The organism is Anaerobacillus alkalidiazotrophicus (assembly GCF_001866055.1).
On the sequence record NZ_MLQS01000001.1, the window covers coordinates 115,343 to 173,013 of the forward strand.

At 34.4% G+C, this 57,671-nt stretch carries 54 protein-coding genes, 1 pseudogene and 1 riboswitch (1 of these 56 cut by a window edge); of the genes and pseudogenes, 11 read left to right on the forward strand and 44 right to left on the reverse strand.

From position 1 onward, the window contains the following. The 4 genes from BKP45_RS00525 to BKP45_RS00540 form a co-directional block, all read right to left on the reverse strand. Positions 1 to 234, reverse strand: partial view of a methyl-accepting chemotaxis protein gene (locus tag BKP45_RS00525; RefSeq protein WP_071387921.1) — the 5' end (the start) only. The gene continues 1,740 nt to the left of window position 1, outside the view; only the first 234 of its 1,974 coding nucleotides appear in the window; it begins with the start codon at positions 232 to 234; its stop codon lies beyond the left edge, outside the window. Between the two features lie 139 nt (positions 235 to 373). Continuing rightward, positions 374 to 1,888: a fumarate hydratase gene (locus tag BKP45_RS00530; protein ID WP_407639577.1), complete on the reverse strand. Its 1,515-nt coding sequence runs from the start codon at positions 1,886 to 1,888 to the stop codon at positions 374 to 376. 254 nt (positions 1,889 to 2,142) lie between these two features. After that, positions 2,143 to 2,781 carry a histidine phosphatase family protein gene (locus BKP45_RS00535; protein WP_071387923.1) on the reverse strand — a complete coding sequence of 213 codons (639 nt, stop codon included), beginning with the start codon at positions 2,779 to 2,781 and terminating at the stop codon, positions 2,143 to 2,145. Positions 2,782 to 2,926: 145 nt separating this feature from the next. After that, positions 2,927 to 3,115, reverse strand: coding sequence for an SE1561 family protein (locus BKP45_RS00540; RefSeq protein WP_071387924.1), 189 nt, complete (start codon positions 3,113 to 3,115; stop codon positions 2,927 to 2,929). 233 nt (positions 3,116 to 3,348) lie between these two features. On the opposite strand from BKP45_RS00540, the gene yfkAB reads away from it, so the two are divergent. Further along, positions 3,349 to 4,458: a radical SAM/CxCxxxxC motif protein YfkAB gene (yfkAB, locus tag BKP45_RS00545; RefSeq protein WP_071388993.1), complete on the forward strand. Its 1,110-nt coding sequence runs from the start codon at positions 3,349 to 3,351 to the stop codon at positions 4,456 to 4,458. Between the two features lie 180 nt (positions 4,459 to 4,638). Here the strand turns inward: yfkAB and BKP45_RS00550 are convergent, their stop codons facing one another. After that, complete coding sequence (locus tag BKP45_RS00550) at positions 4,639 to 5,442, reverse strand: YfkD famly protein (protein WP_071387925.1); 804 nt, start codon at positions 5,440 to 5,442, stop codon at positions 4,639 to 4,641. 78 nt (positions 5,443 to 5,520) lie between these two features. Then, positions 5,521 to 6,129, reverse strand: coding sequence for a YczE/YyaS/YitT family protein (locus tag BKP45_RS00555; protein ID WP_071387926.1), 609 nt, complete (start codon positions 6,127 to 6,129; stop codon positions 5,521 to 5,523). 101 nt (positions 6,130 to 6,230) lie between these two features. On the opposite strand from BKP45_RS00555, the gene BKP45_RS00560 reads away from it, so the two are divergent. Both BKP45_RS00560 and BKP45_RS00565 read left to right on the forward strand, forming a co-directional pair. Beyond that, positions 6,231 to 6,857, forward strand: a complete 627-nt coding sequence (locus tag BKP45_RS00560) for a DUF421 domain-containing protein (RefSeq protein ID WP_407639567.1) — start codon at positions 6,231 to 6,233, stop codon at positions 6,855 to 6,857. A gap of 108 nt (positions 6,858 to 6,965) precedes the next feature. Beyond that, positions 6,966 to 7,373: a pyridoxamine 5'-phosphate oxidase family protein gene (locus tag BKP45_RS00565; RefSeq protein WP_071387928.1), complete on the forward strand. Its 408-nt coding sequence runs from the start codon at positions 6,966 to 6,968 to the stop codon at positions 7,371 to 7,373. Between the two features lie 78 nt (positions 7,374 to 7,451). Here the strand turns inward: BKP45_RS00565 and BKP45_RS00570 are convergent, their stop codons facing one another. The 5 genes from BKP45_RS00570 to BKP45_RS00585 form a co-directional block, all read right to left on the reverse strand. Further along, entirely contained in the window at positions 7,452 to 7,844 is a 393-nt protein-coding gene (locus BKP45_RS00570; RefSeq protein WP_071387929.1) for an OsmC family protein, read from the reverse strand. Positions 7,845 to 7,996: 152 nt separating this feature from the next. Then, positions 7,997 to 8,197, reverse strand: coding sequence for a cold-shock protein CspD (gene cspD, locus BKP45_RS00575; protein ID WP_071387930.1), 201 nt, complete (start codon positions 8,195 to 8,197; stop codon positions 7,997 to 7,999). A gap of 466 nt (positions 8,198 to 8,663) precedes the next feature. After that, positions 8,664 to 9,071, reverse strand: a complete 408-nt coding sequence (locus BKP45_RS00580) for a hypothetical protein (protein WP_071387931.1) — start codon at positions 9,069 to 9,071, stop codon at positions 8,664 to 8,666. Between the two features lie 516 nt (positions 9,072 to 9,587). Beyond that, positions 9,588 to 9,737, reverse strand: coding sequence for a hemagglutinin (locus BKP45_RS21920; RefSeq protein WP_139193707.1), 150 nt, complete (start codon positions 9,735 to 9,737; stop codon positions 9,588 to 9,590). A 376-nt stretch (positions 9,738 to 10,113) separates the two neighbouring features. After that, positions 10,114 to 10,620 carry a ferritin-like domain-containing protein gene (locus BKP45_RS00585; protein WP_071387932.1) on the reverse strand — a complete coding sequence of 169 codons (507 nt, stop codon included), beginning with the start codon at positions 10,618 to 10,620 and terminating at the stop codon, positions 10,114 to 10,116. Between the two features lie 456 nt (positions 10,621 to 11,076). Here BKP45_RS00585 and BKP45_RS00590 point away from each other — a divergent pair, with 456 nt between their 5' ends. After that, positions 11,077 to 11,214, forward strand: coding sequence for an FbpB family small basic protein (locus BKP45_RS00590; protein WP_071387933.1), 138 nt, complete (start codon positions 11,077 to 11,079; stop codon positions 11,212 to 11,214). A gap of 176 nt (positions 11,215 to 11,390) precedes the next feature. Here the strand turns inward: BKP45_RS00590 and BKP45_RS00595 are convergent, their stop codons facing one another. After that, positions 11,391 to 12,110: a lysophospholipid acyltransferase family protein gene (locus tag BKP45_RS00595; RefSeq protein WP_071387934.1), complete on the reverse strand. Its 720-nt coding sequence runs from the start codon at positions 12,108 to 12,110 to the stop codon at positions 11,391 to 11,393. 133 nt (positions 12,111 to 12,243) lie between these two features. Here BKP45_RS00595 and BKP45_RS00600 point away from each other — a divergent pair, with 133 nt between their 5' ends. Further along, positions 12,244 to 12,516: an acylphosphatase gene (locus tag BKP45_RS00600; protein WP_245747352.1), complete on the forward strand. Its 273-nt coding sequence runs from the start codon at positions 12,244 to 12,246 to the stop codon at positions 12,514 to 12,516. Between the two features lie 64 nt (positions 12,517 to 12,580). Here BKP45_RS00600 and BKP45_RS21925 read toward each other — a convergent pair whose 3' ends face one another. The 8 genes and pseudogenes from BKP45_RS21925 to BKP45_RS00630 form a co-directional block, all read right to left on the reverse strand. Continuing rightward, the gene (locus BKP45_RS21925; RefSeq protein WP_245747353.1) at positions 12,581 to 12,736 is read right to left on the reverse strand and encodes a small, acid-soluble spore protein L; all 156 of its coding nucleotides are present in this window, start codon (positions 12,734 to 12,736) and stop codon (positions 12,581 to 12,583) included. A 679-nt stretch (positions 12,737 to 13,415) separates the two neighbouring features. Continuing rightward, complete coding sequence (gene adhE / locus BKP45_RS00605; protein WP_071387936.1) at positions 13,416 to 16,019, reverse strand: bifunctional acetaldehyde-CoA/alcohol dehydrogenase; 2,604 nt, start codon at positions 16,017 to 16,019, stop codon at positions 13,416 to 13,418. Between the two features lie 120 nt (positions 16,020 to 16,139). Then, positions 16,140 to 16,367, reverse strand: a complete 228-nt coding sequence (locus BKP45_RS00610) for a hypothetical protein (protein WP_071387937.1) — start codon at positions 16,365 to 16,367, stop codon at positions 16,140 to 16,142. A 519-nt stretch (positions 16,368 to 16,886) separates the two neighbouring features. Continuing rightward, a complete protein-coding gene (gerQ, locus tag BKP45_RS21335) occupies positions 16,887 to 17,309 on the reverse strand; it encodes a spore coat protein GerQ (RefSeq protein ID WP_084787484.1) in 423 nt (140 codons plus the stop codon). A 21-nt stretch (positions 17,310 to 17,330) separates the two neighbouring features. Beyond that, the gene (locus tag BKP45_RS00620; RefSeq protein ID WP_071387938.1) at positions 17,331 to 17,762 is read right to left on the reverse strand and encodes a cell wall hydrolase; all 432 of its coding nucleotides are present in this window, start codon (positions 17,760 to 17,762) and stop codon (positions 17,331 to 17,333) included. A gap of 522 nt (positions 17,763 to 18,284) precedes the next feature. Further along, positions 18,285 to 18,497: a hypothetical protein gene (locus BKP45_RS21935; protein ID WP_071387939.1), complete on the reverse strand. Its 213-nt coding sequence runs from the start codon at positions 18,495 to 18,497 to the stop codon at positions 18,285 to 18,287. A gap of 6 nt (positions 18,498 to 18,503) precedes the next feature. Then, positions 18,504 to 18,605: pseudogene (locus tag BKP45_RS23470) on the reverse strand (YkgJ family cysteine cluster protein); the annotation flags it as partial. Between the two features lie 633 nt (positions 18,606 to 19,238). Beyond that, positions 19,239 to 21,128, reverse strand: coding sequence for an ABC-F family ATP-binding cassette domain-containing protein (locus BKP45_RS00630; protein WP_071387940.1), 1,890 nt, complete (start codon positions 21,126 to 21,128; stop codon positions 19,239 to 19,241). Between the two features lie 154 nt (positions 21,129 to 21,282). On the opposite strand from BKP45_RS00630, the gene BKP45_RS00635 reads away from it, so the two are divergent. Beyond that, positions 21,283 to 21,603 (forward strand): DUF4870 domain-containing protein, encoded by a 321-nt coding sequence (locus BKP45_RS00635; RefSeq protein WP_071387941.1) that lies wholly within the window; start codon positions 21,283 to 21,285, stop codon positions 21,601 to 21,603. Between the two features lie 194 nt (positions 21,604 to 21,797). On the opposite strand, the gene BKP45_RS00640 is transcribed toward BKP45_RS00635, so the two are convergent. From BKP45_RS00640 to BKP45_RS00660, 5 genes are all read right to left on the reverse strand, one after another. Next, positions 21,798 to 22,004: a hypothetical protein gene (locus BKP45_RS00640; protein ID WP_084787486.1), complete on the reverse strand. Its 207-nt coding sequence runs from the start codon at positions 22,002 to 22,004 to the stop codon at positions 21,798 to 21,800. Then, positions 21,979 to 23,748 (reverse strand): phosphomethylpyrimidine synthase ThiC, encoded by a 1,770-nt coding sequence (gene thiC, locus BKP45_RS00645; protein ID WP_071388995.1) that lies wholly within the window; start codon positions 23,746 to 23,748, stop codon positions 21,979 to 21,981. Before thiC ends, BKP45_RS00640 begins: the two co-directional genes overlap by 26 nt. A 325-nt stretch (positions 23,749 to 24,073) precedes the next feature. Then, positions 24,074 to 24,188, reverse strand: a riboswitch (TPP riboswitch). Between the two features lie 192 nt (positions 24,189 to 24,380). Next, positions 24,381 to 25,061, reverse strand: coding sequence for an LrgB family protein (locus BKP45_RS00650; protein WP_211272938.1), 681 nt, complete (start codon positions 25,059 to 25,061; stop codon positions 24,381 to 24,383). After that, complete coding sequence (locus BKP45_RS00655; protein WP_071387943.1) at positions 25,042 to 25,434, reverse strand: CidA/LrgA family protein; 393 nt, start codon at positions 25,432 to 25,434, stop codon at positions 25,042 to 25,044. Before BKP45_RS00655 ends, BKP45_RS00650 begins: the two co-directional genes overlap by 20 nt. 285 nt (positions 25,435 to 25,719) lie before the next feature. Further along, on the reverse strand, positions 25,720 to 27,318 hold the full coding sequence (locus tag BKP45_RS00660; protein ID WP_071387944.1) for an aspartate:alanine exchanger family transporter: 1,599 nt from the start codon (positions 27,316 to 27,318) through the stop codon (positions 25,720 to 25,722). Between the two features lie 230 nt (positions 27,319 to 27,548). Here BKP45_RS00660 and BKP45_RS22310 point away from each other — a divergent pair, with 230 nt between their 5' ends. The 3 genes from BKP45_RS22310 to BKP45_RS00670 all read left to right on the forward strand — a co-directional run bounded on the left by BKP45_RS22310 (position 27,549) and on the right by BKP45_RS00670 (position 29,308). Next, positions 27,549 to 27,707, forward strand: a complete 159-nt coding sequence (locus BKP45_RS22310) for a hypothetical protein (protein ID WP_169824038.1) — start codon at positions 27,549 to 27,551, stop codon at positions 27,705 to 27,707. A gap of 123 nt (positions 27,708 to 27,830) precedes the next feature. Continuing rightward, positions 27,831 to 28,478: a futalosine hydrolase gene (locus BKP45_RS00665; RefSeq protein ID WP_071387945.1), complete on the forward strand. Its 648-nt coding sequence runs from the start codon at positions 27,831 to 27,833 to the stop codon at positions 28,476 to 28,478. Next, a complete protein-coding gene (locus BKP45_RS00670) occupies positions 28,475 to 29,308 on the forward strand; it encodes a 1,4-dihydroxy-6-naphthoate synthase (RefSeq protein WP_071387946.1) in 834 nt (277 codons plus the stop codon). The genes BKP45_RS00665 and BKP45_RS00670 overlap by 4 nt, the downstream gene beginning before the upstream one ends. 205 nt (positions 29,309 to 29,513) lie before the next feature. On the opposite strand, the gene cobA is transcribed toward BKP45_RS00670, so the two are convergent. The 4 genes from cobA to BKP45_RS00690 form a co-directional block, all read right to left on the reverse strand. Further along, on the reverse strand, positions 29,514 to 30,986 hold the full coding sequence (cobA, locus tag BKP45_RS00675) for a uroporphyrinogen-III C-methyltransferase (protein ID WP_071387947.1): 1,473 nt from the start codon (positions 30,984 to 30,986) through the stop codon (positions 29,514 to 29,516). A gap of 199 nt (positions 30,987 to 31,185) precedes the next feature. Further along, a complete protein-coding gene (gene nirD / locus BKP45_RS00680) occupies positions 31,186 to 31,512 on the reverse strand; it encodes a nitrite reductase small subunit NirD (protein WP_071387948.1) in 327 nt (108 codons plus the stop codon). A 38-nt stretch (positions 31,513 to 31,550) separates the two neighbouring features. Continuing rightward, positions 31,551 to 33,983, reverse strand: a complete 2,433-nt coding sequence (nirB, locus tag BKP45_RS00685; protein WP_071387949.1) for a nitrite reductase large subunit NirB — start codon at positions 33,981 to 33,983, stop codon at positions 31,551 to 31,553. Between the two features lie 114 nt (positions 33,984 to 34,097). Beyond that, positions 34,098 to 35,606: a NarK family nitrate/nitrite MFS transporter gene (locus tag BKP45_RS00690; RefSeq protein WP_071387950.1), complete on the reverse strand. Its 1,509-nt coding sequence runs from the start codon at positions 35,604 to 35,606 to the stop codon at positions 34,098 to 34,100. Between the two features lie 732 nt (positions 35,607 to 36,338). On the opposite strand from BKP45_RS00690, the gene BKP45_RS00695 reads away from it, so the two are divergent. Beyond that, a complete protein-coding gene (locus BKP45_RS00695; protein WP_071387951.1) occupies positions 36,339 to 37,784 on the forward strand; it encodes a D-alanyl-D-alanine carboxypeptidase family protein in 1,446 nt (481 codons plus the stop codon). 146 nt (positions 37,785 to 37,930) lie between these two features. Here BKP45_RS00695 and BKP45_RS00700 read toward each other — a convergent pair whose 3' ends face one another. The 8 genes from BKP45_RS00700 to BKP45_RS00735 all read right to left on the reverse strand — a co-directional run bounded on the left by BKP45_RS00700 (position 37,931) and on the right by BKP45_RS00735 (position 46,938). After that, positions 37,931 to 38,152, reverse strand: a complete 222-nt coding sequence (locus BKP45_RS00700) for a YdbC family protein (RefSeq protein WP_071387952.1) — start codon at positions 38,150 to 38,152, stop codon at positions 37,931 to 37,933. 33 nt (positions 38,153 to 38,185) lie between these two features. Beyond that, positions 38,186 to 39,175: a sodium-dependent bicarbonate transport family permease gene (locus BKP45_RS00705; RefSeq protein WP_071387953.1), complete on the reverse strand. Its 990-nt coding sequence runs from the start codon at positions 39,173 to 39,175 to the stop codon at positions 38,186 to 38,188. Positions 39,176 to 39,742: 567 nt separating this feature from the next. After that, on the reverse strand, positions 39,743 to 39,943 hold the full coding sequence (locus tag BKP45_RS00710; protein ID WP_071387954.1) for a hypothetical protein: 201 nt from the start codon (positions 39,941 to 39,943) through the stop codon (positions 39,743 to 39,745). A gap of 99 nt (positions 39,944 to 40,042) precedes the next feature. Then, positions 40,043 to 40,642 (reverse strand): response regulator transcription factor, encoded by a 600-nt coding sequence (locus BKP45_RS00715; protein WP_071387955.1) that lies wholly within the window; start codon positions 40,640 to 40,642, stop codon positions 40,043 to 40,045. After that, complete coding sequence (locus tag BKP45_RS00720) at positions 40,639 to 41,781, reverse strand: sensor histidine kinase (protein WP_071387956.1); 1,143 nt, start codon at positions 41,779 to 41,781, stop codon at positions 40,639 to 40,641. The genes BKP45_RS00715 and BKP45_RS00720 overlap by 4 nt, the downstream gene beginning before the upstream one ends. A gap of 405 nt (positions 41,782 to 42,186) precedes the next feature. Continuing rightward, positions 42,187 to 43,257 (reverse strand): fatty acid desaturase, encoded by a 1,071-nt coding sequence (locus BKP45_RS00725; protein WP_071387957.1) that lies wholly within the window; start codon positions 43,255 to 43,257, stop codon positions 42,187 to 42,189. A 256-nt stretch (positions 43,258 to 43,513) separates the two neighbouring features. Then, positions 43,514 to 44,059: a shikimate kinase gene (locus BKP45_RS00730; protein ID WP_071387958.1), complete on the reverse strand. Its 546-nt coding sequence runs from the start codon at positions 44,057 to 44,059 to the stop codon at positions 43,514 to 43,516. 539 nt (positions 44,060 to 44,598) lie between these two features. Next, a complete protein-coding gene (locus tag BKP45_RS00735) occupies positions 44,599 to 46,938 on the reverse strand; it encodes a bifunctional diguanylate cyclase/phosphodiesterase (protein ID WP_071387959.1) in 2,340 nt (779 codons plus the stop codon). A 406-nt stretch (positions 46,939 to 47,344) separates the two neighbouring features. Here BKP45_RS00735 and BKP45_RS00740 point away from each other — a divergent pair, with 406 nt between their 5' ends. Beyond that, positions 47,345 to 48,166 carry a formate/nitrite transporter family protein gene (locus BKP45_RS00740; protein WP_071387960.1) on the forward strand — a complete coding sequence of 274 codons (822 nt, stop codon included), beginning with the start codon at positions 47,345 to 47,347 and terminating at the stop codon, positions 48,164 to 48,166. Between the two features lie 1,421 nt (positions 48,167 to 49,587). Here BKP45_RS00740 and BKP45_RS22830 read toward each other — a convergent pair. The 7 genes from BKP45_RS22830 to BKP45_RS00770 form a co-directional block, all read right to left on the reverse strand. Next, positions 49,588 to 49,704, reverse strand: coding sequence for a DUF6254 family protein (locus tag BKP45_RS22830; RefSeq protein WP_245712494.1), 117 nt, complete (start codon positions 49,702 to 49,704; stop codon positions 49,588 to 49,590). A gap of 136 nt (positions 49,705 to 49,840) precedes the next feature. After that, positions 49,841 to 50,944: an ABC transporter permease gene (locus BKP45_RS00745; protein WP_071387961.1), complete on the reverse strand. Its 1,104-nt coding sequence runs from the start codon at positions 50,942 to 50,944 to the stop codon at positions 49,841 to 49,843. Next, positions 50,945 to 52,210 (reverse strand): ABC transporter permease, encoded by a 1,266-nt coding sequence (locus BKP45_RS00750; RefSeq protein WP_071387962.1) that lies wholly within the window; start codon positions 52,208 to 52,210, stop codon positions 50,945 to 50,947. Between the two features lie 15 nt (positions 52,211 to 52,225). After that, a complete protein-coding gene (locus BKP45_RS00755) occupies positions 52,226 to 53,161 on the reverse strand; it encodes an ABC transporter ATP-binding protein (RefSeq protein WP_071387963.1) in 936 nt (311 codons plus the stop codon). Positions 53,162 to 53,341: 180 nt separating this feature from the next. Next, positions 53,342 to 53,977: a response regulator transcription factor gene (locus BKP45_RS00760; protein ID WP_071387964.1), complete on the reverse strand. Its 636-nt coding sequence runs from the start codon at positions 53,975 to 53,977 to the stop codon at positions 53,342 to 53,344. Next, positions 53,977 to 55,092 carry a sensor histidine kinase gene (locus BKP45_RS00765; RefSeq protein ID WP_071387965.1) on the reverse strand — a complete coding sequence of 372 codons (1,116 nt, stop codon included), beginning with the start codon at positions 55,090 to 55,092 and terminating at the stop codon, positions 53,977 to 53,979. Before BKP45_RS00765 ends, BKP45_RS00760 begins: the two co-directional genes overlap by 1 nt. Positions 55,093 to 55,512: 420 nt before the next feature. Further along, on the reverse strand, positions 55,513 to 57,567 hold the full coding sequence (locus BKP45_RS00770) for a sensor domain-containing diguanylate cyclase (RefSeq protein WP_071387966.1): 2,055 nt from the start codon (positions 57,565 to 57,567) through the stop codon (positions 55,513 to 55,515). Positions 57,568 to 57,671 lie beyond the last annotated feature (104 nt).

Consider the following 57,671-nt stretch of genomic DNA (forward strand, 5'->3'; position numbering starts at 1 on the left):
TTTAACATCATCTAGGAGTGCAAGGGATTCTAGTAAAGTCACATTGTTCACAATATAATCATCAATACGTCCTGCAAGTGTTGAAGCCATTTCCCTCGTACTGTCTGTTAAATTTTTCTCAATTGTACTGCCTTGAATAGTTATAGCTACTATTCCTATAGCTCCTACTGAAAAAATTAATAAACCTAAAATTAAAAACAGAATTTTACCTTTTATCTTCAGCTTTTTAAACATTGTCTATCTCCTAATCTCTTGAAAGTAAATTCATCTTGTTGTTATAGGAATTCTCTAAATCCTTTTTAAAACAACTATAGTTTCTTAACGAAAAAAGACTCAAAATTAGCAACCCACTAATTTTGAGTCAACATAACTTTTACTTAAATACTTTTTCCTTAAATTGTGAAAGCTTTTCTAAAGACGTTTTATCTACATCTGCATGTAGACTATTTCCATGCGAATCCATTGTTACAATGGCTGCAAAGCCTTCTACTCGTAAATGCCACATCGCCTCTGGTATGCCGAACTCGAGAAGATCAACACCTTCAACTTTTTTAATACAGTCAGCGTAATATTGAGCAGCACCACCAATTGCATTTAAGTAAACACCACCATGTTCTTGTAAAGCCTTTAATGTCTTCGGACCCATGCCACCTTTACCAATTACTGCACGAATTCCGAATTTTTTCATAACATCCCCTTGATAAGGCTCTTCACGTATACTCGTTGTCGGCCCAGCCGCTTTTACGTGCCACTCCCCATTTTCATCCTTTAACATAACGGGACCACAGTGGTAGATTACTTGCCCGTTTAAGTCAATCGGAGCATCATGTTCCACTAAATGATGATGGATTGCATCGCGCCCTGTATGAATCGTCCCATTCAGAATGACCACGTCCCCAACCTTAAGGTCTCGAATTTGTTCTTCTGTTACCGGAGCTTGTAACACAACTTCGCGGCCTTTCTTTCCTTGAGTAGTCACCTCACTCTTATCTTGTGAGAAGTCTATTTTATCTCCATCCTTATATTGCCACTCTTTAATTTCACCAGTTGTAGAATCAAGCGTTACACCTAAACGGCGAAATGCCCAACAATTATAAGCGATAGATACAAAGAAACTTGCAGGCAATCGATTAAGAGCTCCAATTTTACAGCCAAGTAATGTTGCTTCACCACCAAAGCCCATAGTTCCTATACCTAATTGATTGGCATGCTCCATCACGTACTCCTCTAGCTTCCGTAGATTTTCGTTTACATTTACGTCATCAACCGAACGAAAAAGCTGCTCCTTAGCTAAAGAATAACTTGAAATTCGATCACCACCAATTCCTACACCAATAAAGCCTGCACTACAGCCTTGCCCTTGAGCTTGGTAAACAGAGTGAAGAATACATTTTCTAATTCCATCTAGGTCTCGCCCAGCTCTACCTAGTCCTTCAATTTCAGCCGGTAAACTATATTGAATATTTTTATTTTCACAGCCGCCACCTTTTAAAATAAGGCGAACGTCGATTTCATCTTTTTCCCACTGTTCAAAATGAATGATCGGTGTACCAGGACCTAAGTTATTTCCACTATTTTCCCCAGTAAGCGAATCTACTGAATTAGGACGAAGCTTCCCATTCTTTGTTGCTTTGTCAATCGCTTCATGGATTGCTTTCTTCATCTCAATCTGATTGGCTCCAACAGGAACCTTAATTTCAAAAGTTGGCATGCCTGTATCTTGACATATTGGAGATACATTATAATCGGCCATACTGATGTTTTTTGAAATTGTCCCGAGAGCTAATGCAGCTGTTGTTCCCGCATTTTCTTGCTCTTTTGCCTTTACAATTGCTCGTCTTACATCATTTGGTAGATTGGTAGATGTTTCAACAATAAGCGTGTACATGCTTTCTCTAAATTTTTTCAATTCCTTTTCCCCTTTCAATAGAAAACTAACTACCTTCATGTTTTAGGTGAGCCTTATTACACTACTTTTCACTAATGAACGGTTCCTTAAAGCTTTTATCAACCATTAAATATTATATAACGCAACAGTTATGATTTGTTAAAAAAATTCCAAAATGATACGTAAGCGATACTTTTTTTGTAAAACCCAAAAATAAGTGGACATACCTTAAACTTTTGTCCACTTATTTTCTATTAATATAAAATACTCTCATTTGGCACGTTCCCACTTACTAAGTGAGCATCGTTATTAATATAATGAAAGATTGGTTTGTTACTATCAGTAAATTCTATTTTCGAAACACCAGTATTGCCAATTATAAACGGACGATGTATATCATTCCAGTTCTCACCAAACATTAAATACATTAAGAAAATACTAATGAATCCCCCATGTGATACTAGAACGACTTTATCTCCTCTATGGCCTAATAATAGTTGTTCTACAACATACTTACATCGACTAGTGATTTCTTCAACAGTTTCGGTTCCTTCTATTCCCGTTGTTAGTATAGATGGTATATCTTTCAATTCAGGGAACTGTAGTTGTAGTTCTTTTCTTGTTTTACCTTCAAGTGGTCCTAAACCAACTTCTCTTATTTTCTCCCACTTTTTAACCTCAATAGGATGGTGATGACTTATTGATTGAGCTGTATCAAAAGCACGTATTAAATCACTGGAATAAATATAGTCCATAGCTTTAGAAGCAAAAAATTGTCCCAATAACTCCGCTTGTTTATACCCAAGGTCAGATAATGGAAATTCTTTACACCCTTGTAGTATTCCACTTTCATTAGCAACAGACTGACCATGCCTTATTAAATATAAAATCAATAGTTACCTCTCCCTTTTTATTTTCTATAACTAATTTATACACTTCTTATGCGCTCTAACAAATATAATCAAATTAAAAAACTGTGTACCCAACGGCACATCAGCTTTTCATTTTATGTTTAAGATTAACATAATCATAACATTATTATGGTTTTAATTCATTTCTAAATTTTTTACATTTATTCTCTATCTCATCTAACATTTCAATAATCCGATCGATTTCCTCTACTCCAGTTTCTTCTGGATCCATAGAATCTAACATCGTCATTAAGAGCTCCATTTTTCCATATAAAAAATTAAGTTGTTCCTTTTGATCGTAAATTGATTTGCTCAAATTATAACTACCCCTTTCATTTCTTTACATATGTAGTATATATTTTTTTGAATTGAAAACAAAGGTTTCTAATTGTATTATTTTAAAATTGTTATACTTTAAAATTGTTCCCTAAAAACAGTTTTTAAAGCGTTTATAGTATGATATTTTTATTTAACCTACTTATTTAACTTAATTATGTTGTAAAATGTTAAAATAGAATAGTTATAGAAAGGGAGTTTTCGGTGGAAAAGATGAAAACTATAACAACTTCCTACGATCCGTGGGAAGCTTATTTAGAAATTGAAGAGTTTAACGAATTACGCTTAACGAATATTGAATTTACAACAACAACATTATGTAACATGCGTTGTGAACATTGTGCGGTCGGCTATACATTACAAACAAAGGATCCTGATCCCCTTCCATTAGATTTATTAATTCAGCGTCTTGAAGAGATTCCACACTTACGTTCTTTAAGTATTACGGGCGGTGAACCCATGCTCTCAAATAAGTCCGTCGATAATTATGTTGTGCCTCTCCTGAAATATGCTCATGAAAGAGGGGTAAGAACACAAATCAACTCTAATTTAACATTGGAATTAAGTCGTTACGAAAAAATTATTTCTTATCTAGATGTCCTTCATATATCTCATAATTATAGTAGTGTAGACGATTTCGTAGAGACCGGTTTTGCGATGATGGAAAAAAAACCATCCTATGAACAGCGAGCTCAGTATTTTACGCGTATGATTGAAAATACTAAAGCTTTATCAAAAGAAGGGGTTCTGGTCTCCGCTGAAACGATGATAAATAAGCGTACTTTACCTCATCTAGAAAGTATTCATAATCAAATCATCGAAATGGGCTGTAAGCGTCACGAGATTCATCCGATGTACCCCAGTGATTTTGCTAGTACTTTAGAGGTAGCGACTACCGAAGAACTTAAAAACGGTATACGTCGCCTTTTAGCGTACCGTAATAAAGATGTTTGGATGTTATTTGGTACTTTACCATTTTACGCTTGTAGTTCAAACAAAGATGACTTAGCACTATTAGAACAGCTTTATAACGCAGAGAACGTGACCGTTCGTAACGATCCTGATGGTCGTACTCGACTTAATATTAATATTTTCAATGGTGATATTATCGTTACTGACTTTGGTGATATCCCTTCGCTAGGTAATATAACAAATACTTCCTTGCAAAATGCATATGAAGGGTGGATAAAAACAGATTTTGCAAAAAGTATCTCTTGTCACTGTAAAGAAGTTCAATGTTTAGGTCCTAATCCACTTGTAAAAGATACGTATTACAAAGACATTGATTTTACTAAACAAAAATCTAAAATTGTTCTAAGATAAACAATAAAATGAGTTATCGAATCCTCTGCATATGAGATGAGGGCAGCTTTCTAGCAGACAAGGCGTTTAGAGTTAGATATCTATACTTCCTCGCCTTTTTAGGAAATGCAGAAGCAGAATAAGAATACCTTTCTCACCTTACCAAATGACCTGACTCAAAATTGAGCCAGGTCATTTACATTATCTTGGTTGATTAGCTGAATAAAACTTTAATGCAATGTGATCTTGAACAGGTATCCATGCCCCAATTCCTTGTTGCGTCACATTTTTTACTTCAATTCGTTTTTTTCCACCTTTAATAATTAAATAAACTTCACCGTAAGTTACTTTACCTTTCTCGCTAGCTGCTGGCACATAGGCTGATAAATAACCCACTTGTTTTACAGGAATGTTATAAATTTGTTCCTTCTTTGTCCCGTGGCCGATAACCGTCGATAACGCTAAAGGTAGTCCTGTATTTTCCGCAGCTTTGATCATCATCATTTTTTGTACTTCATCACTGTTAGGTATTTGTGCCGTTAAGCCACCTGTTACCTTTTTTTGTTGCTCTTGACTATAATGAATTTTCTTTGCAGCATTTGAACCACGATTATCATGATAGTTCGTATTCACTTTTTGATATTCCCAATTAACACTAGTTTCATTAGACTCATACGCGAGTGGCCATTGCCCTAAGTAAATGGATGCATTAAGCGTAAGAGCCAGCTTATTACCTTTTATAGAAGATTCATTTAAAATTTTTATCAACTCTGGATTTTCAATTAATACGGTTGATGTATCCAGTAATTCTTGAGCCATTTCACTTGGATGTAATTGAGGTAGGTCTTGAGTTGGATTAGGATACGTATTTTCTTTGGAAATATTTAATACGTAGTTAGGGATACTAACTCCTTCTTGGTCTTCGTTTTCCCCTTCTGCCAAAGCTGAAAATGGCTGAGCTAATAATATACTAAAAACAGTAATTATCATTAATAATTTTCTCATAAATTATCCTCCTAAAATAAACAGTAAATTCATTTACCGTTATTTTCTTCGAAGGTATAAAATTTTATCCATTCTTTTTTAATGGTACCCGTATACGATTCGTTCTACATAAGGAAAAAATAACTGTACCATCGGACCGATAGATAAAGTAACTACGATTGTCCCTACTCCAATGGGCCCACCAGCAATAAAAGCAAAAATTAATGCCGTGACTTCTCCAATTGTTTTACCTGTCATAAGGTTCACATTAAAACGTTTTTGTATTGCTACCATGAAGCCATCAATTGGTACAATCGTAAACTCCGCTTGTAAATAAGTGGCAATTCCACATCCCATTAATGTAACACCTAAACCTAATACAACAACTTGAATCAATACAGTTGTTGGAATGAAATTTGGAAAAACAAACAATAACCATAAATCAATAAAATAGCCTAAAATAAGCGCAGTAACAATTGATAAAAGATCGGGTTTTTTCATTAAAATTATTGCATTTACAAAAATTAAAATCACTCCAATTAAGATCACCCATGTCCCTACGGTAAAACCGGTTAATTGTGCTAAACCTACCGACAAAGCATCCCATGCACCAGCACCCAGTCTTGATAGAATAGTAAAACTCACTCCTAGCGATAAAATAAATAACCCAAACATAAAACTAATAAACCTTTTTATCGTTAAACTCATTTACATTCTCCTTATAAAAAATAGATTTAACTCAGAATAATTTTAAAGCATTAACAAAAACTTACTAAAAGGTAAAAAAGTACAAATTTATTTAAAAGTAGGTGATCACTTTGGATTTCCATTGGGTTTGGAAAGCCATCCTAATTGTATTGGCAGGTTCAATAATTTTACGTATAGCTGGTAGAAAATCAATTTCTCAGTTAACAGTATCACAAACCGTAATCATGATTTCAATCGGAAATCTTATGATACAACCTGTTAGCGATAGGAATATTTGGATCACCTTTCTCATTGCTCTTTTACTTGTCCTAGTATTAATTATGTTAGAGTATATCCAAACAAAATATAATAAATTTGAAAATTTCATTACCGGAAAAGCAATATTAATAATTGATAACGGAACAATTTTAGAGCATAACTTAAAAAAATTACGTTTAACTGTTGACCAATTAGAAGTTAGACTTAGACAGGTAAACGTGAAAAGATTTTCTGATGTTCAATTTGCTACAATTGAACCAAGTGGACAGATAGGATTTGTGTTAAAAGAACATACTCAAGCGGCTACAAAACAAGATCTTCAAATCTTAATTAATTATCTTCACAGTAAATTACCAGGTGACCAAATCCCACCACCTTTATTTACCGAGCCAAAACTTGAAGTTAACGAACTATTCATTGAAGTTAAGGAAAAGGGTGGAGATCAACCAAATAACGAAGATCTAAAGTAGCCACATACCTAGTATACTCGTTCTATTCAAAAAATTTTTTCTTTTAAAAGTGAATGAAAATAAATTTTGAACAAAAATTAAGGTGAATATCAGAAGGGAGTTTTAAAAATGAACCAAGACACACTAAAACAAGAAGCCATTAATATTATCGATCAAAATCATGTAGGAGTTCTTTCAACCATGCAAGAAAACAAACCCTATGCTAGATATATGATGTTTTTTCATGATGAACAACAACTTTATTCAGTGACAAATAAAGAAACACATAAAGTTGAGGAAATTAAAAATAATCCAAACGTTAATGTCCTCTTAGGATACGATGAAAATAAAACTCAATATATAGAACTTCAAGGTAGGGCAACGATTGTCGATGACAAAGAATTAAAAAAGAAATACTGGGATGAACAATTAGTGCCATGGTTAAACGGGCCAGACGATCCTGAGTACTGTTTACTCCAAATCACACCCGAACATGTTGAACTCGTTCAAGGTAATCACGAAAAAACAATTATGTAAGAAAAGTAAGCAACTGATTTTTTAGAATATAGAAAAAGCTGCCTTCCAAGCAGCTTTTTCTACTTACCACAACATTTATCATTTTTCATTAGGAACAATTTCAAATGATTCTGTAATTTCGATGCTATCAATTACTGATTGAACCATTGAACAGTTTTTTCTAGTAACCATTAAACATTTTTCAATAACTTCCTCGGATATATCCGAACCAGTTATAACAAAGTGCATATGAATTTTTTCAATTCTATCTGCTTTCTTTTCGTTTCTTTCAACTTTTGTTGTAACTGTAATATCAGAAAAAGAAACCCGTTTTTTTTCTAGAATTTTTCTTAGCACTCCACCACTACAAACAGCAATCGCTGAAACTAATAGTTGATAAGGTCGAAAACCGTATTTTTCATCGCCACACACTTGTAAATTCCCATATTCTACCTCAGTTTCAAATCCATGTTCTTTCATAAGAAATTTCATACTTTTTCACTTCCTTCATCATGTAGATCATTCTTTTTCATTGTATACATTCTAAGATCTTTCGTCATCTTTTTTCACTGTTTAGAGGCTATCTATAACTTAAAAACAGCCTTCACAATGAAATTTGTGAAGGCTGAAATAAATTATTATAATTATCGTTTAGTTACGTTAGCAGCTTGAGGGCCACGGTTACCTTCAACGATTTCAAAAGAAACTTCTTGACCTTCTTCTAAAGTCTTGAAGCCTTCATCTTGAATAGCAGAGAAGTGAACAAATACATCGTTTCCACCTTCAACTTCGATGAAACCGAAACCTTTTTCAGCGTTAAACCATTTTACTTTACCGTTTTGCATATTAAATTGCCTCCTAAAATACCATGTCTTGCACATGTATGTTTAAATTACTAAAGCGCTTGCTTTAGATCAATATAATATTAGCATAGCAATAATTAAATTGCAAAACATATGTAAAAAAATACAAACACAACTTTTTTTACCGTGAAATTTTAACAACAATAAAAAAGAAGGCAACCACGTAATGTGATTACCTTCTTAAACCATCATACACTTAACTAACTACTCAAAATTGATGCTTTTAGGGTCGTAGCGGTTTTTATCTGCCGGTAACACCTCTTTCTAGTAGGCATAATTACTTTTGAACTTCAACTACTCTGTTCAACGCTTATCACACCTCTCTTGAGATGAAGCTTCAAAAAACACTTCACTTTCCTACATCTTTATTGAATTTTAGTTGTGTATTTGGTTTTATTGAAAAGGGCTGTTGCCCTCTTCGATATTATATTGTGCAAAATAAAAAAAATCATACATCTTTTTTTTCTTCTAAATTTTCAGTTGTAATATTGGACTTGGGTTTTTGATTTTGATTACAATCCTCGTACAAACTCATTAACTCTCCTTTTGTTTCTTTAACGGCAGTTACAACTTGTAACGAACTGTTTCTTAAGTGTTTAATATTTTCAGTTATAGCCTTAATATCATGGTTAGTATCATCAATTGCTTTGGTTAATTTATTGCTCGTATTTTTTATATGATCTAGGATTTCACTTCGATTTTCATTAATGAAATTAATAAATGTTGATGTTTTTTTGGTACATGTTTTTAAACAACTACATACATTCTTTTTAGATTTAGTTGCCATTACTATCGAGCCAACAATACCACCTATAATCATAGTACGAACTAATTGTTTCTTCTTATCTTCATCCACTACCTTCTCCTCCAATCCTTTTTAACTAATAGTTATATTTTAACAATAATTAAAGATTAGAGTAAAAGGTTTTCAAAAAAATTATTAAAGCACTTCAATTTTCGTAACGAATCACATATTATACCAGATTTTCATTATAGTTGATTATAAGCTCGAAAAATCAATTGAAAGCGCAAGTCGCTTTGGTCACGAGCGATAGGCACTGGAAGGCCTTTGACAGAAGCCGCTCTTTGGCTTCTTACGTACTTCTGCGTCTTCAAGTACTGCTTCGTAGTAAGCTTCCTCGAAGCAAAGCTGCATGAAGCTAATCAACGAAGGATTTCAAGAGGTAATTGAAGTCAGTTGCTTGACTGAAGTGACCGAGCTCGTAGGCTGCCTGCGCCAGACAGTTTCCAAGTTAGAAATTTATAAAGCTGAACTTCAGTCAGTGGGGGTCTTACTTGCCCCTTAAGTGTGGGATAAATTCTGATTAAGTAAAAAAAGCTTAACAAATGTTAAGCTTTGCATTATCTATTTTTAGTTATATGCTTCTGTAAGAAATACATCTGTATCTAATTTCTCAAAGCCATTGTTTTTAGGCTTTTTCAGCTCGTTTAACTCTTTACTTAATCGCTGAATTTGTTTTTCCATTTCTTCAAGCACTTTTACATCAACTGTCACTGTCATAAGATGTCCCCCTACTTTTGCTGTGATTAAGCAACATATTGTTTTTCTAGAAAAATTTTATTTATGTGAATATTCTAATAAATTAAATCGGTTTTGTAAATAACCGATGGCCCATTAAACGTTTACATTTCTGAACATTATGTGAAATAATGTAACCAAAAGACCTGAGGATAAGTGTCAGTTTTGGGGATAACTCTGTGGATATACATGTGTATAGTGTGAATAACTTATTACTTATCCACCTATACTGTAATATTTACTGTGGGTAATTATATATAGCATTTGTTGATAACTAGCTAATTTTCGACAAGAAATTACAAAACGAAATAAACCACTATCAAAGCAACTAGTTAAAAATGAGTTTTTCTCGTTATTATTATGAAAACAAATCATGTTGATATATTGGTGATGGATATAAAGCAAAAGTTCTGTCCTTTAAGCAATTATTTATTAAGATATGGTTTAACATGGTTAAATGCCTTAATTCATCATGAATGAAGTCTGCAACTAGTTCGCGAATATATACGTACGGAGATAAGTTCCTCATTTTCTTATAAATTGACAAAATCTCTAATTTCTGAAAATATAAGCCCTCAATTCCGGCAATATATGACTCTGGTATCTCAAATTGTGGAGGATCACCTTCAGCCTTTTTCCCCGTTAATGAAAAGTAGATCTTTTTTAACTCATTAAAATGTTCCCGTTCATCTTCTAACATTGATTGTAATAACTTCTCGTCTCTTTGATCTTGTGCAATAACTTTCAGGTAATCAAATGTTAGTTCAGTAATCGCTTCATGTCTTACAACTTCAATAATTAATGTAAGTAATATTGAAATATCCTGAGAAGTAGTACCCCTAAGAAAATAATTTTGATAATACATATTTCACACTCCATTTGCTTCTTTGCTTGCTCCTAATTTTTTTAGAACTTAGATGGTTAAATACACTTTTATATACATTATGTAACTTTAAAAATTAGGTGAATAAATATTTTTCGTTAATGAGTGCATTCCATTATTACCAAAAATGAACCACATAAAGCTGTACTCAATCAGTGAGGTTTCCTTCATCCCCACTGATGTTAGTTTAACTTAATAACACAGGCATAACTAATCATCCGTTTTCACTGATAAAAGTTATTCTATCTCTGGGTTCAATTCATAAAATTTATTTCAACTGCAAAAACCACCATCTTTACTATAACAAGCTTAAATTAATTTATCTTCGGCAGATAAGATACAGATAATTCGAAAAATTGTAACAAAATAAAGCGTTTTCATATCTAGAAAACGTTATAATCAAAGTAATAAATAAACTACTTAAAAAGGAAGATGTTGATGAGGAAAATCTTCAGTAAAACATTTGAAGAACTTGTAGAAGAAAATAAAAAGCAGTTATTAAGTGATCCAGAAGCTTTAAAAAAAATTGAGACAAAACTAGAACAAAAACATATGGAGTATTCCCAAAGCAAATAAAAGGGGCTGACAATTGTCAGCTCCTTTCTTTCAATAATATTAGGAACAATGAATTTCATAATTGTATTTTTCGCTTCTATGATACTAACTGTTGTTGGATAAAGAGCATTTCGTTAATTTTATGTAGCTCCATTTAGGTAATTATGAAATTCACTCAACTAAAAAATAATTATTTATTATTTTTCTAACGTCTTAAAAATTAATTGTTCAACTTCTGATGCGAACTCCTTTAAATCTTTATTCATGTAATCTTTCGGTTGTATTTCCGGTAATATCGTTACTGTTACATCAGCTGGTTTAATAATAAAACCATTTTTCTCCATAATTTTGAAAGAACCGTTAATGGCTACAGGAACAATCGAAGCTTCTGCTTTTTGTGCTAATTTAAAACTACCAGATTTAAATGGATTTTTCTTTATCCCTTTACTTCTTGTCCCTTCAGGAAAAATTACAATATTCGATCCATTTTTAATATTTTCAGCACCTTGATTTATAGCTCTAATTCCTTGACGTCGATCTTTCCGATCAATGAAAACACAATTCATATAAAACATCCAATCCCTAATGATTGGCATCTTTTTCACTTCAACCTTTGAAATAAAACCTAATGGGCGCTCAAGAAATCCTAATAAAATAGGAATATCGAAATTCCCTTGATGGTTACTTACAATGACAAATGAATTTTTCTCAGGTAAATTCCCTTTTCCATTGACACGAATAGTCGATCCACTTAATCTCACAAGTTTCTTCGCCCAATTACTTGAGATTTTAAACACAAGTTCGTTCATTTGTTCAGTTTGTCCGGCTTTTTGTAATTTTTTTACCTTTAAAAGGGATGGGTACGTAATAATTAAATAATACCAAAAATAAATAAACCATATAATTGTTCGAAACATAATAATAATCCTCCAAAGTTCTAGTAATCTCCACTTTATTATACTAGTTTAGTTATTTTTTTACATATTAAATTTTGATTAGAAGTGAGGATTTTATTACAATAATCAAAAGCGGCAAAGGAGGATGAGAATATTGAAAAGTTTATCAATAATAGTCCATGGTAAAGTACAAGGCGTTGGATTTCGTTACTTTGCGTTGCAATTAGCCTTAGAAAATGAAATTACAGGATGGGTAAAGAATATGGATGATGGTGGTGTTGAAATTGAAGCAGTTGGTGATGAACACCAACTTGAAAAGTTTATTTTTAACTTAAGAAAAGGAAATCGTTTTATCAAAGTTGAAAATCTACAATTTAATGATATAACTGTAAAAAAGCCACATAAATCCTTTAAAGTTAAATATTAATACCATTTAAAGTCTGGCTCAAATCTTCCGAAAAGTTGATTGAGCCAGACTTTCATACTTCTTGTTACTTCGTATTTTTCTTTTTGGCTACCACTGCTTCTTTACTTAAAGGTTCAGTAGAAAATTCATGGTCTGGTGAAACTCCCATTGGATTAACACTTCTCTCTCCCATTACTTGTGGGTCCTTGTTTCCTCTTGTTGGTCTTGGTGTTCTTGCCACTGTCATCACCTCCTAAACATTCATAACATTCCCATCTATTTTCAGATTATGATTTACGAATGCTTTGTAACTTTTTTATAGCAAGAAAAGCGCAAGCGCCTTGGTCACGAGCAGCTGCTCCTGTGCCACTCCGTTTGCTCAAGAGCAATTGTTTTCCGTACGACGAGTAATCGCAGGAGCAAAGCAGCTTCGAAGTAATCCAAGCAGTAGCTTCACTGGGGCGGCCTTTGACAGAAGCCGCTCTTTGGCTGCTTACGTGCTTCTGCGTCTTCAAGTACTGCTTCGTAGTAAGCTTCCTCGAAGCAGTGTTTTGTGCGACGAGTAACCGCAGGAGCAATTGTTTTCCGTGCGACGAGTAACCGCAGGAGCAAAGCTGCATGAAGCTAATCAACGAAGAATTTCAAGAGGTAATTGAAGTTAGTTGCTTGACTGAAGTGACCGAGCTCGTAGGCTGCTTGCGCTAGACAGTTTCCAAATTAGAAATTTATAAATTCTGATTATGTTAGAAAAAACTTGGCAAAACCAAAGCCTTTGGGCGCCGGCTGAGCCTTAGTTGCACTTATACTTAAAGACTTTAAATTTTTAACATCGTCGATAAGCTACTTTGCTAAAAATTTATACTTTCGCTCAACGTATAAAGAAAAGGACTGTCACTAGGACAGTCCTTTATTTAAATCTATTAAACACCTTTATATGCTTGCTTGTAGATCTCTGCTAATTCAGTTACAAGAGGAAGTTTCGGATTAGCCGTTGTACATTGGTCTTCAAAAGCACGGTCAGCTAAAACATCTACTTTTGCATCAAAGTCTTTCTTATTGATACCGCAAGCTTCAACACTCATTGGAATTTCTAACTCTTTTGCTAATTTAATGATTGCTTGAACTAGGCTTTCAACACCTTCTTCAGTTGTCTTAGCAGGTAATCCTAGAACTCTTGCAATCTCTGCATAACGTACGTCAGCTTTAAAGTGCTCATACTTAGGGAATGCAGTAAATTTCTTAGGTTTTGTTGCATTGTAACGAATTACATGCGGCATTAAGATTGTATTAGCACGTCCATGTGGAATGTGGAACTCAGCACCTAGTTTATGCGCTAAACTATGGTTAATTCCTAAGAATGCATTTGCAAACGCCATACCTGCAATTGTTGATGCATTATGAACTTTTTCACGTGCAAGTTCATCGTTACCATTACGGTAAGCTCTTGGTAGGTATTCAAATACTAATTGAATTGCTTTAATAGCTAAACCATCTGTAAAATCATTTGCTAAAGCAGATACGTAAGCTTCAATCGCATGCGTTAGTACGTCCATACCAGTGTCAGCAGTAACACCTTTTGGTACTGTCATAACAAATTGCGGATCAATAATAGCTACGTCTGGAGTTAATTCATAATCAGCTAATGGGTACTTTTCATTATTTGCCTTATCTGTGATAACTGAGAATGAAGTTACTTCTGAACCTGTTCCAGATGTTGTTGGAATAGCTACAAATTGAGCTTTTTGACCTAATTTAGGATATTTCACAACACGTTTACGAATATCTAAGAATTTTTGCTTTAAGCCATGGAAGTCTGCATCTGGATGCTCATAGAATACCCACATACCTTTGGCTGCGTCCATTGCTGAACCACCACCTAAGGCAATGATACAATCCGGTTGGAAATTAGCCATCATTTCTGCTCCAGCCATTACTGTATCAAAAGATGGATCAGGCTCAACATTTGAGAAAACTTCAACTTGAACGTAGTCAGGGCGTTGTCTTAAATAGTAAGTTAATTTTTCAACATATCCTAGTTTAACCATCATTGGATCTGTTACAATTAATGCTTTTGTGATATTAGGCATTTTTGCTAAATATTGAGTCGAATGCTTGTAAAAGAAAATTTTTGGTGGAACTTTAAACCATTGCATATTAACATTCCTTTTCGCGAGACGTTTAATATTTAATAGATGAACAGTACTTACATTTTGTGAAACAGAGTTTTTACCGTATGAACCACAACCTAATGTTAGTGATGGTAAAAACGCATTGTAAATGTCACCAATTGCACCTTGAGATGATGGAGCATTTGCTATAATACGACAAGCTCTCATTCTAAGTCCATATTTTTTGAGAACTTCATCATCATTTGAGTGGATAACTGCAGAGTGCCCTAATCCACCGAACTCTAGCATTTCTTCTGCACGTTTGAAACCTTCTTCTGTAGAGTTAACTTTATAGCAAGCTAATACTGGGCTTAATTTTTCTCTTGAAAGTGGGTGATCTGGTCCTACTCCTGTTAATTCCGCAACAAGGATTTTTGTATACTCAGGAACATTTACACCTGCTTTTTTAGCAATTTCAAATGCTGGTTTACCTACGATTTCAGCGTTAACTGCGCAAGCTTTTTCATTGATTACTAGCTTTTCTACTTTAGCCTTTTCTTCTGCATTTAAGAAGTAGCAGTTATTAGCAATCATTTCGTTTTTAACTTCTTCATAAATTTCTTTGTCAATGATAACCGCTTGTTCAGAAGCACAAATCATACCATTATCAAATGATTTAGAAAGGATTAAATCATTAACTGCACGTTTGACAGTAGCTGTTTTCTCAATATAACAAGGAACGTTACCAGGTCCTACACCTAATGCAGGTTTCCCTGTGCTATAAGCAGACTTAACCATTCCAGCTCCACCTGTAGCAAGTACTAATGCAGTACCAGCATGGTTCATTAATTGTTGTGTTGCATCAATTGACGGTGCATCAATCCATTGAACGCAATCCTTTGGTGCACCAGCTTTTACCGCTGCATCACGAACAATGCGAGCTGCTTCACTACTACATTTTTGTGCAGATGGGTGGAAAGCAAAGATAATTGGGTTTCTTGTTTTAACTGCAATCATTGCTTTGAACATCGTTGTAGACGTTGGGTTTGTTACAGGTGTTACCCCTGCCACTACCCCTACAGGCTCAGCAATTTGAATTAAACCATTATTTGGGTTATCGTCAATGACCCCAACAGTTTTATCATACTTAATGTTGTTGTACACATACTCAGTAGCAAAAATGTTTTTAATAATTTTATCTTCGTAAATACCACGGCCTGTTTCCTCAACAGCAAGTTTTGCTAGTGGCATATGTTGATCAAGACCAGCTAAAGCCATTGCTTTAACAATCTTATCGATTGCTTCTTGGTCTAAGTTTAGAAATTCTTCTAATGCCTTCTGACCATTTTCCACAAGCTTGTTAATCATTGTTGTAACATCATTCTGTTTTTCCACTTCTTTTTCTACAATTCCCATGAATAAATCCTCCTTAAAATAAATCCTTAATTAATTGTGAAGTGATGAGCATTTTTTATTTTAAAAAAATTACTTAAAACAAATTTATGTGAAGCAATGAGCAAGTTATTTTAAAAAAAATTACTCACACACTGGATTTCTTTGAATTTTTGTTATTGAAATATCATTGTACATTCTTGAATTCTTTTTTATTATACAAACATAGTTAGATGTCCATATATATGAAGGAAAATCCTTACCATCTTCAAAGAGCATTGCATCAAATTCGTCTTCAACAAGTTCTTCAAACATCTCTTGTGTGTATGTCTCAGTATCAGTTGAAAACTCTTTCCATTCGCATAAAATCATTTGTTATCAGCTCCTTTTGCTTTCTTGAGTTTATTGTAGCATAAAAAACTTTGTGAAACAGTGAACAAACTTTGTCTGTTTTTAAAACGCTTCCATCGTTGATATTAAAAGGTTTTATTTTCTCACTAAAAATTTTTTGCTAGTTTTCACAAAATTCGCTTTTTTTTCACTTGATTTTTCATATGATTCTAGCAAGCTACCACATGGTTAATATTGCTTCTAAATACATAAGCACACAAACCAGCTTGAAATTATTTATGCTTCACAGAAAACCTACATAATTGCCTTGCTTATTGATGTAAAAGAACCAATCTGTCCGTGAGTAAGGTTGTGAAGTAGTTGTGCGAAGAATAACCGTAGAAGCAAAGCACAATGATCCATTTAGATATTTATTTTATGTAGTAATTGAAGTCCGTAGCTTGTCTAATAGTAAATTTAACCGTAGGTAATGGAACTATCTAGTAAAATTAAAAACGCTAGATATTGAAATCCAGCGTTTTTTTGTGTTATCTAAATATACTATCTAAACGGATAGTCGTATTCAATTTCTTCATCGAACTCCACATAATTCAAGTAAACCATAAGTAATAAATAACGCTGGCCTGTTTGAGGATCGCTTAATATTATATGATCTCTTCCGGCAGCTTCAATAATACCTTCAAACATTTGCTGTCTGTCTTCAGGTGCTCTACCGTCAAACGTCATATAAACTCTAGCAATTTTCCCTCGATTTAGGCGAAGAATATTTTCAATATAAGACATCTCTAATGGTAACATTCCTTCTACAGGAACTTGAGGTAATGTATGCATAGGAATTCGTCTAGTACTTTGACTTGTGCAACTTCCTGTAGGAGGATATTGATTTTGAGTTACGTAAGGGGAAACAATTTGATTATTTGTTGGCAATTGATAACTATTATTTTGGTTTGGTTGATAATACATAAGAACATCTCCAATCTTAATTTAGAATACGGAATAAACTTCTGGACATTCACTAGCTAGAGGTGTATAAAAACAATGTTCTTTATACCTTCCAGAGTTCCATTGTCCCCACCATTGCGCAGGACATGGTCCATCTGGTCTAAAGAACCATAATGAGAATTCAGCTGGATGATGACGTTCCCCTTTAATTAACCTATCTACTAAACGCAATTCATGTTCTCGCGCTGGTTGATAAAAGTAACCATGAAGGACCGCCTCAAATCCTCCTGGTGATTGAAATGTCATTTCCGGTACTGTTCTAATATGAACAAAATCAAGACATGTTGAACGAACACGATTAACCATAACATTACCCGCTTTAAGCATCCCTAAATCGCCTTCACCTTCAGCCTCGGCTCGTATTAGCCTTGCCAACATTTCGCGATCTTTTTGATTTACTTTAATGACTGCCATCTATTCACCCCACTTATCAAGTTCATATATAAAATATAGGGTTTTATCTAATTTTGTGCTTATTTTTTTGAAAAATGGGCTAAATCAAAGAAAAGCTACCTCTTTATGGATTTAACCGATTGAAGTAGCTTTGTTAGCTATAAAGCTGAGCTTCAATCAGTGGGGGTTTTCCTTCATCCCCCACTGATTGTTAGTTCAACTTATACCACGGGCATAAGAATAACTAATCATCAGCTTCACTGATGAAAGTTATTCTATATCGAACCTTTAGGGGCAGTTTATCCCCCACCTAAACTTCTCGATTTTCTTAAGTTTTGAGGTGGGGGTCTTACTTGTCCCTTAAGAGTGGGATAAAGTTTTATTCCTGTATTCAATAGACCATTATTATGACTTCGTTGCACACATCCCAATAAAATTTAAAGTAAATCAATACAAGTTTCTCTTGATCTTTAGGCAGTTGTACCGCACCTAAAACTTATCTAGTATGAGGCAGGGCCCATAAAAAAACTTGACTACCTTTCACTACATTTGCAATAACTCTTTTTGGAACAAGGGTAAGTAGTTAGCTTCATAAACATCGTCAGGAAAAATAATAGGGTCATTCTCGTTATCTACTATAGTCTCTTCGATTGTATTAACTACTGCATAAATATAGTATTCATATAAAAATTCATAGCTAAACACTTCCTCAGGAATATAATTATCAGCACAAACTTGTGGATTGCAATAATTCAAGTACGTCCTACAAGGTATTGGACGTTCGTCATAGCTTTTACATGTATTTGTTTTTTTACCCAAGAATGGACATGGGACTTTCTTAGTTTTGATCTGTTTGAAAATCAATACTAGAGACGGCTTCCAATTCTTTACTTTGATAATAGTTTTCTAGATGGCGATGAGGTCATGTCTTTCCTTTTCTGGCAGTTGCTCTATATGTTGCAGGATAAGCTTAGCTTCCATCTTTGGAACAATAATGGAAAATAACAACTATTTACTTTCCAGTTATCGGACAGGCACCGCACCTCTTTTTTTTCATAATATATATGAGGAGGAGACACCCACATGCCATTTGAATTATATAGGGAGGTTATTATATTAAAGGGTAGCTCATATATCCTTCATTTATAGCCTCCTGAATGCTCTATGTACCAGAATAAGAGTAGATCGACTTTCCCTTTTCGCAGTTCATAGGAAGTATTTACAATTTAAGACAAGCCCATCCTGTTACAAGATTTTATTTAGAAACATTTAAATTGAGTAAATATATCCGGTTTAAATGAATCATTTTTTTATACAATTTAGAGAACTAACGTTACGTTCTCTCATTAGTATCAGAAATGATAAAGAGAATGAAACTCTTTTATTTTTATGGAACGAGATGTAAGACTTTTTCAATAAGCTTCAGTTTAATTAGGATACGCGCTAATGATTGCCAAAAGGGACCTAACCTCAGTTAGATCCCTACCCTACAAAATATCAACTATTCTCAATCTCTTCAACTAACAATGACAGCTCTTCCCACCGTTCCATCGCTAATTCTAGTTCAACTTCTACGTCTTTTTGTTTTGCAAACAATTCATTAATACGTCCAATGTCACTGCCTGCTTCAACAATTTCCGCTTCTAAATTTGATTTCTTTTCTTCTAAAGCAGCAATGCGGTCTTCGATAGTATCCCAATCTTGTTGGTCTTTATAGGATAACTTTTTCTTTCGTTCTTTCCGTGGTTGCTCCTGTTTTGTCACCTGTTGAACTGCTGAAACCATTTCTTGTCGTTCTTTTTCCTTCTCCATGTATTCAGAATAACTTCCTTGAAAACGACTTATAGTCCCATTATTAAATACGAGCAAACGATCCACTACTCTATCTAAGAAATAGCGATCATGTGAAACCGTAATTACTACTCCAGGGAACCCTTCTAAATAGTCTTCCAAAATACTTAATGTTTGAATATCTAGGTCATTTGTAGGTTCATCTAGAAACAATACGTTAGGCTCAGTCATTAATATTTTTAACAAATAAAGACGACGGCGCTCTCCGCCTGATAAACGACGAATATACGTCCATTGCATCGCTCTTGAAAATAAAAATCGTTCAAGCATTTGCTCTGCTGTAATAGTTTGACCATTTGAAGTATGAACAACCTCAGCAATTTCTTTAATGTATTCAACAACACGTAAATCACCATTCATCTCTTCGTCACCTTGAGTATAGTAACCAATCTTTACTGTTTCTCCTACTTCAAGCGTCCCACTATCAGGCTCCAAACGTCCAGCAAGAATATTTAATAACGTCGATTTACCACTCCCATTTGGACCAATGATACCGAGCCTCTCTCCAGGTACAACTAAATAACTAAAATCATTAATAAGATTCGAACTCCCAAATGCTTTAGCTATTCTCTCGACTTCAATAACTTTGTCTCCAAGACGCTTCGAACCAATTGAAAATTCAACATTTTGTTTAGCCACAGGTCCTTTTTGTTCCTTCAGTTCTTCGACTCGATGAATTCTTGCTTTTTGCTTTGTTGTTCGAGCCTTTGCACCACGGCGTAGCCATGCCAATTCTCTCCGTAACGTATTTTGGCGTTTTTCTTCATTTTGTTCCTCAATAATTTCTCGTTCAGCTTTCTTTTCTAAAAAGACCTCATAGTTTCCTTCGTACGTATATAATTTCCCAAGATCTAATTCAAAAATTTGATTCGTGACTCGGTTTAAAAAATAACGGTCATGGGTAACTAACAGCATTGCACCCTTATACTGAGATAAAAAAACTTCCAACCATTCAATCGTTTCATTATCTAAGTGGTTTGTCGGTTCGTCTAATATTAGGAGATCAGCCTTTTGTATAAGTGCTTTTGCGATCGCAACACGTTTTTTTTGACCACCCGATAAAAGTGCAACGGATTTAGAAAAGTCGGTAATCCCTAGTCTAGTTAAAACCGTCTTTGCAACGGTATTTGCCTCCCAAGCTTCTAATTCATCCATCTTTTGTTGCTTTTGTAAAAGTCGCATTTGCAACTTTTCACTCTCTGGTTCTTTTTCTAACTCGGCAATAGCTGCCTCATATTCCCGCATCGCAACCATAATTGCTGAATCTCCAAAATAAATTTGTTCCAATACAGTTAGCGAATGATCTAATTCTGGTTGTTGCGGTAAATATTCGATATGAAATTGATTAGCATGTGTGATCTTACCTTTGTCGTATGACTCAATTCCAGCTAATATCTTTAATAGGGTTGATTTCCCTGTTCCGTTTACTCCTATAAGACCAATTCGATCTCTTGATGAAATTGTAAAAGAAAGATCATCAAACAACGTTTTATCTCCATATGTTTTATGTAAATTCTCTACTGAAAGAATACTCATGAAACCATCCTTATCTATTCCGTATATTAATCTAAATACAATAGTTCTATTATAGCAAATCTACATTATAAATGATGAGTAAGCAAAAGTATTTTAAAGAAAAAAGGTACATTAACTTATTTTATGAATAAAAATAGGTTAAGGAGGTGATTTAATGGTGGAAAAAGATGAGCGTACGTTAGCCATGCTGATTTACCTTATTAGCTTTTTCACAGCATTTATTGGCCCACTCCTCATTTGGTTATTAAAAAAAGACGAGTCACAATTTATCGATCACCACGGTAGAGAGTACTTTAATTTCTTAATTTCGTTTACGGTTTACTCAATTGTTAGTGCGATATTAATCATTATCGTTATTGGTGCTTTTCTTCTAGCCATTGTCGCAATTGGTGCATTTATATTGACTATTGTAGCTGCAATTAAGGCATATGAAGGGGATTACTATCGTTTTCCATTTATCTTCAGAATATTATAAGGGTTACATTACTAGGCTAATTAGAACCTTTCGTTTACTTTTCTAATTACTAACCGGTGGAAAAAGCAAAAAAGCACAGTAATTACTACTGCTGCTTTTTTGCTTTTATATTTTTAGTTTTCGTTAAGGTACTTATCCTACTCTTAAGGTAAAAAAAGTTCCATCTCAAAATTATAGAGAAACATTAAGAATATTTAATAATAAACACTTTCCGTCCATTTACATTTGCGACATTTTCGCATTAGCTCTGTTTCAACAAAATCATGAGAACAATTATTTTGAATAGTTTTTAACTCATGTTGTAGCTGCTTCTTTTTCATATCTAGAATTTGAATTTCCGCATTAATTCTTTTTACCTGTTCAATATTGTTACTGTTATTTATAGAGCTTTGCTCCATCATTTACGAACTCCTTTGCTTTAAGCTTCATTCCTTCGTCAATGATCTCAGCATCCGATTTTCCTTGTTCATTCGCAGAGTTTCTAATATCATGAGAAATTCTCATCGAGCAAAACTTTGGTCCACACATAGAGCAAAAATGAGCCGTTTTAGCCGCTTCTACAGGAAGAGTCTCATCATGGAATTCTCGTGCGCGTTCTGGATCAAGAGAAAGGTTGAATTGATCATGCCAGCGAAACTCAAAGCGTGCTTTTGATAAAGCATCATCTCGGTTTTGAGCACCTGGATGACCTTTAGCTAAGTCAGCTGCGTGAGCCGCAATTTTATAAGTAATAACCCCTTCTCGAACATCTTCTTTATTAGGTAAACCCAAATGTTCTTTCGGTGTTACATAGCATAACATGGCCGTTCCATACCAACCAATCATCGCTGCACCTATCGCTGATGTAATATGATCATAACCTGGAGCAATATCTGTTGTAAGTGGACCTAAAGTATAAAATGGTGCCTCTTTACAAATTTCAAGCTGTTTATCCATATTTTCTTTAATTTTATGCATCGGCACGTGTCCTGGGCCTTCGATAATAACTTGAACATCATGTTTCCAAGCAATTTCTGTTAGTTCTCCTAATGTTTCTAGTTCAGCAAACTGAGCATCATCATTAGCGTCAGCAATTGACCCTGGGCGTAAGCCATCTCCTAAGGAAACAGCAATGTCATACGCTTTAAGGATTTTACAAATTTCTTCAAAGTGAGTATATAAGAAATTTTCCTCGTGGTGAGCTAAACACCATTGTGCTAATATTGAACCACCACGAGAGACAATTCCAGTCATTCTATTAACTGTCATAGGAATGTAGCGAAGTAATACTCCCGCATGAATGGTGAAGTAATCAACACCTTGTTCCGCTTGCTCTATTAACGTGTCACGGTACACTTCCCAAGTAAGATCCTCAGCAATCCCATTCACTTTTTCTAAAGCTTGATAAATAGGTACCGTTCCTACAGGTACTGGGGAATTACGAATAATCCACTCCCGTGTAGTATGAATGTTTTTACCCGTTGATAAGTCCATAATAGTATCCGTACCCCAACGAGTTGCCCATGTCATTTTTTCTACTTCTTCTTCAACTGACGAAGTAACCGCAGAATTTCCGATATTAGCATTAATTTTCACATGAAAGTTCCGTCCGATAATCATCGGCTCACTTTCTGGGTGATTAATATTGTTAGGAATGATTGCGCGCCCACGAGCAATTTCGTCACGGACAAATTCCGGATCCAAATTTTCCCTAATCGCTACAAACTCCATTTCAGGACTTATAATGCCTTGTTTTGCATAATGCATTTGCGTCACACATTTTCCAGCTTTTGCACGAAGCGGTCTGCTGCTTGTGTTTGGAAACCACTCAAGGTTTGCGCGTGGATCGTTTTCTTTAAAACCATTATCTTCAGGTTTTATTTCACGCCCATCATACTCCTCCACATCATTTCGCTCTAAAATCCATTGTTTTCGAATTGGGGGTAACCCTTTACGAACGTCAACTTCATAGCTTACATCCGTATAAGGACCACTCGTATCATATACACGAACGGGAGGGTTCTCTGAATTCCCTGCAATTCCAGTAGTCGCTGAAAGCTCAATTTCCCTCATAGGTACTTGAATATCCTTTCTTGAACCTTCAACATAAACTTTTTTACTTGCTGCAAATTGTGACTTTAATTCAATAGACATTTCTTTTTGCATTGACAACGTAACTTCCTCCTCAAATTAAATTTGTGACTGAAGATACACCAACTATAAAGGAAATGATTTTTCTATAAGTAGACTTAGCTATACACCAAGTTATTATTGGTAAAAGCCTTAGCTACCTAAACTATTATCCTACAAATTTTATACTTTTTAATAGAGTGAAATTCATAATCTAAATTAACCTATTCAGCTAGATACGATATCGTGGCGTAATATCTATAAAGTATAAAATAAAAAAATCGGGCTCTGAATACAGAACCCGATTGGATGTAAGAAAAATCAAAGAAAGCGACAAAAGATATACGTATTCCCGTCAACCTTCTTGTTTTTACTACTTCCCTCCGCTGGTATCATCCAGATCAGGTTCCAAGGGTCAAAGAATTTAACGCATTCTTTTCTCAATCCAAGCATTATGGACTCCCCTAGTAGACTTTTCACTATTATCATAACGTAATTCTTATAAAATTAATACCAAAACTTACAAAATCCCTAAAAAAAATTTTATTTTTTAAAAAAATTCAATCTATTGAACGAATTCCATAATTTTTTACTCCCCACACGAATCTATATCTAGTTACAAACGTACCAAATTAACTAGATATAGTATTCGGCAGGGAGTTTTTTTATTATATAAAGAATGGAATGATTATCGGAACAACGACAGATGTAAAAATAGCCGCTAACCCCATAGCTACTCCAGCTACGGCACCTTGTAATTCTCCTTCTACTGCAGCTTGTGCAGTCCCTTGACCATGGGAAATTGTTCCAAGTGATAACCCCCTTGAAAGTGGGTGGTCAATTTTTGTTACACTCATTAACCACGGACCTATCATCGTTCCGAGTACACCAGTAGCAACCACAAATGCCGCTGTTAATGCAGGGTCACCCCCAATAATCGTTGAAATTTCCACCGCCACTGGCACTGTTACTGATTTTACACTTAATGAAGCTACCAACTCGCTAGAAAGCGTAAAAAGCTTCGCTAAAAGTACAGCTGCTAAAATCGTTGACAGTGTACCTAAAATCATACCTACTAAAGCAGGTCCACTATGTTTCTTAATAATTTCACGATTTTTGTATAAAGGGACGGCAAGGGCAACTGTTGCAGGCCCTAATAAAAAAGTCATGATATCTTTTGCTAATGTATAATCCTCAAATGTTAATTCAAAGGAAAGTAACACTACAATAATAACTGTCGTACTAAAAAAAACAGGAGTTGTAAAAGGAGATGGATACCTTTTTCCGACTTTTCTAGAAAGGAGATAAGCACCTACTGTAATTGCAATACTAAATAGGGTGACGCTCATGTTCAACATTTCCACCTTCCTTCTTCTTTGCTAGTGTCTGAGATATCATCCCTGTAACATAAATACCAATAGCAGCACTACCAATTACAATGCTAGCAAGAGTAATACCATGTTGTATAAATAGACTACCAAAACTCATCAATCCAACTGCAATCGGTATAAAAAAGAATGCTAAATGCTTAATTAATAAAGATGAAGCCTCCTCTACCCATTTTAATGAAACAACACCAGTCAATAAAAGAATAAATAACAATACCATCCCTAATACATTTCCAGGTATAGGCAAATTGAATGTATTCACTAGAAAATACCCTAACTCATTTAAGAGCCAAAGAAAAAATAACTGAACGACGACTATGAGTGCTTTTTTCATGCAACAAAACTCCTCTAATAACGTTTAATTAAATTATTTTAACATATTTTATAAACGTAAAATAACTTGGTTTTTCTAAATATTAAACAAGTACCTTAGTTTTTTTGTAAAATCATCTAGAAAATTTCTAGTAAAAAAAAAGAGACTAACTAAAATAGTCTCTAAACTTAGTGAAATTTCTGATTTTTTACAGTATATGTCTTATTTGATTCCAAATTTAGCTAAGAGTACTCTTTTAAAATGTTTATTAGATTAGAAAAGTACGTGTCGAAAGTATTCATTCCGCTACAAAATCAACACTAATAGTTGTGAAGCTATCGAGATAAAAATTAAAGCAATTGGATAAGCCGCAGCATAAGCAATCGCAGGATCCTCTGTATCTATCAAATTGTTACAGGCTCCTAATCCTGGTGTGCTCGTCATTCCACCACAAATTGCCCCTAATGAATGGATAATACTTAAATGAAATAGTTTTTTAGCAATAATAAATGCTGTAATTAACGGAACAATCGTAATAATTGCACCACCAATAATTAATACAAATCCTTCTTTTTCAATGACTTCTACTAAACCTTGACCAGCAGTTGTACCCGCTCCTGCTAAAAATAACACAAGACCAATATCCCTAATAACTCGATTAGAAGGTTGATAAAATCTCGCTTTTATTGGACCTAATTTTCCAAAATGTCCAATAATAATAGCAACTAATAATGGACCTCCTGCAACTCCTAATGTCATAGTCCCTAGCCAGGGCAAGTGAATAGGAATCATTCCTACAAGAATACCGATTAATAAAATGATACTTATTGAGAAAATATGCACATTTACTTCTTGATGTTGCTTTGCCCCAAACAATTCCTGTACTGCTTTAATTCTTTCTGGACTACAAACAACAGATAGCACATCCCCACGTTCAAAGCGCCACTTTGAACTAGGATTAAATTCATATCCACCTCTTTCTAATCTAGTAACAGTAACACTATATTTTTCTCGTAATTTTATTTCTCGTAGATTTTTCCCAATCATTTCTTGGCAATCAACAACGACACGATGCATCTTTAAGTTATCTCTAAAATTAACATTAGATGTTACTTCTGAACCAACAGCCACCTCTAATTTAGATAAGTCCTCAGGGTAACCAACAGCAATTATTTCATCCCCCTTTAATAGAACTGTATCATTTCTTCCAAGAAAATTACGATCTCCCCTAATTACACGACTAATTACCGCATTACTCTTAATCATTGATTGTAGTTCTTTTAACGTCTTTTTATGGATATTATTTTTTTCTATAGCTATAGCCATTTTTTTGAGAGAACTTTTATGTTTAACAGGACTGAGAGTTTTGTTTAAATCTCTGCGTAAATCAACTTTTAAAACTTTCGGAAACAGTTGAACGAATAGGACAACAGCAATTACTCCAAAAGGATAAGCAATTCCGTAACCTACTGACACAATCGGGTCATTGGTCGCCTCTAGAGCCGCAGCTAATCCAGGAGTACTTGTCAATGCACCCGTCATCAAACCAATTGTCAACGGTGCCGAAAGATTAAAAAACTTCCCTACTAAAATGGTCGTTAAACATGCTATAACAATAATTAAAAATCCTAAAATTCCAAATACTAACCCACTACTTTTCATCATCCGAAAAAATCTTGGTCCGGCTTGCAGCCCTACTGCAACTATAAATAAACTTAATCCTAGATTTTGGACGACAGCAGGGATTTGATATCCATAATGTCCTAACACCATACCAAAAAGCAAAACTCCTGAAGCTCCCAAATTTATCCCCTTATACTCTACTTGCCCAATAAATGAGCCTATAAATAAAACGAAAAAGATAAGTATTAAAGGTTCTGATAACAATGATGATATGCCAAACATTTTATAACCCTCCAGGTTTAAAATTAAATTTGATTATACCGGTGATTAATTATAGCAGACCTAACAGATGTTATTTCTATTTTTTTTTACAACTTAAGTACTTTTCCTTAATGTAAAGGTTTACTTTTCAAAATTGTAAAAATTATTAGTAACCCCCCTCCAACATCTGGTTATATCTGTAAAATATTAGGGATCATAATTAATAGAAAAGTAGAAAGGGTGTTTTTAATATGGATCACTTTGATAGGTTAAGTAAAGCTGTTATGAAGGAAAAAATACACGAAAAGTTTCTAACCGGAAAAATGGCAACTGAGGAAATGGAAAAAAAAATTCGTAGTATTGGTGAAAGAATAAAAAACAGTAATAAACGACGAAAAAACAATTTGTAACTAAGTAAGAGACTTAGACGACATCTTTTGTGGACTTAAGCCTTTACATGATGGAAAGAAATAAGATACCTTTATAGTGGGATGAATTCTACATACCTATCATTCCGAAGAAGGAGAAATTTTATGAATGGAAAAGTACTAATTATGACAGCTGTTAAAGCTGAACAAGAAGCTGTGTTACGTGGACTAAATGGTGACAGTAGGTTTGATGTTATTGTAGCTGGGGTCGGACAAGTAGCTGCAGCAATCACTACAACAAAAGCACTAGCAACTTCCAATTTTCATGTAGTAATTAGTGCTGGTATCGGTGGTGGTTTTCGTAATCAAGCAGAAACTGGTTCAGTTGTAGTAAGTTCTGAGATCATTGCAGCTGACCTTGGCGCCCAAACAGTTGATGGGTTTAGTACGGTTGAAGAATTAGGTTTTGGTTTTTCTCGGGTCTCAGTAGACCGGGAATTAGTCATTAAAGTAACGGAAACATTAAAGAATTCGGGAATGATTGTTAAAACAGGGCCCATTCTTACTTTATCTACTGTTACTGGAACCGAGGAAACTGCCCAAGAGTTGGCTGCGCGATTTTCGGGTGCCACCGCTGAAGCTATGGAAGGGTTCGGAGTTGCCTCAGCAGCTAAAGAATTTCACATTCCCTGTTTAGAAATTCGGACGATCTCAAATCCAGTTGGTCCTCGTGATCGAAGTGCCTGGAAAATAAAAGAGGCACTAGAAGCACTAGAAAAAGTAAGTTCAATATTACCGGAGGTGCTAAATTGAACATTGTATTTTCACCTTGTCCTAACGACACTTTTATTTTTCACGCATTAGTACATGGCTTAATTCCAGGGACACCTAAGTTGGATGTTACTTATGCAGACATTGATGTAACAAATAAACTAGCTGTACAAAAAAATGAATTTGATATATTAAAAATATCTTATGCCGCCCTACCATGGGTACAATCTGATTATGCATTGCTACCTTGTGGCGGGGCACTAGGACGTGGTTGTGGTCCTCTAGTTTTATCAAAGGATAATTTTTCTGATCCTTCCGTCCTTTCTGGTAAACGGATTGCTGTCCCAAGTGAACGCTCAACAGCTTATTTACTATTTCGATTATGGGCAGCCGAGAAAGTGCCTGGTGGTGTAGGAGAAATAGTTGTCATGCCATTTCATGAGATTATGCCGGCGGTTCGCGATGGATCGGTTGATGCAGGCTTAGTTATTCATGAAGCACGTTTTACTTATCATACATATGATTTGTCACTCCTCACTGATTTAGGAGAATGGTGGGAAAACGACACTGGTTTACCTATTCCACTTGGAGCAATTATCGCCCGTCGCACATTAGATTTAGATGCTTTGGCTAACTCAATCCGCCAATCCGTAGAATATGCTTGGAAAAATCCCGATGCTTCTTTAGAATACGTCATGGGTCACGCCCAAGAATTATCTCCTGAAGTTGCTCAAGCACATATAGATTTGTATGTAAATAAATTTTCTGCAAACTTAGGAAAAGATGGCTTCGCAGCTATCGAAGCATTACTTGGTCGTGCTGCAAAAGAAGGGTTAGTTCCAGAAGTGGACTTAAATGCATTAAAGTGGTAATTAATCTATATTTAAAGCGCGTCCTATTAGGGATCGCGCTTTTTTTGCTTTTTATTTTTCATTTAACTGTACCTTACTGCCGTGAATTTGCATTTTAATTGCGAGTTTCAAAGATTTACTACCAGGTCTTCATTTTCACAAACTTATCAATAACTACTTATTTTACAACAGCAAAAAAAGCATTGGTACAATGACCACTGCTTTATTATTGCAATACTTTTTGAGATGTTAATGTTTTGATTAATTCATCAATAGAAGGCTTTGATAAACAGTCATCAACTTTCAAGCCTGCAACTTGTGCTGCTTGATGAGACTTTTCACCAAAAGTAATGATTGTTTTATTTGCAAAATAATCATTTGTATTAATTTTATTTGCTTGTAGAGTATCTATAAAAACTTCCACTGATTTTGCACTTGGAAAAATAACTGTATTCATCATTTTTTCCGTTTCAAGTCGACGTAAAGTTTCTACCGATTGTTCAACTAACTTTGTTTGATGCAAGGCCAAATAGTCTAAACGTCTATTAAGTGGTACCGGTGCACGGTCACTTGTTTTACCACCAATCATTAATAAATTGCTAGAAAAAGATAATTCTGAATCAGGTTGAGACGTACACCCATATTTTTTTAAAGCATTTTCGGTTTTTATCGATTTTGCAAAAAACGTTCCTTGTATAGAACGGATATCCATGCCATATAGTGAAAGTGCTTCAAAAAATAAATCTACACTTGTTGGACATGTAAATAAAACTTGCTTGTAATGAGTAACTTTTTGAAATTTTCTCTTCGTACTTTTATCAAAAAGTAAAGATTGAGACTCGAAACGCGGAAATTGAAATACATCTGCACCAAGAGTTGTTAATTTTTGAGCAACTTCTCCTTCTCCTGCTGTTGTTCTTGCTAAAACAATGCTTTTGCCAGAAAGTGTTTTTTTCTCAAACCACTTCAGCTTCTCTCTCAGGGAAACAACTGGACCTACTAATGTAATAGCTGGATTTTGAAACCTTTCCTCTTCTGCTTTTTGACTAATTGTTTGTAAAGTACCTTCTAACGTTTGTTGATGACCATATGTCCCCCATTGGATTAGGATTACAGGGGTTTGTTTGGATTTCCCATGTCTTATTAGTTGACTTGTAATATAGGCTAAATTACCAATTCCCATGTAAAAAGCGATCGTATCAATGCCCTTAGCTAAACTCTTCCAATCAATATGAGGCACTCCATCTTTTGATTTATCATGTCCAGTTACAACCGCAAAAGAGGTAGCATAATCTCGATGGGTGACGGGAATACCGGCATACGAACTTGCGGCAATTCCAGAAGTTATACCTGGTACTATTTCAAATTCAATTTCATTTTGTGCAAGTACCTCAGCCTCTTCCCCAACACGGCCAAATACGCTTGGATCTCCACCTTTTAGCCTTACAACTGTTTTACCTTTTTTACTTTTCGTAACAAGAAGTTCATTAATCTTCTCTTGTCTTACTATATGTTGTTTAGGAAGTTTTCCGCAATAGATTAATTCCACTCCTACTGGGGCTTCCTCTAATAGCAATGGATTAACAAGCCGATCATATAAAATAACATCGGCCTTCTGAATACATTGTAACCCTTTCACTGTAATTAGTTGTTTATCTCCAGGTCCAGCCCCAACTAGATATACTTTTCCTTTATTCATTACGAGACACTCCCTCTAACATCTAGTAAACTCTTATTGCATTTATCTTAGTCTTATTAATGTTTAATTATATTGAGGTAAGGCATGGTGGAAAAGCTTGTAATTACATATCCCCACCACGCCTTGATTTTTAAATGAAAATCTACTAGTTTATTATTTTCCAACAATTAATGATAACATTAACGATTAACTCTATTTATTACAGTTGAATAAAAACGTCATCTCCCTTAACCGTTACTTCGAAAGTTTTTACACATCCCGTATCAGGTTTTTGAACAACTCCATCTTCAAGAGATAATTTCCGATCATGCAGTGGGCAAAATACATACTCACCACTTACGATCCCTTGAGATAAAGGACCTTGTTTATGTGGACATTTGTTCTCTATGGCTTTTACATTCCCGTTAGCTAACTTAAATAATGCTATTTCATGTCCATTTACGATAACTTCTTTTCCTAACTGTACCGGCAGCTCTGATAGACTTGCAACCTTAATTTGACGATTATTTTTCACAACAGTTTCCATTTGAATATCCCCCCAAAAGTTTATAAAGGTACACTTTCTTATTGCAAAACTTCAATTCGTTTATTTTTAAACAGTTCATCCTTCAACGTTTCACTTTCAATAATTTCTTCCCATGGATCTTTAACTAACGTTGATAGTGTAACTTCCATTCTTTCTACCAACTCTGAGCGAAACTTGTCATCATTTAATATTTTTTCTTTAATATTCTCTAGTCCAACACGTTCAACCCAATGTGAGGTTCTTTCCAAATATCTTGCCGTTTCGCGATAATATTGGAGGAATGCAGCTGTAATCTCTATTACCTCTTCGGTTGTTGTTACTTTAGCAAATAAATCTCCTTTTCTTAAGGTTGCCCCTCCATTTCCAGCTACATGAATTTCCCATGCACCTTCTATTCCAACAATTCCAACATCTTTAATTCCTGATTCTGCACAGTTTCTTGGACAAGCAGAAACGGCCATTTTCACTTTATGTGGTGTGTTTAATCGTTCAAATTTTTTCTCAAGAGCAATTCCAAGTCCTATTGAATCTTGTGTTCCGAAACGGCAGAAACTTTCTCCTACACATGTTTTTACAGTTCTTAAAGTCTTTCCATATGCGTAACCAGATGGCATTCCTAACTCTTCCCAAACAGCAGGTAGATCTTCTTTTTTCACACCTATTAAATCAATTCTTTGCCCTCCAGTTACTTTTACTAATGGCACTTGATATTTTTCTGCTACATCAGCAATTTTTCTCAAATCAGCTGGATTAGTAACTCCACCATACATTCTAGGTACTACTGAATACGTACCGTCTTTTTGTATATTAGCGTGCATACGTTCATTTACAAATCTAGATTCTCTCTCATCTTGGTAATTGGTAGGCTGAACCATCCCTAAATAGTAGTTTAGTGCTGGTCGGCACTTTGAACATCCATCTTCTGTTTTCCACCCAAGAACATTCATTACTTCTCTTGTATGTGTTAACCCTTTTGCTCGAATTTCTTCTACTACTTCCTCATGAGATAAATCTGTACAACCACAAATTGTTTCTTTATTTGAAGCACTTGCTAATTCAGAACCAATCGTTTCAGCAAGTATCTCACCTACAATTGGTTTACAAGATCCACAAGAACGACCAGCGTTTGTACAACTGCTAATCTCATTTACCGAACATAACCCATCTTCTTTAATCGCCCGAACAATTTCTCCTTTTGTTACCCCATTACAGCCACAAACGGTATCTTGATCAGATAATGTGGTTGTAGAGCCGGCATCATCAGTACCGACATTTTGAATAATGTTTACGCTAGATAATCCTGAAATATCATCCTGGGACTGTATCATGTTAAATAACTTTGTTCCTTCAGATGTGTCCCCATATAATACGGCACCGATGACTTTGTTATCTTGAATAACAACCTTTTTATATACACCAACAAATTCATCATGCACACGAATACTTTTGGATTCTGGCGTATTGAGAAACTCACCTGCTGAAAATACATTTACTCCTGAAACTTTTAGTTTCGTTGATAGAACTGAACCTTCGTAACCCACTTCTTGATGTTTTCCAGTAATGTGGTTTGCTAGTACCTTTCCTTGTTCCCAAAGCGGTGCAACTAGACCGTAAACCATATTTCGGTGCTCGGCACATTCACCAACAGCATAAATATTCTCAGCGCTAGTTTGCAAAAAGTCATTTACAACAATGCCTCGGTTCACTTCAATACCACTTTCAACGGCGACTGCGATGTTCGGTTTTATTCCAACTGCCATGACAACAAGGTCTGCCTCAGTTTCAGTTCCATCTTTAAACTTCACTTTTTCAACACGGTCTGTACCACAAATCTCTGTTGTCATTTTAGACATTAAAAAGTTCATACCTTGTTGTTCTAATTCTTTGCGTAATAATCCTGATGCTACCTCATCAAGCTGCCTTTCCATTAAATATTCTGGTAAGTGGACAACATCGACTTCCATGCCTAAATTTAATAGTCCACGAGCGGCTTCTAATCCAAGTAATCCCCCACCAATGACAACTGCTTTTTTATAGGTTTTCGCAGCATCAATCATCGTTTCACAATCTTCAATACTTCTAAAAGCAATGACTCCTTTTAAATCTGCACCTGGAACCGGAAGAATAAAAGGATTAGATCCAGTAGCTAAAATTACATGGTCATAAGAAGTCTCTCTCCCTTTATCTGTATAGAGCACTTGTTTTTCTTTATCTACTCTAGTTACTTTTTCATTTACATATAATGAGATGTTATTTTCCTCATACCATTCTAAACTGTTTAGTTCGATGTCTTTCACCGTTGTATCCCCAGCCAACACTGCCGACAACATAATTCGGTTGTAATTTACGTGGGGTTCATCTCCAAAAATTGAGATTTCGAACTCTTCGTTCCCACCTAATTTCAAAATCTCTTCAATACAACGCACACCAGCCATACCATTACCAACTAAAACTAGATGTTTTTTTGCCATAATTTTTACCCCCTGCATAATTCTGTGTATCACTCAGCTTTTTTCTATAGTCAGAAGACCTTCTAACTTCCCCTTCGTTTAAAAATATAAAATTTTCAGTTAATTAATAGCAGATTAAAGAGCCTTTCTCTCTTCATATGTTTCGAGTGACTCTTTCGCATTCGTATCCTCGTCTACAGATGACGTATAATAATCTTCTGCAAAAGCATTTTCTGGCTCTTCTAAAAAGAAGAAACAAACGAGAAAGCTAATAAACGCTCCTGATGCTAAAATGAAGAAAAACTGTTGAGGTGTTACGAACGTATAAAGTGTTAAATAAATCGTTGAACCGACATTCCCGTATGCACCAGCCATTCCAGCAATTTGTCCAGTAATCCTTTTTTTGATCATTGGAATAACCGCAAACGTCGCCCCTTCTGCCCCTTGTATAAATACTGATGTTAAAACAGTAATTAAAATAGCTAAAACTAACGGCCAACCTGAGTCTATGAAGCCCATTGCCACTAAGCCAATTGATATCCCAAACATATATACCAACATCGTATTTCTTCTGCTTCCCATACGATCGGATAGAATACCACCAAGTGGACGAGCTACAATATTAATAAAAGCAAACGACGCTGCAATTAAACCTGCTGATGTTGGTGTAAGCGAGAACGTCAATTGGAAAAACATCGGTAGCATTGAAACAATCGCTAGTTCAGCCCCAAAGTTAGCAAAATAAGTAGTATTCAAGGCCGCTACATTTTTAAATTTATAACGATCGTCCTTTGGAACTCCCTTCTTCAAGATTGGTACATTCACTTGAAGAATTTTATATACTTGATATACAAATGTTAAAAGTATAACTCCATAACTAACGTGCAAGGCAGTACTTGTAATAAACCCAAGTCCTTCTAATCTCCATGCTAATATTGCAAGTGCACCACCCAAAGGAATTGTCCAAAGGATTAGTTGAACCATGTCACCCCAACTACTAACTTCCATTGCTCCGTTTCGTTTTGGACGGATATACTCTTTACCTTCTGGTGTATCTTTAACAGAGAAGTAATAAATAAAAGCATATATAATACAAAACAAACCAGATAATGCAATTGCATATCGCCAACCATTTTCACCACCAAACATCGTTAAGGCGATCCACGGAAGCAACATCGCTGCCACGGCTGAACCAAAATTACCCCAACCACCGTAAACTCCTTCAGCAAATCCAATATCCTTTGGCGGAAACCATTCTGAGACCATTCTAATTCCAATAACAAAACTTGCCCCTATACTACTAATAAGTAATCGTGAAATCATTAATTGCATCCAGCTATTACCGAAGGCAAAAGCAAAAGTCGGAATTGCCATTACAAGCAATAGTCCAGCGTAAACTTTTCTCGGACCAAAACGGTCAAGTAATATCCCGATCACAATCCTTGCCGGAATAGTAAGTGCCACGTTTAATATAGCTAAGGCTGCCAGATGTTCTCTCGTTAGCCAATCCATACTTTCTAGCATCGTTGTCGCTAAAGGAGCCATATTAAACCAAGTGAAGAAGGAAATAAAAAAAGCAATCCAAGTTAAATGTAATACTTTCATCCTTTCATCTTTAAATGTAAACAAACTACTAATCTTCATGTTTTTAGCCCCTTTAATTAGTTAATATGGTAAAGTTTAACTTCAAACCGTAAATAATTTTCAATTACTGCTTGTAAGTTGAACTTTTCGGACCTTCAGGGAAATATCCCATCTAGTCTTTTTTGTTTCTCTTAAGTTTTTATTTGGAAGTCTTAATGCCCCTTAAGAAATTGATGAAACGATAGTTATAGTTTTACACGCTTTGTGTCTTTTTTGTGAATTTTTGATAGAATATATAACAAAGGTTTTTAGACTTTTCTGTTTATTATCTTTTTTATACTTTTTTGTTACAACGTAGTATAAATGCCTAAACACTTGAAAAGATCACATGATTTCAAGTGTTTAGGCATTTATTTCTACTTAAATATTTCGTTTGCTCTAATTTCATGGTTAACTATTGTACTTCGAGGGTTTACTTATTATTTGCAATTATGACTCGGGTTTACACGATTCACACTCCATTATGTTCGATCATCACTCCGTTGTGCGCTATGTTACACAGGTTATGCACGATACCACCTATTTTTTGAGTTTCTCCCCTCCTACCACATATAACATAAGAATTTGGTAGCTGATCCATCGTCTTAAATTATTATAAAAATCATTTATCTAACTCTATTCGGGCATTTATATTTCTACTATAATAATTATTGAAGTATTATCATGGAATAATCCAAATTTACCTTTCATATATTCATCATTAATATGAGCTACTATTAGGGAGGCTGTTGTGTGAGAAAAGTTGTTGCTAAGATGATTTTTATTATTTTAACATGTGGTTTTATATCTACCATTGTTCCAGAAAGCTTCATTGTACAAGCGGCAAAAAAGGAAACTATCGTCGCTCAAGTGGAACGCTTTCTTATTGATAACAGTTCTTCTAAACACCCACAGATTACTTATCAGGGATCAACATTTTACCCCCTGTCAGAGTTCTTAACTATTTATAATGGTGAATTATATATCGAAAATTCTAAGGCTTTTTTTACGTTACCCTTGCAACTTAATAACGGTATTAATTCAACACCATATATTAACCCAACTAAAATAAGACCTATAGAAAAGCAGATTAATTTCAAAGAAACTGTTCAAGCTGAAGCTGCGATTATTATTGAAAACACACCTGATAATATATTTTTCTCAAAAAATAGCAATGAAAAATTATATCCAGCAAGTACTACAAAGATCATGACTGCTCTTCTTGCTTTAGAACTTGGAAATATTTCAGACACGGTTATTGTTTCAGAAGAGATTGAAAGTATCCCATTTGATAGTTCGAAAGCTCATATCAGACCTGGTGATGTCTTAACTCTTGAACAATTATTATACGGATTAATGGTACCTTCCGGAAACGATGCTGCAGTTGCAGTTGCTTGCCATATTGCTGGTTCAGAAAAGAATTTTGTAAAAATGATGAATGAAAAAGCAATGGAAATCGGAGCTGTAAATACACAATTTGTTAATTCACATGGTTATCATGATCCTGACCAATATACAACTGCTGAGGACCTTGCAAAAATAGGACTTTACGCTGCTCAATATAAAGATTTTCTTCCTTTAGTTAGTACTCCTACCTATAGGGCCAATTTTCACCGAGAAGATGGAGAAATAGTCGTCCGCAACTGGAGAGCAACAAATCAACAAATAAGAAAACAGAGTCCATATTATGACGAGACTGTCACTGGTGGAAAAACTGGGTATACAAGTGCGTCAAAACATACTTTAGTTAGTTTCGCTAAAGAAAATGGTTATGATTATGTAACAGTTATTCTACAAGGGCACCCATATGAAAGATACGTAGATACTTCTAAACTCTTTGAAAGAGCGATTACAGAAAGAACGATATATAACGAAACAAACAAGCAAAAAATTACTATTGAAAATCTTAACTCTACTTTAACCTTTGGCAATAAAGTGCTGGCTAACTACGAACATATTTTTATGTATAACAATCAACTGTACGTTAATGAAGACGTTTTACATCGTTTTCTAGATGAAGTAAACACAATTAATAAAGTTAGGTACAATTTAATCCTACCAATGCTAAAAGACAATCTTTATTTACACAATGGTAAGTTCCCTTTGCAACTTCGATCAATCCATGGATTATATAATCATAGGTTTGATTTTTTTCAACAGAAAGAAAAAGACATTATATCAACTGCGTTAAATAGATAAACAATTTAAGGAATTTCATAAATCATCATTCCTACAACTAGATATACATTTTTGCAGCAAGGTTTTGGTAGTTATAAAATTAAAATTCCCTATGAAAATGGCGTATCAAACTGTGATTAGTTCGATACGCCATTGCAATGTTATTTTTATAGTTCCATTTTATTCAAAATTTCCTTAAGTTCTAGTAGTTCTTCTTTAGATAAAGTAATTCCCTTACCCATTTTTTTATGATCGGAATCCCAATCTCGTAAATCATACTTTGGTTGACGATCATTCCAGCTTATTAAATTTAATTCTTTTTTCCATCCTTTTGCGTTTTCAGAGACCTTACCAAATGTCTCAATAATTTCATACTTAATTTCTGCCATTATTTTTCATCCCCATATCCTTAATCTATCTTCTTAATATAGCATTGTAGCAACCCAATAAAAATATGGTATACCGATAATTAGGTTAAATGGTAACGTTAACCCAAGTGCTGACCCTAAATATATCCCAGAACTAGCTTTTGGAATAGCTTGTTCTATCGCGGCCGGAGCTGCTATATAGGACGCACTTCCCGTTAAAATTGCCAGAATAAAGGCACCACCCAAAGATAATCCAATTACGTTACCTACAAGTACCCCTATCGTACCACCAATAATTGGTAGAATAAAGGCAAACATAAAAGAGAGTGGGTTTAATTTTTCCATTTGTTTAATACTTTGTGTCGCAATCATACCCATGTGTAATAAGAAAATACATAGGACTCCATAAAATAAGTCCCCGAATAGTGGTTGAATTTTTATTAGACCATCGGTATGAGCGACAAACCCAATAAAAATTCCCCCTAGTAATAAAAAGATACTCTTTCCAAAGAAAGCTTCCTTTACAACATGTTGCAAACTCGAATTAGGATTGTTATTTTCTCCCCCATTCTTTTGCACATACATTTTATAAAAAATAATCGCTAAAATAATTGCAGGACCTTCCATAATCACTAGTATCGCTGACATATAAGCTTCATAATATACAGCAACCTTGTCTAAAAAAGCTATACCTGCAACAAAAGTGACCGCACTTACTGAACCGTAGTGAGCAGCAATAGCCCATGAATTAACTATAGAAAACCGGAACAATTTTTTCACAATAAAATAAGCAATAAATAACATCATTATACTTAGGAAAACCGCCGCAAAAATTGCAGGTAGCATTTCCAAAAATGAAACATTTCTTAGTTCAACTCCACCTTTAATACCAATTGTAAATAAAATAATCATTGTATATCCAACATAAAAAGCTGAAGGAACTTTTAGATCAGAATTTACCAACACTGCAAGAATACCCATCAAAAAAAATAAAATCATCGGCGATAATAAATTAGCGTAAGCAATTTCCACGATTTGCCCCATCCAAACACCTCTTTCCACTATTTTTTAACACCAAATGACTATTGGTATTGTTTACTAATATGAACTAATAATACGACCTTTTTTGTATTAAAACAATTTAATTGATTACTGATTTTCATAATTATCAAAACCGAGTCGCACAATCTGCTCTTCAATCAGTAGTGGATTTAGCCTCTTAATAGTTTATTTACATTAATTCTCAAATAACAAATATCACAACATACGATAGGAGGTCAAACAAGATGCAACAAAGCAATGAACTTTTAGTCTATCTTTGGTCATGCCTGAACCATAAGTCCTTCACTTTATCGATACAGCTCCTTTGCTCTCTCTCTAAGAAATTATTAAATCACCACCACTCCCATGTTTTACGTTAAATTAAGAATTCCTTGTTTGACATGATCTTTTACACAAAAAATTGATAAGGCAACAACACTACTTTTAACTGTAAACTGAATTCTTTTATAGTTTGCTTTTACAATATGAAAAACCCTTATTTAGCTAATGACATAAATGCTAAATAAGGGTTACTACTGCTTATTCATTCTCTAATGAAGATATATCCACTTAGAATCTCATTTCATCCCCGGTAATCATATATAAGAAAAGCAAGCCAAAAACAAGTGTTAATGCTATGCGTAATCCTTTAGAATAATGGCCAAATTTCCATAATGTGTAGATCCCAACTGGTGGCATTAAAATTAATCTAGCCCAGGCAAACCAAAGTTGTTTGTAAAATCTATTATCTTGGTGTTGATCTTGTCTCATAGTATCCTTCAACTAATGGTGTTTGCCCTTATAATAAGGTATTTTCACTTAAAATACTACAAAGATAATGCAATTTCGAAAAACATATAATAATATTCTTTATTTAAACCAGCCTTTTTCTTTGAAGCGAGTAATTGCCTCGATCCGGTTACTCACTTCTAATTTATCAAGGATAGATGATACATAGTTTCGCACCGTTCCTGTTGTAATGAATAAATTACTGGCAATCTCTTTTGTACTCTTACCTTCAGACATTAAAACTAGCACTTCATTTTCCCTGTCTGTTAATGGATTTTCTTCGCTATAGACCTCATCAACTAATTCTGGTGCATAAATACGTTTCCCACTCATGGCACTTCTGATTGCACTAGTTAATTCATCACTTGGGCTATCTTTCAGCATATAACCGTACACTCCTGCTTTTAAAGCTCTTTCGAAATAGCCAGAACGCGCAAATGTAGTTAAAATAATGACCTTACAGCCAAATCCTTTAAGTTCTTCTGCCGCTTCAAGTCCACTTTTTCCTGGCATTTCGATATCCATAATACAAATGTCTGGTTTATGCTGTCGTACTAACTTTACAGCCTCTTCTCCATTTCCGGCTCTCCCTACAACTGTCATATCTTCCTCTAGATCAATTAATGCACTAAGTGCTCCAAGTAGCATTTTCTGGTCTTCAGCAATGACAATTTTAATCATCCTTCTCCCTCTCCTTCTTTCATTTGATTGAAAACGTTAGGTACTTTGATCGTTACGGTAGTACCTAAATTTGAGACAACCTCTAAACTTCCGTTTACAAATTCGAGCCGCTCTCTCATACCCTGTAAACCATTTCCGCTCATATTTTTAAGAGAATTTCCCATACCTACTCCATCATCTATTACTCTTACAACAAGTTCATTTTGTCTAGGTTCAATGACTACTGAACAGTTAGCAGCATTACTATGTTTAACTACGTTTGTAACTGCTTCTTTTATACACATACTCACTACATTTTCAGCAATGAGTGATGTGTTCGTTAATTTTGGATTTCCTTGTAAAATAAATTCTATTTCCGCAGCTTTTAATATCTGTTTGACACGAAATATTTCATCTTCTAACTTTGTCCCACGCATTTGTGTAACCATTTGTCTTACTTCCTTTAATGCAATTCTAGCCGTTTTATGAACATCTTTCATTTCTATTCGGGCTTGCATTGGATCTTTATTAATTAATTTTGACGCAAGATCGCTCTTTAATCCAATTAATGAGAGCTTTTGCCCCAAAGTATCGTGTAAATCTCGAGAGATTCTTTGCCTTTCTTCTAACTTAACTAATTCGGATATACGCTTATTAGCATCATTTAATTTCCCTTGAAGTTCCTCTTCTTTATTTTTATTATAAGTATTAACTGGAAGAAGAATAACAGCTATTACACTAAGAACAACAAATGGCAATTGTGTTATTAAGACTCGATAATGAGTTGTAACCAAACCATAATAAATAGTAGAAAATGTACTAATTAGTAAGATAATATATAGAACGATAAACGCAACTTTATTTTTAAGATTCCCTGTAAAAAAAGCCAAAAAGAGAAAGAAGTAAATATACCCAAATAGTAAACCCATGGCAGCTGAAATACCAATTTGGACACTCGTCCCAAAATAGACAAGCCATCCTTTAGACACAAAGGATAGCACATAGCATATAAAGAAACCAATAATCATAATAATTCCTATAATAATTTGTGGAGTTGATGAAGACTGAAAAATAAAATAAAAAGGGAGAATGTAAAAAACAATCCAAACATAAGGACTAAGTCCAGTATTTTCAAGAAATTTCTGTTTTAATGCTTTCACAAGTGCTCCCGCCTTTATTTTATAATCAGAATTTATAAAGCTGAACTTCAATCAGTGGGGGTTTTCCTTCATCCCCCACTGATTGTTAGTTCAACTTATCGGACCTTTAGGGGCAGTTTATCCCCCACCTAAACTTCTCGATTTTCTTAAGTTTTGAGGGTGGGGGTCTTACTTGCCCCTTAAGTGTGGGATAAATTTCTAACTTAGAAACTGTCTAGCGCAAGCGCCTATCGCTCGTGACCAAGGCGCTTGCGCTTTTCTTTCTTATTTTTATAGCATTAATGAATTTCATTATTAAGCATTCTCGCCACTAAGACGCTATATCTAGTTACTTAGAGCCGTTCATAACTAAATATATATTCATGCGGCTCATTTTTGAAATTATGAAATCCATCAACCCGACTGTTAATTTGTTTTCCTAGCAAATCGAACATCTGCTTTTTCATATTGTACTTTATTATTTTCTATCGTACCATTTTTTCTTAAAAAATGTTTTACATCTTTAAAGCTTACAAAGTTTTTACTTTCTTCGTCCCAAAGACGATAGCTTAGTGATTTTAAACTAGTTTTAAGTGTAATAGTTGTTGCTTTTTGAAGTGGGACCGCTGCATTATGCGCTTTTTCTAAATTATAATTAGGAACACGAGGACTTAAATGATGAACGTGATGAAATCCAATATTCCCAGTAATCCATTGCAGAAGTTTTGGCAACTTATAATAAGAACTTCCTTCAACTGCGGCTTGAACAAAACTCCACTCATCGTCATTTTCAAAATAAGATTGTTCAAATTGATGCTGTACATAAAATAACCATATGCCAAGTAATCCCGCCAGGAAGAAAATTGGCCCTTGAATCATCACGAACGCCTTCCAGCCAATTAACCAAACCAGAAATACATATAATGCTACAATTAATATATTTGTAAGATAAAGGTTCAATCTTTCTTTTCGTTTTGCACCTTTCCGATTAAAACGGTATTCAATTAAAAACACAGCAATTGGACCGATGCACAGCATAATAAATGGGTTGCGGTAAACACGATACGCAATTTTACGCCACAATGGTGAAGCCATATATTCATCGACAGTAAGAACCCACATATCTCCAGTTCCTCGTTTGTCTAAGTTTCCACTCGTCGCATGATGTACAGTATGAGTATACTTCCATTGTTGATAAGGAACTAGTGTTAATACTCCAGTAAGAGTACCTACTATATCATTGGCCGTTCGACTTTTGAAGAACGATTGATGGCAACAATCATGAAACAAAATAAACGTTCTTACCATAAAACCTGCAGCAACAATTAAAATTGGCATTGTCAGAAAATAGGATATAGAAAGACTCAAATATGCTACGTACCACAAAATAAACAACGGGCCAATTGTGTTAACGATCTGAATAATACTTGAACGTATATCAATTTTCTCATATGGAGCCACATCTTTTTTTAAGGTTGCTATTTTTTTTACATTCATTTCATTATTCCCCCTCTAAACTCCGAACTTAACAATATAAACACTGTATTTATTATAAAAAACTAATATCATAACATTAAGTCATAAACGTCAAGTAGTGGACATGACATTTGTCATATAGTGTCACAGGTTAGAATTGGCTTATGAAGGGAAACTGTAAGTAAAATCTTTAAAAAATCCACAAAAGAAAATAGCCCATAAAAATAGAGAACAAGCGTTTTAGGCATTGTTCTCTAAAGATTCGTTTCGAAACTGACTAATCATATAATTCAAACCCTAATTTTAAGGTTTCTACAATGTAATCAACTATTTCTTGAACTTCTTGGTTGTCCATTTCTATCTTCGAATGATGTGCTAAATATATTTCCTGTCTATCATTAAATAGTTTTTCTATTTCCTCTAATGATTTGCCCTTTAATACCGGACGACTATCAATAATTAAACTTATTCTTTCCTTCCAAGATTCCCATGATAAATCTAAGAAGAAAACAATACAGTTTGACAAGCATGTTTCTCTTATTTCTTCTTGTAAAAATGATCCACCACCAAGAGAAATAATCTTCAACTTTTGTTTAGATAGGTTTGTTATAACTTCTTTTTCTTTCTGTCTAAATGCTTTTTCGCCAATTTTTCCGAATATTTCCGAAACCGGCATTCCATATTCTTCTTCTATCACTTGATCAATATCGATAAAATCACGGTATAATTTTTTTGCAACAAGTTTTCCAATCGTCGTTTTCCCTACACCCATAAACCCTATAAAGACAATACTCTTTTCTCTTNTAGCCATGTTATTTGTCATTATTTCTACCCCACCTAATATATTAGAATGTATATAATAACCGTTCGAAATTTTCAATTTATTTAATAATCACTTTGTTAATAATAACTTAATTAATCCAGTAAAACTAGTCATATTAGCAGTGATTTTTGGGAAATATGTCGCGAAAAGAATTTGGAAAGATCAAATTGTACTAGCTATGGGTACCTATTTATTTTGAATAATGCTAATAAATCAAGAAAATTTTAATGTTAGTTTAACTTATACCACGAGCATAAGAATAACTAATCATCAGATTTCGCCGATGAAAGTTATTCTATATCGGACCTTTAGGGGCAGTAAGAGTGGTATAAATTTTATCTATAAAAAATCCCAATTTCAACCCGACAAGATATTTATGCTTAAAAATCTTTTACAAAACTTAAGCGACTTAAAAGTAGGAGAATAATCAAAAAGCTGTTCCAAAAAGATGTCAGTTAACATAAATGATACATTAATAGAAAATGGTTCATTCTCCTATTAATATCTTTTAGGCGACATTTCTTGGACAGCCTCTTTATTTATATCTTTTCCTTAAGCAATGCTTCAAGTTGATCAGATTTGACGGGTCTACTAATGAAATATCCTTGTACTTTATCGCAGCCTTGCCCCTGTAAGAACTTGAGTTGATCTGGTGTTTCTACTCCTTCAGCAGTAGTAGCAATATTGATCGTTTTAGCCATATTAATTATAGTCGTAATAATGGTTTTGGCATTTTCATCGTGAAAAATTCCATTTACAAATGAACGATCAATCTTAAGTGTATGAATAGGAAACCTAGTAAAGTAAGCTAAAGATGAGTATCCGGTACCAAAGTCATCAATTGCAATACGAATTCCCATTTCTTTCAACTTCCTCATTTTTACTAACTTTTCTTCAACCATGGTCATAGCATTTGTTTCTGTTATCTCTAGTTCAAGAAACTGAGGCGGAACTGAAGTTTCCTCTAAAATATTTTTTACCATCTCAACAAAATTTGGTTGATCAAATTGAATAGTAGAAATATTTACCGAAACGAACATTGATGAGTGACCTAAATCATGCCATTTTTTCGTTTGAACTAACGCTTCCCTTATAACCCATTTTCCAATATCAATAATGAAACCAGATTGTTCTGCGATTTCGATTAATTTAAGTGGAGAAACGCTTTCAAATTTCTCGTGTTTCCACCTTATCAATGCTTCTGTCCCAATTATCGAATTTGTTTTTATTTCAACAATTGGTTGATATACTAAATACAATTCCTTTTTTTTGATCGCATGATAGAGAGCATTCTCTATTTTTTGTTCTAGCTTGATCTTTTCATTAATTTCTAAATCATAAAACTGATAGCGATCGCCGCCCTCTTTTTTCGCTTGATTCTTAGCGATATTCGCTTGATTGACAACATCTTCAACCGGAGTCAAATAAGTATCCATAATAGAAACACCAATAGAAATTTTTAAGTGATACTCATTTTCCTTTACTTTCATCTCGGTTCTACACTGAACCCATAATCTTTCAATTCGTTTCTCTAGTTTCTCTAAAGATTCTTCCCTTAATAATAAAATAAACTCATCACCGAAATTCCTGCCTATTCCTTCACCGCTTTCTATAAAACCTTGAAGTTGATAAGCTAACTTTTTAAGAACTAAATTACCACCTCTATAGCCGCTTAAACTATTAATCCGCTTGAAATCATCAATTGAAATAACCGCAATGGCAATAACTACATCTTTATCTTTTAGTCGTTTTACTTTATAAGGTAAATCTAATAAAAATCCATTTAAATTATATAAGTTAGTTAATGTATCATAGTATGTTAATTTCTTAATTTGCCTAAGCATTTTATTAAAACTCTTAGCTGCCATACCTACTTCATTATTTACATTTTCATTCGCGACTACATTTAAATTACCGGTTTCTGCTTTATCAAAAACTTGTTTTAGTTTAAGGATTGGCTTTGAAATAGAAGTCGCATAATAAAAAGCAAATATACTCATAGAGAAAATACCCAACACAAAAAATAAAATGATCTTTATACGAGCATTACTAATTTCCCCTAACACTTCTTCATTATTAATCGTTAGAAGTAACGTCCAATCAGGTGATCCTTCAATTGATTTGTAAAAAGTAAACTTTTCTTTGCCATGAAAATCCTTATACTTAAACCATCCTGAATCTTCTTCCTGTTTAAAAATAACGTTATCGTTATTAGTAGGTGGTATCAGTTCTGAAATATGCCTATGATATCCAATTACTTGGTCATAATGTGCAACTATATTACCTTCTTTATTAACAATCCATGCATAACCTGTTTCCCCTAGATTAATGCTTTGAACAACGTAATTAAGGAATTTATTAGACAGAACAATGTTAACTAACCCTACTAATTCTGCGTTTCTTTTGACTTCATGGGAAATGATAACAATTGGAATATCTTGATCTGCATATGGACTAATAAAAGGTTGTGAGATCCAATTCGGTCTACCTTCTAAAATAATCTTTTGATATTGTTCTTGATCTGATATATCTATGTAATCACCCTTTGTCGTCCAAGCTTTACCGTCTAAATCAGCAATGGTCATATTTCTATGTTTCCCCTCAACGACTAAATGTGGCAAGTAATTTTGGATTTTTCCCAATTCCATTGATTGGATAATAGGAGATTGTGATATAATTTTCGTTTCAAAGAGGAACTTTTCTAGTTCTTTTTGGACTCCATCAGCTCTAGCTTTTGAAATTTCTTGAAATTGAACTAACACATTTTCGGGTAGTCTATTTAATTCTTTATTTACAACATATATTAAAAAACCAAACAAGATAAGCAATCCGACTAACAAATATATGAGCATTTGACTTCTAATCGATTTGATTATCACATTTGTTCTCTCCAATCGCTATAGTTTTTAATATCATGATTTTCCCAGGACATTTATTTACATTTGATTAGTTTCATTATACAAGAGTTATGTGAAAATTTGTCGGTTTTTGCTCCTTTTTCCTCAAAATAAAAAAAAAAAAAAAACAGTGGCACAGTTATTTTACTGGCTATCTGCTTTAGTGCTTTATTAATTTCAACTCTCCTATTCATAGTTCACCTAACTTTAACAATGAAAGCGTTTTGTATATGAAGGGATTTTGAACCTTCAAAACTTTTGATTCCCTTAATATTTTTTGTGTGATAAAGTAATGGATATCTTAAATTCAATATTTTTCTTCCACTTTCCTTCATTAATCTATGAAGCGCAAAGTTTAAGACTAATTAAAAGGAAAGGTGAATATACAATGGAAATTGTCGCTCTTTCAAAAGTTGAGGAATTAGCATTAAAAAAACAAAAGGTTTACTCACAAAGTCGAATTCGCTATCTTCTTAGATCAATGTTAGCTAGCCTTTTTATTGGTTTTGGAGTTATTGTGGCTTTTAAGACAGGAAACCTTTTTTATTTAGAAAGTTCGCCATTAACGTATCCAATGGCAGCCATTACCTTCGGTGGTGCAATCATTTTAATTGCCTATGGAGGTGGGGATTTATTTACAGGGAATACATTTTACTATACTTATACAGCCCTCCGGAAAAAAATGAACGGAATAGATGTTGTAAAGTTATTAGCTATGAGCTATGTTGGTAATTTTCTTGGTGCAATTTGCTTTGCCATTCTTATTTATTTTACTGGTCTTTTTAATGACCATTCCGTTAATAGCTTTTTATTATATGTGACTGACCAAAAAATGAACACTCCTTGGCTAGAGTTATTCTTTCGTGGAATTCTCTGCAATTGGCTAATTTGTCTTGCATTCTTTATCCCTATGACGCAAAAGGATGAAGGGGCTAAAATTTTTACAATGGTTTTGTTTGTTTTTTGTTTCTTTATATCTGGTTATGAACATAGTATTGCTAACATGTGCACGTTCGCTATTGCATTAGTATTAAATCATCCTGATACAATTTCATTAAATGGATTAATTCACAACCTTGTTCCTGTAACTATTGGAAATATTATTGGTGGAAGCTTATTTATGGGCGTGTTCTATTATTACATGAATACTCCTAATCAAACTGAAGAAGTGGTACAACAAAGAAAAGAGAAGGTTAAAGGAATTATCTAAAATTAGCAAAAAAGGGAGAAGGGCCTTGTAATAGTAACGGGCTCAGCTTCGGGAGAGAAAATAACAAATAGCAATAGAGATAGCGTACCAATTCGCATAGGATGTGGTACGCTATTTTTGTTGTTATATCAATATTTTGTTTACCTTTATACTAAAATATGCAAGGGATTTAGCAAATCGTATTACAGTGATAACTTAAGTTTTTCGGGTATTCAAGATTGGAAAGGGATGGCAAGGAGTAACTACTCTAATTCTTACATAAGGATTATTCAAATGACTAACATTTTTGTTCGAATAGTGTAATAAGCGCTGTTTATCGGACAAGAGACGTTATTTGTGAACAAAGGGGTATTTTAAAAGAGTAAGCGGTCATGAGGTGCGTTATTTACTTAATTTAGCACCAAACATAGCAGATTTTTATGAAATAACGTACCTCATGTCCTTTAACTCGAATTATTTTATCAAATCGGTAAAATAAGGTCTCCTGTGTCCGTTAGCAGAGCATTAGTGCAATAAGAAAAGAACACAGGATAAAAACGCACAGATGTTCATATCTGTGCGTTTTGTATGCAAATTACAATGTTAACTTGTGTGGAATTTGAATGCGAAATTCTCCGTTATTTATCTTTTGAATTCACTTTTTTCCTCATGAAAATTGAAGCATGTTTTACTAATAGGTACCTTCTTTTTCGTTTCATTAATGATAGTCATTCTTTTTATTAGCACTACCACTTGTTTTATGTTTATTTCCACTTTTTTGTTTCTTATTATTTTTATTATTATGGTTTTGCTTATTATTACTCATTCGTATTCCTCCTCCTTTTCCAATGAGCTTTATAGCCCTATTACTAACAAAGACGGATGCCACTTACATGTGTAAAGAAGGATGACCACTGGTTGTGACCACCCTTCCTATTAAACCATACACCCTTAACATCTATTCAAAAAATAATGATCTAGGGCCGTAACGATTTTTCTTTCCCGTAGACACCTCATTTCAAAGAGTTTCTGAATATTGAACGAAACTGTTCAATGTTATCACACCCTTGAGATATTACGTTTTCAAAAAAGAATTACTTTCCTTACATCTGTTTGAATAGTTCATGGACTGTATGGTATTGAAAAGGACTATGTCCTCTTCAAATATTATGATGTACAACTTTCAAAAGATTATTCATTTAAGACAGGAACTGAGCGAATTTCATAATTACTAAAAATGGGCTACATAAAGCTGAACTTCAATCAGTGGGGGGTTTCCTTCATCCCCCACTGATTGTTAGTTCAAATTATCGGACCTTTAGAGGCAGTTAATCCCCCACCTAAACTTTTCGTTTTTCTTCCGTTTTGAGGTCGGGGGTTACTGCTTATTAATTATCGACCAAAAAACCTACCAGTGCTTCACTAGTAGGTTAATCCTTTGTCTACTCTTTCTTCGCTTCATCAGCTAGCTTTTTAAAAGACTTTACTTTACCGTGGGGATTTTGCGCTTCTTTTCGTGCTCGAAATTGTCTAACTTCTTGTGATTTCGATTGTGTCACTGTAGATAAACTTCCTTTCAAAATGTTTTTTTGTTTCTGAGTGTATTTTACCAAAAAACCTTTTACAATATTCCTGTATTGTATTTCAGCTTAATTTATACTTTAACCACTTGCATAGCTAGTGAAATTTCAACTCTTATGCCCGTTTTCTTTCCATTAAGTTTAATCCTATCCCCATACAAATGATCCCCATTGCAAACAATACGGCTGCTGGATATAAAAATTGCTTTACATCCCACTGTAACAATGTTGCACCCTTTAACAGCTCCATCCCGTATGTTATTGGTACAAAGCTAGCTAACAAACGCATTACATCTGATGTGACAATTTCAATAGGCCAATATGCTCCACCAAGCATCGCAAAGCTTACAGAAACAAGAGGAATGATTACATTTAATTGCTGATGGTTTGTAGCTAAACTACCAATTAAGACACCTATTGAAACGATCGCAAAAATATATGGAATGACAACTATTAGCGTCATAACAAAACCACCATAAAAATCTACATCAAATAGTAATTTAAATAACAAGAACACGATGATCACTTGACTATAACCTAACATAAAACTGAATCCTAGATGCCCTGCATATATTTGAGATTTTTTAATTGAAGACAAAATAATACGATCCCATATTCCTTCTTGTTTTTGAATTACGATCGTACTGATCGTAAACATCACCGAATAAATGACAAAAAACAAACTAAAGCCAAATAACGCTTGCAATCCTTGGTCATATAAAAACTCAGAAGTGCCCTTGAACGTCTTTTCTTGAATGGTGAGAACAGGGTTTTCTAGTGCTTCGACAACCGTTTCTTTTAACATCTTTTGATCTTCACCAAAATGTTCAACCATTTCGGTAACAATTATTTGTTCTTGGTAAAAGGAAAAAACATGCGTATGCAGCGCTCGACTATTTTGCGAATCTACTACTTGTAAAATTTCAAAATCATTCTCTTTTAGTACAAGTGCCATTTCTGCAACGTTTTGTCTTAACTTTGCTTCTACCTTTTCTTGATCTTCAATTACTATATTGAATTTTTCGTGCTGATTTAATTGCTCGCTATATTGCTCGACTTGTTCATCAGTTAGCCCTTCTGTATATGCAGGTACGGATGTAACACTGAAATCTCCTTGACCGAGTACAGTTGCAAAAGCAAAGGTTAAGCCGATCATCCCTAAAATCAGCATTGGCTGATGCTTTAAAGAACGAAGATGACTCCAAAATATCGTCCACATTTAACTCATCCTCCTTTTCGGAAAAAGCCAAACTGAAACGAGAACGAGTAGGATGCTTAAGATGAAATTACTAATCAATCCAGATAGTGCACTACTTAATTCTCCACCTCTCATCACAAGTAAATAGGATTGTAACGCACTACCATTTGGGGTTAAGCTTCCTATTTTCCAAAGGCTTTCCGAAAAAATATTTACAGGTGTAAAACTCCCGCCTAAAAACGCCAGGATTGAAATAATTCCGCCAGAAAAAACATCAACTAATCTATTTGTTTCGAATTTGTAGCAAAGAGCTGTGATCAATACACCTAATGAGCCTACTGCTGCACTAAGAATGACCGTGACAACCAAGAAGTTTACTAGACTTGGCCAATGAACATTGTAGAAAACAGCACTAACTCCAAATATGACACATAATTGAATAAATGCGATCAATGAAGTGGAGGCCCATTTACTTAGCCCGTAATCCCAAGGCTTTATGTTTGCAAGAAGCATTCTGTCAAACACAAAGGTCTGTTTCTCAGTATAGGCATATCCCGCTGCGTAAGTGGCAGCATAAAGGACAAACATGACCGCCATTCCAATCGTATAATAGTCAAAGGATGTAACTGGTTTTAAATTTTCAAAATGAGTCATTGCACCTATGTTTTCAAATTGAAATTCGATAGGGGAATTTGATTGTTCAAGGTCAGCTCCCCCCTTTCCAAGAGCGGTATTTATGTTAAACTGACGATAAAATGACTCAATGATATCTGAAATAATATTTGCTTGAAAAGCTTCCTCTTCATTTAAATAGACTTCTAAAGCAAGTGGATCTTCCCCATCTAAAAACATTGCTTTCCACGTAGTTAACCGATAATCTTCAGGATAATGAACAATGGCGACTGTTTCCCCTGTACTCTGTAAATCTTCTAAACTACGATTTTTTTCAAGCTTGATAAAATCTGAAAGTTCCTCTGTGAATACACGATCGACCAGCATTTCAGGGATAGATAGCTCTTCACTTAATTGAAGCAGAACTTCTTGCACTTCAATAGGAAGATTTATTTCTTCTAATAGTTTTTCAAATTCAATTCTTTGCTCATCATAATTCCCTTCATCTACAACAGCGACATCAATAGTGAAATCCGATTGACTACCTTCAATCATGCCACGAAGAGAAAATCCAAGAATAGAAATTAATACGATCGGCATTAGTACTAGGATCACTAACTCCTTACGATCGCGGAGTAGCTGCAGTAAGTCCTTTTTTAATAAATTCCAAAACATTTAAATACCACCTCTCTAATCACGAAGTTTTCGACCAGTAAGATGTAGAAATACATCTTCCAAACTTGGGGTCTGCAGTTCAAAAGATAGTAGTTTCGTCCCGGAATTTTTCGCTATTTCAATAATATCCTCCAACAATTGAGCTTTTTTGGGAGCAATTATCGAGATAATTTGGTTACTTATAGTAACAGATGAAATACCAGGGTATTTCCTTAATGATTGATAAAACATCTCTGAATCCTCTTCTACTTTTATATCAACGGTCTGTTCTTGTGATAGAATTCCTTTGATTTCTTCTTTTGTCCCCGATACAATAATTTCGCCGCGATCCATAATGTATAGTCGGTCACAAAGATACTCGACTTCTTCCATGTAGTGACTTGTATAAAGTACCGTCATTTTTTTCTCGCGATTTAAATTACGAATCGTTTCAAGAATGTAATTCCGCGACTGTGGATCAATCCCAACTGTAGGTTCATCCATAATGATCATTTCAGGTTCATGAAGAAGTGCTACAGCTATGTTCAATCGGCGTTTCATCCCACCAGAATAAGTTTTAATTTGTTCATTTTGCCTTTCAGTTAAACCAACTAATTCAAGTATCTCTTGCACCTTCTCAGTTAGCTTTTTTCCTCTTAGCCCGTAAGCCCTACCGAAGAAATACATATTTTCTTTTGCTGTAAATTCTAAAAAGAGCGCGATATCCTGCGGCACGACACCAAGAATCGGACGAATTTCGTTTGGGTTTTTTGCAACTGACTTCCCCTTTACGAGGATATCTCCACTTGTAGGTTTTATTAACGAAGAAATCATTGAAATAATTGTAGATTTACCAGCACCATTAGGACCGAGTAATCCAACAATTTCCCCCTTCTCGATAAATAAATTGACTCCCTTCACTGCTTCCACTTTTTTATAACTTTTGACTAACTCAACGGCTTCAATCACCATTTATGCCTCCCTTCATACTTTAAAGACTTAGATATTCGACTCATATACAATGTTTTCTAACTGAGATTATTTTAATTGATCTTCTTTTGAAAAAATAGTCCACTCCGTCACTAATAGCAGGAAAAACCATGACGGAAGTCACATCCACTTCGTCATGGTTTTTCAAGAAGTCTATTTCAATCACTTGATTAAATCATTTTTAACTGCAAAAATAGCTAACTGGGTCCGATCACGTAGCTCCAATTTATCTAATATATGACTAATATGGTTTTTTACTGTCCCTACAGATAAACAGAGTGATTTAGCTATTTCTTGATTGTTTCTTCCTTCACCAACTAGCTTTACAATCGAATATTCACGTTTCGTTAAAGGGATTTCAACGTTTTGTTGTACCTCTTTTTTTAAAAGACGTGGTACAACTTTAGCTGCTACACTTTCGTCTAAAGTCATACCGCCCGTTAAGCAACTTTCAATTGCCGCAATAAGCCGGCTGCCGTCTGTATCCTTTAGCATATAACCGCATGCTCCATATTTCAGTGCTTCAATTGCATATTCATCATCATCAAAAGTTGTTAACATGAGAATTTTTGCTTCTGGATGGCGTATTTTAATTTGCTTTGTCGCTTCTAGCCCATTCATCTTCGGCATTCGGATATCCATAACAACGATATCTATACTTTTTTCATCAAACAATCGCACAGCTTCTTCTCCATTTGATGCTTCAGAAACCACTTTAAAGTCTTCACGCTGTTCAATCATTAACTTTAGACCTTGTCTCACTAAATGCTGATCCTCAACAAGTAAGATCTTCTTCATCATCTTCCCTCCCTAATTGGAAAAGTTCCCGTTAAATAAAAGAATCCATTTATTTGATGAGCTACTAACGTTCCGTCAATAGCTTCAAACCGTTCTCTTAGTCCAGATAAACCAAATCCTTCCTTAAATGGGGCATGATCATAAACACAGTTAGCAACCTCTAATTTCATTGTATGATCACCTAATATTTGTAATGTTACTGTTACTTCTCTTGATTGTGCGTGTCGCATCGCATTCGTTAAGGATTCTTGAATAAAGCGATAAATGACTACATTTTGGTCATTTGTTAACGGAGCTGATAAAACTCCTTTTTTCGTCGTTAAATGAACACGGATATGAGTTTCAGATTCTAATTTTCGAATTAGCTGAAGAACAGAGCTCATCCCTCCTACACCATCAACCTGTAATACTTTTACAGCTTTTCTCGTTTCTTGTAGACTATCACGTGCCATTTCCTTCGCTTGTCTAACACCTTTTTTTTCCTTCTCACCAAACGAATGTTCAAGAATTTCTAAATGCATCATTAAAGCCGTTAATTTATGTCCAACAGAATCATGCATATCCCGTGCAATCCTTGTCCGTTCCTCAGATCTCGCGCTTTTTTCCACTTCAAATGCTTGACGCTTTAATACTCTATATTCTTTAAACATTTCAGTATATAATTCTTCTTTCTCGTTAAGATCATTCAACCTGTTATACATGTACCATGAACTTGGAGCAATAAGAGAAACAAGGATCATGTGGTAGACTATCAAAAAATTTAATCCCGAAAAAAAATAAGGAAAAAAACTAATCAGTAGAGTTAAACCAATAAAAAATTGCCCTTGTTTATTTTTAATAAATATAGAAGGTTCAGCTAATAAAAAATAATAAATAAACCAAGCAGAAATTGATTGAACTCCTAAATAACCGATATGTATTACTAAATATATTACTAGCAGTAGGATATGGCTGAAAAGTTTTTGTTGCATGATTGGTCTAATAAAATAGATAAGAAAAAAAGAACCTAATAAAAACATAAACCCTGCTTCACCTATTAAAACATCCCAATACTCAAATAAGACCATAATCCAAATAGATAATAAAGCAGTGATTCTCCATAGAAAATTTGCCACATTTATTCAACTTCTTTCTGTATTCTTCTTTCATTATACACAACTCATTAACGAACATTTCTAAAAATATGAAATATTCTATGAGATATCTTCAACGATTGTATACTATTTGAACTCGAGCACGTATTAACGATTTTCGTAATAAGGCCCACTTTTCAGAGAACTCGTTCTAGCTTCGCTAGAACATCGGAAATTCAGATGGAGTCTCAACTCCACCTGAATGGACGTTCCCACCTACGCTACGCTTAGAGGTGGGGGTCTTACTTGCCCCTTAAGAGTGGGATAAACAAAAGAAATACTCGAGAGTTACAGCTACTCTCGAGTATTTCTGTTTATATTTACTATAAAGCTGAACTTCAATCAGTGGGGGGCTTACTGCACCTTAAGAGTGGGATAAAAACTACAGCTAATGTTAGTCCACTATTTTTCCTCAAAGAATTTTACGATATTCCGCCCACTACTTTTGGCATCATATAATGCCTGATCTGCTTTTTCAATTAACTCTTTAAAACTAGTTCGTTTGTCCGGAATTGTCGTAGCAAACCCGACACTTACCGTGACAAACTCACTTACCTTAGAAGTAGAATGTGCGATTTGTAAATTTACAATTTCTTTTCGAACTCTTTCAGAGACACAGCCTGCTCCCTCTACATTTGTTTCTGCTAATATAATAATAAATTCTTCACCGCCATATCGGGCTACTAAATCTCCTGGTCTTTTCAATATATTTTCCACAGTTCTTGAAATGTTTTTTAAACACTCATCACCCTCTTGGTGACCGTACGTATCATTATAAGCCTTAAAGAAGTCTATATCAAAAAGAATGATAGATAACGGTTTTCCATTTCTGGCATGTCTCTGCCACTCTTTTTTGCAAGTTTCATCAAAATGACGCCGGTTTGCTATTTCGGTTAACCCATCTTTTCTGGAGAGTTCGTCGAGCTTCCTATTTGCTTCTTGGAGTTTATTTTCTGAAATTGTCCTTTCGGTAATATCTGAGATTGCCGCAACAACTGTAGTTATATTATGATCTTTGTCAAACAAAGGGGAAGCATTAATAGAAACAATAACTCGTTCTCCATCATTTTTAGTTAGGCCATGAACAATATTGTGTACTACCTTTCCTGTTTTCATTACTTGAAAAAATGGTAACTCTTCATCTAGAAATTCTCCTCCATCAAGAGAGGTTATGCGCCATTGTGGATCATTATAATAGCGTTTCGTAATTTCATCCAAACTAATGTGCAGTATTTTCTTTGCTGTACTATTTGCAAAAGTAATTTTCCCTTTGTTATCCAAGACAACTACACCACTCGGTATCGTTTCTACGATTAGACTTAAATAATCTTTGCTGTCTCTTAGTTTTTCTTCAGAAGCTTCTAAATCAAGAATGGTCGTTCTAACTGTGACTGCCATTTCGTTAAATACATCACAAAGCTTTCGAAACTCTTCCGGACTTTGCTTTATCACATCCTTATCAATTTGCGTAACATAATTTTTGCTACTAATTAGTTGCGCTCCATTTAATACATAATCAATCGATTGAGAAATCTTTTTATAAACGACGACTATGAAAATATACGCGATTACTAAAATCGTTACGCTAATAAATATTGTGTAAAACATCATACGATAGAAAGAAGTAAATACTTCACTTTTTTTAATTTCACCAATTATTAACCAATTACCGTTATTTGCCCATTTATATGTTCCTAATACTGTTTCATCTTGATAGTTTTTATAATAATTAACAACCTCATTATTTTGTGCTTTTTGTAAAAGCTCATAAGGAATTTGTATTTTATCACTTTGTTCCTCAAATAGTTCAACACTCTTTAAGCTATTTCGTCTATTAGTAATTAATGTGCCATCTTTATCAACTATAAAGGTTTCTCCAGTATTACCTATCTCAAGTCGGTTCATTAATTCATCAAGGGTATCTAATACTACAGTACCTAAAACTAAACCTTGGAAATTATCACTTTGATTATAAATAGGTGCAGAGAAGACAATTATATTAGCCCCTGTGATGCGGCCAGTAAGGACATCAGAAATGTGTTCATTCCCTTTTTTCCCCTCGATAAAATACTCCCGATCAGAAACATCCGTATACGGTACCTCTTCAATACTCGTATCATATTCGGCAATACCTTCCATGTTCACATACAATAGTGAGGTGAAATCTACATTATTCTCAACAAACGTGCGAAAATAAGGCTTCATATTTTCTTTATCAACCGCTTTTACAACCGGAGAAAAAGCTAGCGTTCGAATATCGTTTGCTCTTTCTTCTAACCACTTTTCTATAAATAAATGTTGAAGGGCAATGACATTTTCTAAACTTTCAGCTGTTTCTCTTTCGTGTTTCTTTTTATCCATTGATAATGGAAGAAAACTATGAAATGCGATTAGTATAATAAGCAAGAAAACGCCAACTTCAAATAACCGCTTTAAAGATACATTATTTGAAAACACATTATTCCTCCTAACTAATGTAAATAGCGTTCGAAAATTGATATATTTTGTCGAATTAAAAGTTTGCATAAAAAATAGAGGGCACAAGTTACTCTTAGTATTTT

Bases quoted from the DNA above. Each gene is read 5' to 3' on its own strand.
- BKP45_RS00530 (WP_407639577.1), bottom strand. From the start codon at position 1,888: ATGTACACGCTTATTGTTGAAACATCTACCAATCTACCAAATGATGTA.
- yfkAB (WP_071388993.1), top strand. From the start codon at position 3,349: ATGAAAACTATAACAACTTCCTACGATCCGTGGGAAGCTTATTTAGAA.
- BKP45_RS00550 (WP_071387925.1), bottom strand. From the start codon at position 5,442: ATGAGAAAATTATTAATGATAATTACTGTTTTTAGTATATTATTAGCT.
- BKP45_RS00555 (WP_071387926.1), bottom strand. From the start codon at position 6,129: ATGAGTTTAACGATAAAAAGGTTTATTAGTTTTATGTTTGGGTTATTT.
- BKP45_RS00565 (WP_071387928.1), top strand. From the start codon at position 6,966: ATGAACCAAGACACACTAAAACAAGAAGCCATTAATATTATCGATCAA.
- BKP45_RS00570 (WP_071387929.1), bottom strand. From the start codon at position 7,844: ATGAAATTTCTTATGAAAGAACATGGATTTGAAACTGAGGTAGAATAT.
- cspD (WP_071387930.1), bottom strand. From the start codon at position 8,197: ATGCAAAACGGTAAAGTAAAATGGTTTAACGCTGAAAAAGGTTTCGGT.
- BKP45_RS21920 (WP_139193707.1), bottom strand. From the start codon at position 9,737: ATGACAGTGACAGTTGATGTAAAAGTGCTTGAAGAAATGGAAAAACAA.
- BKP45_RS00585 (WP_071387932.1), bottom strand. From the start codon at position 10,620: ATGTATTATCAAAATTATTTTCTTAGGGGTACTACTTCTCAGGATATT.
- BKP45_RS00590 (WP_071387933.1), top strand. From the start codon at position 11,077: ATGAGGAAAATCTTCAGTAAAACATTTGAAGAACTTGTAGAAGAAAAT.
- BKP45_RS00595 (WP_071387934.1), bottom strand. From the start codon at position 12,110: ATGTTTCGAACAATTATATGGTTTATTTATTTTTGGTATTATTTAATT.
- adhE (WP_071387936.1), bottom strand. From the start codon at position 16,019: ATGGGAATTGTAGAAAAAGAAGTGGAAAAACAGAATGATGTTACAACA.
- BKP45_RS00610 (WP_071387937.1), bottom strand. From the start codon at position 16,367: ATGATTTTATGCGAATGGAAAGAGTTTTCAACTGATACTGAGACATAC.
- gerQ (WP_084787484.1), bottom strand. From the start codon at position 17,309: ATGTATTATCAACCAAACCAAAATAATAGTTATCAATTGCCAACAAAT.
- BKP45_RS00620 (WP_071387938.1), bottom strand. From the start codon at position 17,762: ATGGCAGTCATTAAAGTAAATCAAAAAGATCGCGAAATGTTGGCAAGG.
- BKP45_RS00630 (WP_071387940.1), bottom strand. From the start codon at position 21,128: ATGAGTATTCTTTCAGTAGAGAATTTACATAAAACATATGGAGATAAA.
- BKP45_RS00635 (WP_071387941.1), top strand. From the start codon at position 21,283: ATGGTGGAAAAAGATGAGCGTACGTTAGCCATGCTGATTTACCTTATT.
- BKP45_RS00640 (WP_084787486.1), bottom strand. From the start codon at position 22,004: ATGATGGAGCAAAGCTCTATAAATAACAGTAACAATATTGAACAGGTA.
- thiC (WP_071388995.1), bottom strand. From the start codon at position 23,748: ATGCAAAAAGAAATGTCTATTGAATTAAAGTCACAATTTGCAGCAAGT.
- BKP45_RS00650 (WP_211272938.1), bottom strand. From the start codon at position 25,061: ATGAGCGTCACCCTATTTAGTATTGCAATTACAGTAGGTGCTTATCTC.
- BKP45_RS00655 (WP_071387943.1), bottom strand. From the start codon at position 25,434: ATGAAAAAAGCACTCATAGTCGTCGTTCAGTTATTTTTTCTTTGGCTC.
- BKP45_RS00660 (WP_071387944.1), bottom strand. From the start codon at position 27,318: ATGTTTGGCATATCATCATTGTTATCAGAACCTTTAATACTTATCTTT.
- BKP45_RS22310 (WP_169824038.1), top strand. From the start codon at position 27,549: ATGGATCACTTTGATAGGTTAAGTAAAGCTGTTATGAAGGAAAAAATA.
- BKP45_RS00665 (WP_071387945.1), top strand. From the start codon at position 27,831: ATGAATGGAAAAGTACTAATTATGACAGCTGTTAAAGCTGAACAAGAA.
- cobA (WP_071387947.1), bottom strand. From the start codon at position 30,986: ATGAATAAAGGAAAAGTATATCTAGTTGGGGCTGGACCTGGAGATAAA.
- nirD (WP_071387948.1), bottom strand. From the start codon at position 31,512: ATGGAAACTGTTGTGAAAAATAATCGTCAAATTAAGGTTGCAAGTCTA.
- nirB (WP_071387949.1), bottom strand. From the start codon at position 33,983: ATGGCAAAAAAACATCTAGTTTTAGTTGGTAATGGTATGGCTGGTGTG.
- BKP45_RS00690 (WP_071387950.1), bottom strand. From the start codon at position 35,606: ATGAAGATTAGTAGTTTGTTTACATTTAAAGATGAAAGGATGAAAGTA.
- BKP45_RS00700 (WP_071387952.1), bottom strand. From the start codon at position 38,152: ATGGCAGAAATTAAGTATGAAATTATTGAGACATTTGGTAAGGTCTCT.
- BKP45_RS00705 (WP_071387953.1), bottom strand. From the start codon at position 39,175: ATGGGGCAAATCGTGGAAATTGCTTACGCTAATTTATTATCGCCGATG.
- BKP45_RS00710 (WP_071387954.1), bottom strand. From the start codon at position 39,943: ATGAGACAAGATCAACACCAAGATAATAGATTTTACAAACAACTTTGG.
- BKP45_RS00715 (WP_071387955.1), bottom strand. From the start codon at position 40,642: ATGATTAAAATTGTCATTGCTGAAGACCAGAAAATGCTACTTGGAGCA.
- BKP45_RS00725 (WP_071387957.1), bottom strand. From the start codon at position 43,257: ATGAATGTAAAAAAAATAGCAACCTTAAAAAAAGATGTGGCTCCATAT.
- BKP45_RS00740 (WP_071387960.1), top strand. From the start codon at position 47,345: ATGGAAATTGTCGCTCTTTCAAAAGTTGAGGAATTAGCATTAAAAAAA.
- BKP45_RS00745 (WP_071387961.1), bottom strand. From the start codon at position 50,944: ATGTGGACGATATTTTGGAGTCATCTTCGTTCTTTAAAGCATCAGCCA.
- BKP45_RS00750 (WP_071387962.1), bottom strand. From the start codon at position 52,210: ATGTTTTGGAATTTATTAAAAAAGGACTTACTGCAGCTACTCCGCGAT.
- BKP45_RS00755 (WP_071387963.1), bottom strand. From the start codon at position 53,161: ATGGTGATTGAAGCCGTTGAGTTAGTCAAAAGTTATAAAAAAGTGGAA.
- BKP45_RS00760 (WP_071387964.1), bottom strand. From the start codon at position 53,977: ATGAAGAAGATCTTACTTGTTGAGGATCAGCATTTAGTGAGACAAGGT.